The organism is Caballeronia sp. LjRoot31, assembly GCF_964253885.1.
In the GTDB taxonomy this organism is placed as follows: domain Bacteria; phylum Pseudomonadota; class Gammaproteobacteria; order Burkholderiales; family Burkholderiaceae; genus Caballeronia.
Map to the genome: position 1 here is coordinate 1,602,069 of NZ_CAXURX020000002.1, position 56,273 is coordinate 1,658,341.

56 protein-coding genes (2 of these 56 cut by a window edge) are annotated in these 56,273 nt (G+C 62.5%); 28 read left to right on the plus strand and 28 right to left on the minus strand.

Annotation, left to right across the window (positions count from 1 at the left end; genetic code table 11):
• The 6 genes in view from ACSQ8V_RS25550 to ACSQ8V_RS25575 are tightly spaced (at most 39 nt apart) and all read right to left on the minus strand, a layout consistent with a single transcriptional unit that may run on beyond the window.
• Window positions 1–126, minus strand: the beginning of a protein-coding gene (locus ACSQ8V_RS25550) for an RraA family protein (RefSeq protein WP_436207552.1). Its footprint begins 567 nt before the window's first position; the window shows 126 of its 693 coding nt (coding positions 1–126); its start codon is at window positions 124–126; its stop codon lies off the left edge, out of view.
• 10 nt (window positions 127–136) lie between these two features.
• Entirely contained in the window at window positions 137–1,171 is a 1,035-nt protein-coding gene (locus tag ACSQ8V_RS25555) for a C-terminal binding protein (RefSeq protein WP_436207553.1), read from the minus strand.
• 16 nt (window positions 1,172–1,187) lie between these two features.
• A complete protein-coding gene (locus tag ACSQ8V_RS25560; protein ID WP_436207554.1) occupies window positions 1,188–1,958 on the minus strand; it encodes an amino acid ABC transporter ATP-binding protein in 771 nt (256 codons plus the stop codon).
• Window positions 1,955–2,764, minus strand: a complete 810-nt coding sequence (locus ACSQ8V_RS25565) for an ABC transporter permease subunit (protein WP_436207555.1) — start codon at window positions 2,762–2,764, stop codon at window positions 1,955–1,957. Before ACSQ8V_RS25565 ends, ACSQ8V_RS25560 begins: the two co-directional genes overlap by 4 nt.
• Window positions 2,761–3,468, minus strand: a complete 708-nt coding sequence (locus ACSQ8V_RS25570) for an amino acid ABC transporter permease (protein WP_213765433.1) — start codon at window positions 3,466–3,468, stop codon at window positions 2,761–2,763. Before ACSQ8V_RS25570 ends, ACSQ8V_RS25565 begins: the two co-directional genes overlap by 4 nt.
• Window positions 3,469–3,507: 39 nt before the next feature.
• On the minus strand, window positions 3,508–4,335 hold the full coding sequence (locus ACSQ8V_RS25575) for a transporter substrate-binding domain-containing protein (RefSeq protein WP_213765434.1): 828 nt from the start codon (window positions 4,333–4,335) through the stop codon (window positions 3,508–3,510).
• Window positions 4,336–4,481: 146 nt separating this feature from the next.
• On the opposite strand from ACSQ8V_RS25575, the gene ACSQ8V_RS25580 reads away from it, so the two are divergent.
• Window positions 4,482–5,402 (plus strand): LysR substrate-binding domain-containing protein, encoded by a 921-nt coding sequence (locus ACSQ8V_RS25580; RefSeq protein ID WP_436207556.1) that lies wholly within the window; start codon window positions 4,482–4,484, stop codon window positions 5,400–5,402.
• A 113-nt stretch (window positions 5,403–5,515) separates the two neighbouring features.
• Here ACSQ8V_RS25580 and ACSQ8V_RS25585 read toward each other — a convergent pair whose 3' ends face one another.
• The 6 genes from ACSQ8V_RS25585 to ACSQ8V_RS25610 all read right to left on the minus strand — a co-directional run bounded on the left by ACSQ8V_RS25585 (window position 5,516) and on the right by ACSQ8V_RS25610 (window position 11,260).
• Window positions 5,516–6,511 carry a LysR family transcriptional regulator gene (locus tag ACSQ8V_RS25585; RefSeq protein WP_436207557.1) on the minus strand — a complete coding sequence of 332 codons (996 nt, stop codon included), beginning with the start codon at window positions 6,509–6,511 and terminating at the stop codon, window positions 5,516–5,518.
• A 110-nt stretch (window positions 6,512–6,621) separates the two neighbouring features.
• Window positions 6,622–6,936 (minus strand): carboxymuconolactone decarboxylase family protein, encoded by a 315-nt coding sequence (locus ACSQ8V_RS25590; protein ID WP_436184961.1) that lies wholly within the window; start codon window positions 6,934–6,936, stop codon window positions 6,622–6,624.
• A 103-nt stretch (window positions 6,937–7,039) separates the two neighbouring features.
• Window positions 7,040–7,810 carry a hypothetical protein gene (locus ACSQ8V_RS25595; protein WP_436207558.1) on the minus strand — a complete coding sequence of 257 codons (771 nt, stop codon included), beginning with the start codon at window positions 7,808–7,810 and terminating at the stop codon, window positions 7,040–7,042.
• Between the two features lie 14 nt (window positions 7,811–7,824).
• Complete coding sequence (locus ACSQ8V_RS25600) at window positions 7,825–8,670, minus strand: substrate-binding domain-containing protein (RefSeq protein WP_436208009.1); 846 nt, start codon at window positions 8,668–8,670, stop codon at window positions 7,825–7,827.
• Window positions 8,671–8,823: 153 nt separating this feature from the next.
• The gene (locus ACSQ8V_RS25605) at window positions 8,824–9,237 is read right to left on the minus strand and encodes a c-type cytochrome (RefSeq protein WP_213765439.1); all 414 of its coding nucleotides are present in this window, start codon (window positions 9,235–9,237) and stop codon (window positions 8,824–8,826) included.
• 214 nt (window positions 9,238–9,451) lie between these two features.
• Window positions 9,452–11,260: a methanol/ethanol family PQQ-dependent dehydrogenase gene (locus tag ACSQ8V_RS25610; RefSeq protein WP_213765440.1), complete on the minus strand. Its 1,809-nt coding sequence runs from the start codon at window positions 11,258–11,260 to the stop codon at window positions 9,452–9,454.
• A gap of 552 nt (window positions 11,261–11,812) precedes the next feature.
• On the opposite strand from ACSQ8V_RS25610, the gene ACSQ8V_RS25615 reads away from it, so the two are divergent.
• From ACSQ8V_RS25615 to ACSQ8V_RS25655, 9 genes are all read left to right on the plus strand, one after another.
• Complete coding sequence (locus ACSQ8V_RS25615) at window positions 11,813–12,205, plus strand: 4a-hydroxytetrahydrobiopterin dehydratase (RefSeq protein WP_213765441.1); 393 nt, start codon at window positions 11,813–11,815, stop codon at window positions 12,203–12,205.
• A gap of 102 nt (window positions 12,206–12,307) precedes the next feature.
• Entirely contained in the window at window positions 12,308–13,411 is a 1,104-nt protein-coding gene (locus tag ACSQ8V_RS25620; RefSeq protein WP_436207559.1) for a beta-ribofuranosylaminobenzene 5'-phosphate synthase family protein, read from the plus strand.
• Between the two features lie 78 nt (window positions 13,412–13,489).
• Window positions 13,490–14,416 (plus strand): NAD(P)-dependent methylenetetrahydromethanopterin dehydrogenase, encoded by a 927-nt coding sequence (locus ACSQ8V_RS25625; protein WP_436207560.1) that lies wholly within the window; start codon window positions 13,490–13,492, stop codon window positions 14,414–14,416.
• 14 nt (window positions 14,417–14,430) lie between these two features.
• Window positions 14,431–15,642, plus strand: a complete 1,212-nt coding sequence (locus ACSQ8V_RS25630; protein ID WP_436208010.1) for an ATP-grasp domain-containing protein — start codon at window positions 14,431–14,433, stop codon at window positions 15,640–15,642.
• Complete coding sequence (gene mch / locus ACSQ8V_RS25635; protein WP_436184458.1) at window positions 15,605–16,645, plus strand: methenyltetrahydromethanopterin cyclohydrolase; 1,041 nt, start codon at window positions 15,605–15,607, stop codon at window positions 16,643–16,645. Before ACSQ8V_RS25630 ends, mch begins: the two co-directional genes overlap by 38 nt.
• The gene (locus ACSQ8V_RS25640; protein WP_436207561.1) at window positions 16,642–17,622 is read left to right on the plus strand and encodes an ATP-grasp domain-containing protein; all 981 of its coding nucleotides are present in this window, start codon (window positions 16,642–16,644) and stop codon (window positions 17,620–17,622) included. Before mch ends, ACSQ8V_RS25640 begins: the two co-directional genes overlap by 4 nt.
• Window positions 17,609–18,523, plus strand: coding sequence for a triphosphoribosyl-dephospho-CoA synthase (locus ACSQ8V_RS25645; protein ID WP_436207562.1), 915 nt, complete (start codon window positions 17,609–17,611; stop codon window positions 18,521–18,523). Before ACSQ8V_RS25640 ends, ACSQ8V_RS25645 begins: the two co-directional genes overlap by 14 nt.
• Window positions 18,524–18,706: 183 nt before the next feature.
• On the plus strand, window positions 18,707–19,216 hold the full coding sequence (gene fae, locus ACSQ8V_RS25650) for a formaldehyde-activating enzyme (RefSeq protein ID WP_213765447.1): 510 nt from the start codon (window positions 18,707–18,709) through the stop codon (window positions 19,214–19,216).
• 133 nt (window positions 19,217–19,349) lie between these two features.
• Window positions 19,350–19,769, plus strand: a complete 420-nt coding sequence (locus tag ACSQ8V_RS25655) for a hypothetical protein (protein WP_436207563.1) — start codon at window positions 19,350–19,352, stop codon at window positions 19,767–19,769.
• A 66-nt stretch (window positions 19,770–19,835) separates the two neighbouring features.
• Here ACSQ8V_RS25655 and ACSQ8V_RS25660 read toward each other — a convergent pair whose 3' ends face one another.
• Window positions 19,836–20,372 (minus strand): dihydroneopterin aldolase, encoded by a 537-nt coding sequence (locus ACSQ8V_RS25660; RefSeq protein WP_436207564.1) that lies wholly within the window; start codon window positions 20,370–20,372, stop codon window positions 19,836–19,838.
• 440 nt (window positions 20,373–20,812) lie between these two features.
• Here ACSQ8V_RS25660 and ACSQ8V_RS25665 point away from each other — a divergent pair, with 440 nt between their 5' ends.
• From ACSQ8V_RS25665 to ACSQ8V_RS25675, 3 genes are read left to right on the plus strand one after another with little or no spacing between them, the layout of a single operon-like run.
• Window positions 20,813–22,900 (plus strand): sigma-54-dependent Fis family transcriptional regulator, encoded by a 2,088-nt coding sequence (locus ACSQ8V_RS25665; RefSeq protein WP_436207565.1) that lies wholly within the window; start codon window positions 20,813–20,815, stop codon window positions 22,898–22,900.
• Entirely contained in the window at window positions 22,897–23,538 is a 642-nt protein-coding gene (locus ACSQ8V_RS25670; protein ID WP_436207566.1) for a flavoprotein, read from the plus strand. Before ACSQ8V_RS25665 ends, ACSQ8V_RS25670 begins: the two co-directional genes overlap by 4 nt.
• Window positions 23,517–24,905, plus strand: a complete 1,389-nt coding sequence (locus ACSQ8V_RS25675) for a DUF6513 domain-containing protein (protein WP_436207567.1) — start codon at window positions 23,517–23,519, stop codon at window positions 24,903–24,905. The genes ACSQ8V_RS25670 and ACSQ8V_RS25675 overlap by 22 nt, the downstream gene beginning before the upstream one ends.
• Before the next feature lie 1,106 nt (window positions 24,906–26,011).
• Here ACSQ8V_RS25675 and fba read toward each other — a convergent pair.
• From fba to ACSQ8V_RS25710, 7 genes are all read right to left on the minus strand, one after another.
• On the minus strand, window positions 26,012–27,046 hold the full coding sequence (fba, locus tag ACSQ8V_RS25680) for a class II fructose-bisphosphate aldolase (protein WP_436207568.1): 1,035 nt from the start codon (window positions 27,044–27,046) through the stop codon (window positions 26,012–26,014).
• 52 nt (window positions 27,047–27,098) lie between these two features.
• Window positions 27,099–29,162 (minus strand): transketolase, encoded by a 2,064-nt coding sequence (tkt, locus tag ACSQ8V_RS25685; RefSeq protein WP_436207569.1) that lies wholly within the window; start codon window positions 29,160–29,162, stop codon window positions 27,099–27,101.
• A gap of 40 nt (window positions 29,163–29,202) precedes the next feature.
• Window positions 29,203–30,075, minus strand: a complete 873-nt coding sequence (locus ACSQ8V_RS25690; protein WP_213765755.1) for a phosphoribulokinase — start codon at window positions 30,073–30,075, stop codon at window positions 29,203–29,205.
• A gap of 46 nt (window positions 30,076–30,121) precedes the next feature.
• On the minus strand, window positions 30,122–31,222 hold the full coding sequence (locus ACSQ8V_RS25695; protein ID WP_213765754.1) for a class 1 fructose-bisphosphatase: 1,101 nt from the start codon (window positions 31,220–31,222) through the stop codon (window positions 30,122–30,124).
• Window positions 31,223–31,240: 18 nt separating this feature from the next.
• Window positions 31,241–32,134, minus strand: a complete 894-nt coding sequence (gene cbbX, locus ACSQ8V_RS25700; protein ID WP_436208011.1) for a CbbX protein — start codon at window positions 32,132–32,134, stop codon at window positions 31,241–31,243.
• Window positions 32,135–32,202: 68 nt separating this feature from the next.
• A complete protein-coding gene (locus ACSQ8V_RS25705; protein ID WP_213765752.1) occupies window positions 32,203–32,640 on the minus strand; it encodes a ribulose bisphosphate carboxylase small subunit in 438 nt (145 codons plus the stop codon).
• A gap of 41 nt (window positions 32,641–32,681) precedes the next feature.
• Window positions 32,682–34,172, minus strand: a complete 1,491-nt coding sequence (locus tag ACSQ8V_RS25710) for a form I ribulose bisphosphate carboxylase large subunit (RefSeq protein WP_436207570.1) — start codon at window positions 34,170–34,172, stop codon at window positions 32,682–32,684.
• 418 nt (window positions 34,173–34,590) lie between these two features.
• Between ACSQ8V_RS25710 and pqqA the strand changes: the two genes are divergently transcribed.
• The 3 genes from pqqA to ACSQ8V_RS25725 all read left to right on the plus strand — a co-directional run bounded on the left by pqqA (window position 34,591) and on the right by ACSQ8V_RS25725 (window position 36,138).
• Window positions 34,591–34,665, plus strand: a complete 75-nt coding sequence (pqqA, locus tag ACSQ8V_RS25715; protein ID WP_013342881.1) for a pyrroloquinoline quinone precursor peptide PqqA — start codon at window positions 34,591–34,593, stop codon at window positions 34,663–34,665.
• Window positions 34,666–34,854: 189 nt separating this feature from the next.
• A complete protein-coding gene (locus tag ACSQ8V_RS25720) occupies window positions 34,855–35,421 on the plus strand; it encodes a DUF447 domain-containing protein (protein ID WP_436184469.1) in 567 nt (188 codons plus the stop codon).
• Window positions 35,422–35,439: 18 nt separating this feature from the next.
• Entirely contained in the window at window positions 35,440–36,138 is a 699-nt protein-coding gene (locus ACSQ8V_RS25725; protein ID WP_436207571.1) for a (5-formylfuran-3-yl)methyl phosphate synthase, read from the plus strand.
• Between the two features lie 85 nt (window positions 36,139–36,223).
• On the opposite strand, the gene ACSQ8V_RS25730 is transcribed toward ACSQ8V_RS25725, so the two are convergent.
• The 3 genes from ACSQ8V_RS25730 to ACSQ8V_RS25740 form a co-directional block, all read right to left on the minus strand.
• A complete protein-coding gene (locus ACSQ8V_RS25730) occupies window positions 36,224–36,811 on the minus strand; it encodes an amino acid kinase family protein (protein WP_213765773.1) in 588 nt (195 codons plus the stop codon).
• Window positions 36,812–36,883: 72 nt separating this feature from the next.
• Window positions 36,884–37,966 (minus strand): hydantoinase/oxoprolinase family protein, encoded by a 1,083-nt coding sequence (locus ACSQ8V_RS25735; RefSeq protein ID WP_436207572.1) that lies wholly within the window; start codon window positions 37,964–37,966, stop codon window positions 36,884–36,886.
• Window positions 37,963–39,006, minus strand: coding sequence for an ATP-grasp domain-containing protein (locus ACSQ8V_RS25740; RefSeq protein WP_436207573.1), 1,044 nt, complete (start codon window positions 39,004–39,006; stop codon window positions 37,963–37,965). The genes ACSQ8V_RS25735 and ACSQ8V_RS25740 overlap by 4 nt, the downstream gene beginning before the upstream one ends.
• 20 nt (window positions 39,007–39,026) lie before the next feature.
• Between ACSQ8V_RS25740 and ACSQ8V_RS25745 the strand changes: the two genes are divergently transcribed.
• The 11 genes from ACSQ8V_RS25745 to ACSQ8V_RS25795 all read left to right on the plus strand — a co-directional run bounded on the left by ACSQ8V_RS25745 (window position 39,027) and on the right by ACSQ8V_RS25795 (window position 49,515).
• Window positions 39,027–39,809, plus strand: a complete 783-nt coding sequence (locus ACSQ8V_RS25745; RefSeq protein ID WP_436207574.1) for a HisA/HisF-related TIM barrel protein — start codon at window positions 39,027–39,029, stop codon at window positions 39,807–39,809.
• A 281-nt stretch (window positions 39,810–40,090) separates the two neighbouring features.
• Complete coding sequence (locus tag ACSQ8V_RS25750; protein WP_436207575.1) at window positions 40,091–41,485, plus strand: formylmethanofuran dehydrogenase; 1,395 nt, start codon at window positions 40,091–40,093, stop codon at window positions 41,483–41,485.
• Window positions 41,482–43,179, plus strand: a complete 1,698-nt coding sequence (locus ACSQ8V_RS25755) for a formylmethanofuran dehydrogenase subunit A (RefSeq protein WP_436207576.1) — start codon at window positions 41,482–41,484, stop codon at window positions 43,177–43,179. Before ACSQ8V_RS25750 ends, ACSQ8V_RS25755 begins: the two co-directional genes overlap by 4 nt.
• 12 nt (window positions 43,180–43,191) lie before the next feature.
• Window positions 43,192–44,133: a formylmethanofuran--tetrahydromethanopterin N-formyltransferase gene (fhcD, locus tag ACSQ8V_RS25760; RefSeq protein ID WP_436184476.1), complete on the plus strand. Its 942-nt coding sequence runs from the start codon at window positions 43,192–43,194 to the stop codon at window positions 44,131–44,133.
• Window positions 44,130–44,960 (plus strand): formylmethanofuran dehydrogenase subunit C, encoded by an 831-nt coding sequence (locus tag ACSQ8V_RS25765; RefSeq protein ID WP_436184477.1) that lies wholly within the window; start codon window positions 44,130–44,132, stop codon window positions 44,958–44,960. Before fhcD ends, ACSQ8V_RS25765 begins: the two co-directional genes overlap by 4 nt.
• Window positions 44,961–45,051: 91 nt before the next feature.
• Complete coding sequence (locus tag ACSQ8V_RS25770; protein WP_436207577.1) at window positions 45,052–45,618, plus strand: cytochrome b; 567 nt, start codon at window positions 45,052–45,054, stop codon at window positions 45,616–45,618.
• Between the two features lie 49 nt (window positions 45,619–45,667).
• Window positions 45,668–46,588, plus strand: a complete 921-nt coding sequence (gene pqqB, locus ACSQ8V_RS25775) for a pyrroloquinoline quinone biosynthesis protein PqqB (protein ID WP_436207578.1) — start codon at window positions 45,668–45,670, stop codon at window positions 46,586–46,588.
• A 41-nt stretch (window positions 46,589–46,629) separates the two neighbouring features.
• Window positions 46,630–47,343 (plus strand): pyrroloquinoline-quinone synthase PqqC, encoded by a 714-nt coding sequence (gene pqqC / locus ACSQ8V_RS25780; protein WP_436208012.1) that lies wholly within the window; start codon window positions 46,630–46,632, stop codon window positions 47,341–47,343.
• On the plus strand, window positions 47,340–47,615 hold the full coding sequence (gene pqqD / locus ACSQ8V_RS25785; RefSeq protein ID WP_436184480.1) for a pyrroloquinoline quinone biosynthesis peptide chaperone PqqD: 276 nt from the start codon (window positions 47,340–47,342) through the stop codon (window positions 47,613–47,615). The genes pqqC and pqqD overlap by 4 nt, the downstream gene beginning before the upstream one ends.
• Window positions 47,612–48,820, plus strand: coding sequence for a pyrroloquinoline quinone biosynthesis protein PqqE (gene pqqE / locus ACSQ8V_RS25790; protein ID WP_436207579.1), 1,209 nt, complete (start codon window positions 47,612–47,614; stop codon window positions 48,818–48,820). The genes pqqD and pqqE overlap by 4 nt, the downstream gene beginning before the upstream one ends.
• The gene (locus ACSQ8V_RS25795) at window positions 48,817–49,515 is read left to right on the plus strand and encodes a response regulator (RefSeq protein WP_213765738.1); all 699 of its coding nucleotides are present in this window, start codon (window positions 48,817–48,819) and stop codon (window positions 49,513–49,515) included. The genes pqqE and ACSQ8V_RS25795 overlap by 4 nt, the downstream gene beginning before the upstream one ends.
• Here ACSQ8V_RS25795 and ACSQ8V_RS25800 read toward each other — a convergent pair.
• Window positions 49,449–50,498 (minus strand): sensor histidine kinase, encoded by a 1,050-nt coding sequence (locus tag ACSQ8V_RS25800; protein ID WP_213765737.1) that lies wholly within the window; start codon window positions 50,496–50,498, stop codon window positions 49,449–49,451. The two genes, ACSQ8V_RS25795 and ACSQ8V_RS25800, sit on opposite strands and share 67 nt — an antisense overlap.
• Before the next feature lie 205 nt (window positions 50,499–50,703).
• Between ACSQ8V_RS25800 and ACSQ8V_RS25805 the strand changes: the two genes are divergently transcribed.
• Complete coding sequence (locus ACSQ8V_RS25805) at window positions 50,704–53,013, plus strand: TonB-dependent receptor (protein WP_213765736.1); 2,310 nt, start codon at window positions 50,704–50,706, stop codon at window positions 53,011–53,013.
• A 63-nt stretch (window positions 53,014–53,076) separates the two neighbouring features.
• Here the strand turns inward: ACSQ8V_RS25805 and ACSQ8V_RS25810 are convergent, their stop codons facing one another.
• The 4 genes from ACSQ8V_RS25810 to ACSQ8V_RS25825 all read right to left on the minus strand — a co-directional run.
• Window positions 53,077–54,201 carry a cytochrome D1 domain-containing protein gene (locus tag ACSQ8V_RS25810; protein ID WP_436207580.1) on the minus strand — a complete coding sequence of 375 codons (1,125 nt, stop codon included), beginning with the start codon at window positions 54,199–54,201 and terminating at the stop codon, window positions 53,077–53,079.
• 151 nt (window positions 54,202–54,352) lie between these two features.
• Window positions 54,353–54,958 (minus strand): DUF3280 domain-containing protein, encoded by a 606-nt coding sequence (locus ACSQ8V_RS25815; RefSeq protein WP_436207581.1) that lies wholly within the window; start codon window positions 54,956–54,958, stop codon window positions 54,353–54,355.
• 12 nt (window positions 54,959–54,970) lie between these two features.
• Window positions 54,971–55,894: an MxaL protein gene (locus ACSQ8V_RS25820; RefSeq protein WP_436208013.1), complete on the minus strand. Its 924-nt coding sequence runs from the start codon at window positions 55,892–55,894 to the stop codon at window positions 54,971–54,973.
• Between the two features lie 98 nt (window positions 55,895–55,992).
• A protein-coding gene (locus ACSQ8V_RS25825) for a tetratricopeptide repeat protein (RefSeq protein WP_436207582.1) crosses the window boundary here: on the minus strand, window positions 55,993–56,273 show its 3' portion. Its footprint extends 265 nt past the window's final position; 281 of the gene's 546 nt are visible here — the last part of the coding sequence; its start codon lies off the right edge, out of view — the gene reads right to left on this strand; its stop codon occupies window positions 55,993–55,995.

The following is a 56,273-nucleotide window of genomic DNA, read 5'->3' on the forward strand; positions in this document are numbered from 1 at the left end:
CGGCGAGACCATGACCTGCGTGCGGTTCATGCAGTCGGAGGCCACCGCCGCCGGGATCTGGCGCCAGTGCGCCAATACTTCGGGAGCCAGCAAGGGGAAACTGATGTCGATCTGGTGATAAGCCATGGAGGTCGCTTTATCGAGGGGTTGAGGACGCGGCGTCTTGCCAGCCCGGATTGACGTTGTTGCGCAGTCGGCCGTGTACCAGATAGTCGACGAGCATCTCGGCGGAAAACGTGCGCATGTCGAGGTAGCCGGCTTCCGAATAGAACGCGGCATGCGGCGTGATCACCAGCCGGCCCGCAAGCCACGGTTCATTCGCGCGCCATGCGTCGAGCAGCGGTGGCGCCGGCACCGGCGGTTCTTGCGGCAGGACGTCGAGGCCCGCTGCCGCGAGGTGTCCCGCGCGCAGCGCGCGATACACCGCGTCGACATCCACCAGCTTGCCGCGCGCGATGTTGATGAGGATGCCGCCGGGCTTCATCGCCTGCAGTTGCGCATCGCCGATCATGTTGCGCGTCTCGTCGCTCAGCGGGACGTGCAGGCTCAAGACGTCGGCGCGCGCGAGGAGCGTGTCCAGCGACTTGACGCGTTCGTAGCCAAGCCCTAGCTCATGCCCTTCCGGCACGTGGGGATCGAAATAGACCACGTGCATGTCATGCGACGCGACCCGGCGGGCGATCGCGGTGCCGATGCGGCCCATGCCGATCGCGCCGAACGTACTGCCCCGCAGACGCCGCACCACCGGCACGTTCTCGGCTACGAACCCGCGTTCGGGATCGGCCTTCAGGCGCGCCTCGTAGGTGCCGAGGCCTCGTGCGAGGAACAGCATCATGGCGATTGCGTGATCGGCCACTTCCGTCGTGCCGTAGTTCGGGACGTTCGACACCGGGATGCCGCGCTCGCGGCAAGCCTCGACATCGACGTTGTCAAAACCCACACCCACCCGCACGATCATCCGGCAGCGCGCGAGCCGGCCGACCAGCTCGCGTGTGATCTTCATGCGGTGCCACACGAGAATCGCGTCGCATGATGCCCAGGCATCGTCCGGGATGCTGGCCGGATTGGTTTCGTCGTACACCTGATAATCGATGAGCGCGCCCGTCACGCTTCGTTCAACGTCGAGATCGCGCAGATGCGCGTCGGGTACCAGTACCTTGAGTGGCGACACATGTCCTCCGGTTGAATTACGCCGCGGTGCGCGACAGGACTTTCCCGAGAAAGCTCCTGAGACGCAGATCGCCTGGCGCATGAAAGATGTCGGCGGGCGGCCCCGACTCCACGATCGTGCCGCGGTCGGTAAAGAACACCACGTCGGCGACTTCTTCGGCGAAACGCATCTCGTGCGTAACGAGCACGCAGGTCATGCCATCGCGGCTCAGATCGCGGATCACCGCCAGCACTTCGCTGACCATTTCCGGATCGAGCGCGGCGGTCACCTCGTCGAAGAGGATGATGGCCGGTTGCATCGCGAGCGCCCGCGCGATCGCCACGCGCTGCTGCTGGCCGCCGGAAAGCTGCGCGGGATAGGCGGCTTCCTTGCCCGTCAGATGCACCCGCGCCAGCAGTTCGAGAGCGCGCGTCCTGACCTCGTCGCGCGACTCGCGCAACACCTGAACCGGCGCCATCATGATGTTTTCCAGTACCGTGCGATGCGGGAACAGGTTGTATTGCTGGAACACCATGGACACCTGGTGACGCAAGGGAACGAGGTCGCGCTCGCGGCGTAGCTGCTCGACGGCGAATGCGCCGACGCGAATGGTGCCGCGATCGACCGGTATCAGGCCGTTCAGGCAGCGTAGCAGCGTCGATTTTCCGGAGCCCGACGGGCCGATGATGCAAGCGGTCTCGCCCTGGCGGATCGACATCGAAACCCCTTTGAGCACCTCGGTGCCGCCGAACGACTTGTGCACATCCACGAGTTCGATCAACGGGGCCTTCTGCTGGATCACGTTCATGACTTTTCTCGCATCTGGCGTTCGAGGCGGCGGCTCAGTGTCGCAATCGGAAAGGCGAACAGGAAGAACAGTAGCAGTACATACAGTTGTACCGCCGTGGCATAGCGCGAACCGTCGCTCGCCGTGATGGTATTGGCCACCGAGAGCACGTCCGACGTACCCGTGACGACCGCGAGACTGCTGCCGATGAAAAGCATCGCGAACACCGTCATCATGTTCGGCAGGATCAGCGGAATCGCCTGCGGCACCACCACGTACCGCAGGATCTGGTTCTTGCGGTAACCCAGGGCGCGCGCCGACTCCCATTGCCCGCTCGGAATGGCGTCGATACCGCCCCTCAGCACTTCGGCCACGTTCGCCGTGACTGGCAAGGAGAGGCCAACCACTGCTTTCACGAACGGCGAGAATGGAATGACGATGCCGAACACCGGTATGTAGAACGGCAGCAGATACAGCATCGCGTAGAGTGCGATCAGCCACGGCGTATTGCGCAGCAGATTGACGACGCCGACCGACAGCGCCCGCATGAACCGCGCATTGGCGATCGTGCCCGCGCACAGAAGCACCCCCGTCATGAGAGACACCATGATCGCCGCCACGCTCATCAGGACGTTGGCGCTGAAGCCGCCGCCGAAGCCATGAAAGCCGGGCGCGCCGGTGAGCAGCATGCCGCTGCGCGTGGCCAGCAAGCCGAATGCTTCGCCTGTCGTCCGGCCGTACGAGGCGACGAGCGCGGCCAGCAGCAATAGCGGCACGCCAACCATGCCGTAGACGAACGCGCGGGTCTCGGGCTTCATCGTGTTCATATTCCGTACCCCGGAATGCGCAGCGCGTTGCCGATGCGCCCCGCCACAATCGACGCAAACGACGCCAGAAGCAGATAGATGACCCATACCGTCAGCATCACTTCGAGATTGCGGAAGTTCTCGAGCGAGATCTGTGTTGCGTAGTACATCACGTCGGCCACCGCGACGAACGCCGCCTGCGATGAGGTCTTGATGAGACTGACGATATTATTCGTCATCGGGACGGTGGACAGGCGCATCGCCATTGGCAACTGGATATGCCAGAAGGTCCGCAGGCGCGTGTAGCCGAGACTGCGTGCGGCTTCCACGGTCGCGTGCGGCACCGAGTGCAGACCCGAACGCACGATCTCGACCGCAATACCGCCGTTATAGAGCGCAAGCGACAGCACCATGCACGTGAAGCCGCTGAACACCGGGATCTGTTGGCCGGTCGCGAGGTTGTGCACCGAGAGTCCCAGTTCGGAGAGCGTGAAGTACAGTACGAAGAGCTGCACGAGCGGCGGCGTGTTTCGCAACAGCTCCACGACGACCGTCGTTAGCGTTTCCAGCACCGGCACGCGGAAGAAGATCATCGCCGCGCCCACAATGCCAATGACATACATCAACGCGATCGCGCACACGCACATGGCCACCGTCGTGCCGATGCCGCGCAACAGCCACGTCTGGTAGAGCGGATCTGCGAGCCAGCTTAAATCGAGCGTCATGGAGTTACCGTCGCACGCCTTCTGATCGGGCTCACCGGATTATTTGGCCGATGCCTGCGTCTGCTGTTCGACCACGAATTTACTCGTGCCCATGTTGTAGCTCTTCTCGGCATTGACGAGGACACCGGCGGCCTCCGCTTTCTTGATGGCGCCATTGAGCGCCGCGAGGAAGGCCGGTTCATTCTTGCGTACACCACCGACGATGGGCACAAAGTCGTAAGCGTCCAGCGCGATCTTGTCCTTGTCTTTCCAGCCCGGTTCGGACACTTTCAGCGTCAGGTTCGGGCCGTCGTAAGCGATCGCCTCGCAGCGGTCATCCTCGAAGGCCTTGTACATTTGCGCCGTGCCCGTGAAGAGCACGGTGTCCGCACCGAGCTTTTCCTGCAGCGCGCGGTTGTACATGTTGCCCTGACTGCCGCACACCTTGCGGCCCTTCAGGTCATCCCACTTCGCGATGGTGGTGTTCTTCGGCGCGAGCAGCACCATGCCCGCCATCATGTAGTACGGGTCGGTGAAGTCGATCACCTTCGCGCGGTCGGGGTTTTTCCCGAGCGTCGCGAAGATCACGTCGATGCGCCCCGCGTTCAGCAGTTCGATCCGGTTCGATGCCACCACCGGCACGAATTCGATCGCGGTGTCCGAGCCGAACAGGTCCTTCGCCACGTATTTGGCGAGGTCCACCTCGAAGCCGATCTCCTGACCCTTGTTGTCTAGATAGCCGAACGGGACGTAATCGTTGCGGATGCCGACAATCAGCTTGCCGCGTGCCTTGACCGTCGCCAGCTGGTCGGCGTGCGCCGCCCCCGCCAGGCAACTGCACATAACCGCGAACATCACGAGACGGACCCACCACGACGGCTTCGACATTAACTTCTCCCGGACAGATGAGGTGTATTCGGCGTCCCATGCGGCAGGCGGCATGTAGCGTGCTGCTATTTTTCATCGCGTGACTATCAGCGTCAAATAGGACAAAATTCACTTCTTATAAGCTGACCTTATCCGGAGAAGGCGCCGTGAATGTCCGTCAACTGGAGTCGTTTCAGGCCGTGATGACCGCTGGAAGCCTCACCGCGGCTGCCGGCATGCTGAGCGTTTCGCAGCCGGCAATCAGTCAACTGATCGCGCAGCTCGAACGAAGTTGCGGATTTTCCTTGTTCACCCGGGCCGGCACGAAGATGCGGCCCACGCGCGAAGCGGACGTGCTGTTTGCTGAAGTGCAGCGCATGTTCATTGGAGTGGGACGCGTCGCGAATATCGCCAAGGCCTTGCGCGATCAAACCTGGGGCGCGCTGAGTGTCGCCTCGTTTCCGGTACTGACGCGGCGCGTGCTGCCGGACGTGGTCACGCGTTTTTGCGCGGAGCGGCCGGACGTGAAATTCAGCATCGAGAGCATGCGCTCCCGCTCGCTTGTCGACGCCGTGGCAACGCAACAAGTCGATTTGGGATTCAGCGTGCTGCCAGGGGACCGGCCGGAAGTGGAAAGCACCTACCTCTGCACCATGCGCGGCGTGTGCATTCTGCCGACCGGTCACCGCCTTGCCAATCGACGCCTGATTCGCGCAAAAGATCTGGATGGCGAAGCATTCGTCGCCCTCGGACCGCAGGACCATTCGCGTTTCCTGATCGACAAGATTTTCGAGGAAGCGGACGTAGAGCGCCGTATCCAGATCGAGGTCGGACAGTCAGAGACCGCCTGCGCCTTCGTCGCCAACGGCGTGGGCGTGGCGGTGGTCGACCCGATCAGCGTGTACAACAATGCCGGCGGCAAGTTCGCGGTATGCGCATTTGAGCCGAAGATGGAATTCGACATCTGGTTGATCCGCTCGAAGACGGCGCGGCCGTTCGCACTGATCGAAACGTTCTCGACATACGCATGCGCGCATATCCTGAAGCTGAAGGATGAAGCAATCGACATGTTGCACAGGCGCGGTTGACAGCACGCGCTTCACGGCACGCACTTCACGGCCTTCATCCGATCCGCTGTTCCGTGCATCTATCTACGCCGGTACGGGCCACAGAGCGTATTCCGGCAAGTGAGGGCTTCATGTCAGCCACCGCGTTTCGACGCGCGGCGCAAGATTATTTTCCCGGCCGCCGTCTCCCCCGCCCGCAACGCGAATCCTGCGTATTCGCGCTCGAGAAACGGCGCGGCATGTTCGAGCAGGAAGCGCCGGAACGCGATGCAAGTCGGCGACAACCGCTTCGAACGAAGGTGAACGATTTGCCACGTGCGGTCGACTGGCGTGCCATTGACGTCGAGCAACGCAAGCTCCTGCGAACGCAACTCGAGCGCGAGGGTATGCAACGAGATCAGGCTCACGCCCATGCCGGCCATCACAGCCTGCTTGATCGATTCGTTGCTGCCCAGCGTCACGCTGCGCGCCGGTGTGAACAAGTGTTGCTTGAACATTTGCTCGGACACCGCGCGCGTTCCCGACCCCGGTTCGCGCAGCAGGAACGTATCGCCCGCCAGCTCCTGCAGGTCGAACCGGCGCGCGTCCCGCAGCGGATGATCGACAGGCCCGATCAATACGTGGGGATGATAAGCCAATGGCTCCGCCGTCGTGCCGAGCTCGGGCGGCGGGCGGCCCATGATGGCGAGGTCGGTGGCATTATCCTGTAGCTGGCGCAGCAGGACCTCGCGATTTCCCACCGAAAAGCGCACGTCCACGCGCGGATACTGCCGCGAATAGGCAGCAAGTAGTTTCGGTGCGAAATAGGTCGCAGAACTTACGATACTCACTGAGATCGAACCACTGTCGGCCATCGACAGCGAAGACATCGCGTCTTCGGCGTCCTTGATTTCTCCGAGAATCCGGCTCGCATGGTGCGACAATCGTTCGCCGGCTTCGGTCAATGTGAGCTTGCGGGCAACGCGCTCGAACAGCGGCAGCCCGACAGCTTCCTCCAGTTGCCGGATCTGCATGGAGATCGCCGGCTGCGTCAGGTGCAATTCCTCGGCGGCACGCGCAAAGCTCGGATACCGGCAAGCGATCACGAATATCTGCAACTGTCGCAAGGTCAGCGAGCGAATAAAGTTCACTGTAGACGGCCATCCTGCAAACCAGCTTTATGCGGCTCGCTTGACTATCGAGCTTCATCAAACCTCTGAAGCCAAGCGAGTAAACGTGTCTGGCACCCATGTGCGCAGGTTCACTTAGCCGTCTTCTGCTGCTGCCCGAATGCGTCGAATGCCCGTGCCGAATAAACTATTGCCGCACCCGCATTCAACGCGATGGCCACCGAAAGGGCAGCCGCGACCTCTTCCTTGCTGGCTCCCGCCCGCGCCGCGGCGGCACTGTGCACCGTGATGCAGCCATCGCAGCGCGTAGTGACTGCCACCGCCAGCGCGATCAGTTCGCGAGTCTTGGCGTCGAGCACGCCGTCCTTTGCCGCCGCGCCGTCGAGCGCTTCGAATCCGGCCAGCATCGCGGGCGCGTTTGCGCCCAGTTCGCCTATTGCGTCCATTAGCCTGGGCGCGTAGCTTTGGGTATCGATCAACATGGACTGGCTCCAATGTGAATGGTTGTGTGGTCGGCGACCCGCAGCCATCCGCGAAGAAAGAACCGTGTCAGCGGCTCGCACGAGGAGCGTTCACGGCCTTGTCCGGTGTCTTCTTGCCGGGCAGCGGGGACAAGGCGCGCAACGCGCCCTGATAACTCAGCGTTTCACTCTGTACAGGATGCGCGAAATCATCGTTCGAACCCGGTACGTCCGTGCGGATGAGCAGCACCTGACCCGGTACCGCTTCCGACATGACAAAGGTATAGCGTTTGCCGATGTACTGAGGAAAGCGCGCGCCATTCGGATCCCCTAGATAGGGCTGGATCACGATCTGCTTCGCCCGGACCTTCTGGCCTTGCGCGTCGCCGGTCACCGGCGTGATCGGCGGGCTGGCCGCCAGCGCCAGGCGTACGCGGCGCTGGAAATAGCGGCGCTGTCCTCCCGTCAACTGCTCCATCTCCGCAATGTCACGCTCGAGGAAATACAAGATCACGGGATTGCACGGCAGGCCTTCACCGGGCACCTCGACCTTGCCGCCATGGTCGCTCACCAGCGCGTCGCCGTTGGCGTTGTCGGCGCTGACTACCAGGACCTTGACGGTATCCTTCTCCCTCGCCGGCGGTCCGGTGCGCTCGACAGCGTAGTCCAGTTCGGTTTGCGGCTGAATACCCTTCAGGTGCGTCGACAGGAAAAGAAGCCGCTCGGCCGGCGCGATCTCGGGACTGGCGCTACTTGCCGGGCTTGCCGCGCTGGAAGCATCCGCCGCAACCGCATGGCCGGAAGCAGCCAGCAAGACACTGGCCACGGCGGCGACCCAACTTGCCCGCAGTCTTGCCATGCGCGTCCACGCTCTCATTTCGCGTTGGCCTGTGCGGCCGGGGGCTCGCTGATAGCGAGCAACGGGACCTCATAACTCGTCAGTATCTTGTCGATCTTGCCCTGGTTCGCCCCGATCCACTGGTCGACCTTCGTCTTCCACGCGCCTTCGCCATAACGCACGCCCATCGATATTTCATAGTCGAAACGTACTCCCGGCGTTGGAGGGAAGGCCACCAACCTGACCTTGTCGCCGGCTTGCTTCGCGAAATAACCGGCAATGGGTCCCCACAAGAAAACGACATCCACATTACCCGCCGACATGTCGCGCTGGATCATCTCGCCCGGGAATTCCGCGGGGTCGCCGCTTTGCACCTTATACGACACCGCTTGCTCGATCAGGTTGTTGCCAAGGAGCCAATCGACAGCGGGCGTATTGGAAAAGATCCCGAGACGCAGTTTATGCAACTGGTCGGGCGGTAGCTTGAGGAGATCGGACGGCGTCTTGATCGATGAGAATTCGGGGCGGTTCGGAAAGACCATCGCGTAAGTGGAGTGGAGCCAGGGACGCGTGGTCGACGTCATGTCGTATCCCTTCGGCACGCCGATCACCACGTCGCACTTGTAGTCTTCCGTGTCGGGTATCTTCTCGCGCAGCGTGTGCCGGATGAAGCCCATGCGCTGCGGAAAGTACGTGTATTCGATCTTGTAGCCGAAGTCGCTCGCCATCTGAGCCGCGATCTTGTTTTCGAAACCCTCTGCCTTGTCATTCGAGAGCGGCATGTTGTTGGGGTCCGCGCATACACGCAGCACGCCGTCGGCTCCGTCGTTGTGCGGCAGCGCGGGACCGTCAGCATGGGCGGTACCGAACCCAAGCGCCATGCAAGCTGCTGCGAGCGCTTTGCGCGCGAACGCGCCAAGCCTTGAGTAAGCGACACAAGCGACGTAAGCGTCAGACATCAGTCCCCTCCGGTAAAGCATGTACAGGCGCCAACGTCAGCGACGCTCGGGCAGCGTGGATGTTCAGCGTGGATATTATTTGGCATCGATCGCCTGCAAGTCACCCGGCTTGATCTTGCCGTCGGAACGCCCCTTCAGATACGCAAAAAGGTTCTGCCAATTCTTCTGCATCATGTTGCTGGAACTGAAGTCGGGCATACCCTTATCGAGACGTCCGCCGAACACGGTCCGGTGAAACTCCGTCGGATCGAGGGTCTTGAACGCATCGATCAGCGACGGCCCCACCATGCCCTGCTGCTGCGCGCCGTGACAACGTTCACAGTCAAGCGCCCGCCAGGTCCGCCAACCTTGCAACGTGTTGTTATCAACCTTGTTACCGTCGACAACCTGGTAAGCAACCGGCTTCATCTGCGCTGGATCGGTCTGGGCGTATGAAACGGGTAACGTCACCAGGGCTATCGCCAGCGGCAAGAGTATTCGGCCTTTCATTGCGCGTGTCTCCTTCGGTGTGAACGTGCTGCACCATACGTCTTGCACGCATTGGCGCAGGGTTGGAACGATTGGTGCCGGGTTGGAACCATTGGTGCCGGATCCCGGGACCCGGCCGGCCGCCTCTGTCATGCAGGGGCGGCCGGCGCGTGTCGTCAAGCTCTCTTGATGAATCGTGACGACCGGCTGGAAGAGGCTGAAGCTCCGGCCCCTGTCAACTCGGGATGGCAAACACGAACAGCGTGCCGCCAAGCGCCGTGTACTTCGCAAGTTCGCGATAACCGCCGACCGCGCCCAGACCCTCCGTGGACTTCTCAAGGCCTGCCGCCATGCCGATACCCGCCCATCCGCCAATGCCCGAATAGACGCCGACAAACTGCTTGCCCTGATACTCATACGTGAACACGTTGCCAATGATTCCGGACGGTGTCTTGAACTTCCAAAGCTCCTTGCCATCCGAGATACGCACGGCCTTCAGGTAGCCTTCGAGCGTGCCATAGAAGGCAATGCCGCCCGCGGTCGCCAATGCACCCGACCATACCGAGAACTTCTCCGGCTTGGACCACGCGATCCGGCCCTTGCTGGCGTCCCAGGCAATGAAGTTACCCATCGCACCCTTCTCGTTCGGACCCGGATACATCGACAACGTGGCCCCCACGTAAGGCTGGCCGGAAACGTATTCGACTTCAAACGGTTCGTAATCCATACATACGTGATTGGTCGGGACGAGGAACAGGTTGCTCTTCGGATCGTAGGCCGCCGGTTGCTGGTCCTTCGAGCCCAGCGCCGCCGGACAGATGCCCTTCACGTTGTGGTCGGGACCGGCCGCCTGAGTCGAGTAAGCCGCGTTGCGGATCGGCAAACCGCTCTTCAGGTCCACGCGGTCAGCCCAGTTGACTGCCGGGTCGAACTTGTCGGCAACCAGCAACTGTCCTGTTTCGCGATTGAGCGTGTAGCCGAAGCCGTTACGGTCGAAGTGGACGATTGCCGGCACTTTCTTGCCGTTCATAGGCAGGTCGGCAAGGATCATTTCGTTCACGCCGTCATAGTCCCATTCGTCGTGAGGCGTCATCTGGTAGACCCATTTCGCCTGTCCCGTGTTCAGGTCGCGGGCGAAGATGGACATCGACCATTTGTTGTCGCCGGGTCGTTGCGTCGGGTTCCAGGTGCCGGGGTTTCCCGTGCCGTAGTAGACAAGATTCAGCTTCGGGTCCCATGCATACCAGCCCCAGGTCGTACCGCCGCCGGTCTTCCACTGGTCGCCCTTCCAGGTCTTGAGCGAGGAGTCCGCGCCAACTGGCACCATCTTGCCGTCGGCCCACGTCATGGTCTTGTCGGGGTCGATCAGCATCTCGTTGTCCGGACCCGTGCTGTAGGCAGTCCAGACCGGCTTGCCGGTCTTGATGTCGTAGGCAATGAGCCGCCCGCGTACGCCGAACTCGCCGCCTGAAATGCCGGTGAGCACCTTGTCGCCGAATACATGCGGCGCGTTGGTGTTGGTCTCGCCCGCCTTGGCATTACCGTTCTGTGCGGTCCATTTCACGTCGCCGGTCTTTGCGTCCAGCGCAACGAGCTTCGTGTCGGCTTGCTGAAGAAAGATCTTGCCGTCACCGTAGGCAAGCCCGCGGTTTACCGTGTCGCAACACATCACCGACACCACCTGCGCGTCCTGCTTCGGTTCGTATTGCCAGATGAACGTCTGGTCCTTCAGGTTGATCGCAATGACCTTGTTGGGAAATGGCGAGTGGATATACATCGTGTCGCCGATGACAAGCGGCGAACCCTCGTGACCGCGCAACACGCCGGTCGACATGGTCCAGGCAACCTGCAGCTTCGCCACGTTGCTTTCATTGATCTGCTTGAGCGGGCTATAGCGGTGATTGGAATAATCACCCGCTTGTGCTGCCCAGTTCGATGAGTTCTTGATCAGGGCGTCGAGCTGCGAATCGGCCTGTGCAACAAAAGAGCTGAGGGCCGTTACCGCAACCACCGCCAGTCCGAGAACCAGGGTGCGTAATTTCATGTCTCCTCCAGAATGTGTTGCCGTCCGACTCAGGGATGACCCGACCACCTATGCCCCGGGCGCGCCTTCACCGGTGCGGGCAGCGAGTTGAACCTCCGCCCGGTCAATGCCGGGCTTGCTGTTTGCGAAGACGAATTGCATATTCCATGCCGGAATTACGTGTGCCGTCGAATAGGCCGGCGGAGATGGACGAAGATTGACGGGGCGCGGCACGGGTTGCGGCGGCGGCGGCGCGGAGAGAAAATCCTGAGGAGACGGATAGCGTCACGATGGCGCGAGGGTGAGACGCTTCATTCGGATTACGACACATACTGTGTCAAATCCGCGATACACGCGATACACGATACACACCCCTGTCTGAAAGGCGCTGCAGCTCAGTGTTCCCGGGGAGGCAGGCGGTGCGCTGCAGCAACGCGCGGCGCGCGGGCGTTGTTCATTTGCGAGGCGTGGTCTTCGCGCGGGCTGTTACACGGGCTGGCGCGGTGTTTGCACGGCTTTGCAAGTTGAACTTCGGTTGAGGTTCTCTATGAACGAGTGTAGGGAGGTATCGCCATGGCCAGCACACAGCCCGAGAGGGTCTACTCCGACAATGAAATCCAGCAGCGTCTCACCGGCGCGCTCCAGCACTGGTACATGGAGGACGGCTGGCTGCGCCGCAAGTACAAGACGGAGGGATGGAAGGGCACGCTGATGGTGGTGAATACCGTCGGGCATCTCGCGGAAGCGGCGTGGCACCACCCGGACCTGACGGTGTCGTATGCATTCGTGGTCGTGAAACTGAAGACGCATTCGGCCAAAGGCATCACCGACAAGGATTTCGCGCTCGCGACCAAGATCGAGGAAGTGATCCAGTGGCAACCGGGACTGGAAGGGGGGCCGCTGGAGGGCACCCCTCGCGACGACCAGCGTTTCCGCTATATCAAGTACGACGCACCGAAGGCCTGAGCGGGTCCGTGAATCCGTTGGTACGGCTCTTGCCTTGAAGGCCACGCACCCGGCTTCACCGCCACGGCTTTGACCACGACATCGAACCCAGGGACACTCGCGATGCAGCTTCGCCTGGATCAGCAATCGGACCGTGAATCGGACCGTGAATCGGACCATGAGTCGGACCATTCGACGGATACCGCCGCGCCGCTTTCCACCGTGACGGTCGATGCCCCCGCTCGCCTGCACCTGGGTTTTCTCGACCCGAGCGGGTCGCTCGGGCGCGCATTCGGCAGCGTCGGATTGACAATAGACGCACCCGGTACGCGGATCACCGCACGCTACGCCGACGAGACGCAGGTACTCGGCGCACACACCGACGCACAGCGCGAGCGCATCACGCACTATCTGGGCTTGCTGCATGACGCCTACGGCGGACGGCCGGTCCTGATCGACGTCCGGCGCGCCCCTCGCGCGCACGCGGGCCTCGGCTCGGGCACGCAGCTCGCGCTGGCGGTCGGCACCGCGTTCGTCAGATTGCTGGGACGGCCTGTGCCCACCGCCGATCTCGCACGGCTGCTCGGACGCGGCGCGCGCTCGGGTATCGGCATGCTCGGTTTTGATCACGGCGGGTTGATCGTGGACAGCGGCCCCGGCGCCGGCCATGGATCCCACCCGCCTCGCCGCGTGCCATCGATCCTGACACGCCTGCCGTTTCCCGACACCTGGCGCATCCTGCTCGTCGACGACACCCGTCAGGAGGGCCTTCACGGCGACGAGGAACGGCAAGCGCTCGCGACCCTCGCTCCATTCCCGGAAGAGCTTGCCGCACACCTGTGTCACCTCGTGCTCATGCTCGTGCTGCCCGGCATCGCGGAACATGATTTCGATGCGTTCGCGAGAGGTATCGGCGAATTGCAGCAGACTATCGGCGAATATTTCGCGCCCGCTCAAGGCGGTATTTTCTCGAGCCCCGCAGTGGCGGCGACACTCGACGCGGCTGCCGTCGCCACGGAACATCGCGCGGGCATCGGCCAGACATCGTGGGGACCCACCGGTTTCGCGTTCGTGCACAGCGCCCAGGATGCCGAGCGGGCGCTCGCCGCCGCGATGAACGCCGCGCGCGGCATCCCCGGCATCGTGTGTTCGGTGGCGGCGGCGAACAATCGCGGCGCGTCCATTCATGCCGGTGGCCTGCAACGCTGCACAAGCGATCTCCCTTAAGCGCCGCGGGTATCGATCCACAGACCCAGGGGCCCAAGGCCCATTGAACCGCCATCAACCGGAAACGAGTCCATCGCCATGTCCGAAGCCACAGAAAGGCCCTACATCCTGCACATGTTGACGGCCACGCCGCAGATGAGTCCCTTCGATGTCAACATGGCCGCCGATGCCGGTTACCAGGTCATTGTTCCCTACTGCAATGTCCGTGCGGAGAACGTCGTCACGCTGACCCAGGATGCGATTTTTTCACGCGGTCCCAAAGGCGTGTCGCGCACGGGGATTTTCATCGGCGGACGCGACGTCATGCTCGCCGCCGACATGCTCGACACCGCGCGCCATGCAATGGTCCCGCCCTTCGAAGTCTCGGTATTTGCCGATCCGAGCGGCTCGTACACGACCGCCGCCGCGCTCGTCGCGCTCGTCGAACGTCACCTGAAAGCGGGCCACGGCGCGGAACTCGGCGGCAAGCGCGTACTGATTCTCGGGGGCACCGGCGCGGTGGGTCGCGTGGCCGCCGCCATGGCCGCGTCGCTGGGTGCGCAAGTCCTGATAGCGAGCCATTCGGACATCGCCCGCGCGACCCAGGTGAGTGACGAAGTCAACCAGCGCTTTGACATCGCGACCACCGGCGTCTCGGTTCACACGCGTGACGAATTGCATCACGCGCTCGCGGCCGCCGAGGTCGTGATGGCAACCGCGGTGGCAGGTGTTCAGGTCATGAGCGCCGCCGACGTCAGGGTCGCAAAACACTTGCTGATCGCGGCCGATGTCAATGCCGTGCCGCCCGAAGGCATCGCGGGCGTGCACGTCATGGACGATGGCAAGCCGCTCGCGGGCGCGGTGCGCGAAGACGCGCTCGCCATAGGCGCGCTTGCGATCGGCAACGTCAAATACCAGGTTGAGCATCGCCTGTTCATCCGGATGCGCACCGGCGGCAAGCCGGTCTATCTCGGCTTTCCCGAAGCCTTCGACGAAGCCCGCGCGATCGTCGGCGGCATCGCCTGATGCATCGTTCGTCCATGACGCCCGGCATCCGTTGCGCGCAAGCATCGACCATCGCCGCCGTCGGGTTGTCGGCGCGCATGCTGGCGCAGTCCGCGCGGCGCGCGGGGCTGAACGTGGCCGCGCTGGATATCTTCGGCGACCGCGACACGCGGCGTTATGCGCCGCTATGGTTCGATATCGGCGGCGAGGGTTTGTCGATCGACCCTCAACGGCTCTTCGACGCGCTTGAGCGTACGGCGCGGCTGCCACGCATGCTCGGCTTCGTGACGAGCAGCGGACTCGAGCCGCTGATGCAGGAATTGTGCAGCGCACGGCGATTGCCGCGCCTGATAGGGAACAGCGCCGAAGCAACCGCGGCCGTGCGCGAGCCGCGCCGGTTTTTTGCGCTGCTCGATCGCCTGGGCATCGCCCATCCGGAGGTCTCCCACCTACCTCCCCCGGATCCCGCCGGCTGGCTCTTCAAACGCGCCGACGGCTGCGGCGGGATGCATATTGAAGCACTTGATTCGATGTCGAACAAACCGGCGGCCGACGGCTATTTCCAGCGCCTGGCCGCAGGACGTTCGATGTCCGCGCTGTTTGTCGCCGCACGGCGAAAAGCGTCCGTCATCGGCTTTGCAGAGCAGCTCAGCCAAGCCGCGGGCAACCGGCCGTTCCTGCACACCGGGTCGATCGGTCCCGCCGAGGTCTCGCCGCCCGTCATGGACTTCGTCACGACGGCAATCGGCGCGATCGTGGCGAACACGGGCCTCGCAGGGCTGAACAGCATCGACTTCCTGCTGGACGGCGACACTGTCCAGGTCCTCGAGATCAATGCGCGCCCTTCATCGACGATGACACTCTACGAGACCGCCGCGCCCGAAGCATGGCCGCGTGGTTTGATCGCGTGTCATCTCGATGCGTGTCTAGATGGCCGCTTACCTCCGCCCTCATCCCCCTTCCCCGCTGCAACGCGCTCAAAAGCCGGTCAGCGCGTGGTGTTCGCGCCGCGCAACCTGGTTATCTCCGGTCCCTTCAGCAATGCCTGCCTGGCCGACCCTGCGTGCCATGACGTGCCGCATCCCGGCGCACAAATCGGCGCGGGCGAGCCGGTCTGCACGTTAGTCGTCACGCAGTCCTCCACCTCCGCCGTCCGCGACGAACTCGAGCGCCGCGAAGCGCTCGTTTTACAACGGATCAAAACCTGCCATGAGCACACTGATGCCGTCATCTCTTCCTCCGCCTGAGGTCAGCGTCAACGCGCTGAGCGAGCGGCTCGCCAGCCGGCTTGTCGACCATGCCGCGCGGCTGCGCCTGGCCGTTTCGCGCACGCCCGACGGCACGGTGATCGTCGACGCGGGTATCGACGCCACGGGCGGCATCGAAGCGGGCGTGCTGATCGCGCGGCTGTGCATGGGCGGTCTCGGGCGGGTTGCGGTACGCACGAGTCTCGACGCCAATCCGCTCTGGCCGAGCATGATCGAGGTCCATACGTCGTCACCCGTGCTCGCCTGCCTTGGCAGCCAATACGCGGGTTGGAGCTTGTCGGCGACGAAGGAACAAACCAGCGGCAAAAAGTTCTTCTCGCTCGGATCAGGCCCGGCGCGCGCGTTGGCGGGCAAGGAAACGCTCTTCGATGAACTCGGCTATCGCGACCGCCACGATCGCGGCGCGCTCGTGCTGGAAGTGGACCGCTTGCCGCCGCCAGTCGTGATCGACAAGATCCTGCGCGACTGCGCATTGGCGCCCGACAAACTCACGCTCATTGTCACGCCGACACACTCTGTCGCGGGAACGGTGCAGGTCGTCGCACGCGTGGTCGAGGTTGCACTGCACAAGACGCATGTGCTCGGCGTGGACCTCGGCGAGATCATCGAGGGCAGCGGCTCGGCGCCTTTACCGCCGCCCGCGCCGGACGCGATCCAGGCGATGGGCCGCACCAACGACGCCATTCTCTACGGCGGCCGTGTGCACCTGAGCGTGAAAAGCGACGCCGTCGCACAACGGCTCGCCGCGGAATTACCGTCATCGAATGCGCGCGATTACGGGCGTCCTTTCGCCGATATCTTCACATCGTTCAACTACGACTTTTATCAGATCGACCCCGCGTTGTTCGCGCCCGCCGAAGTGTGGGTCAGCAGCCTCGAAAGCGGCACGACCTATCACGGCGGCAAGCTCGACATGGCGCTGCTCGACACCCAGTGGAGCAGCACGTCAGCGCCGCAATCCGGCGCAGGGCAGCCGCCATGAGCATCGGACTTCGGGTCGCCATCATGACCGACGAAACCGGCTGGCACACCGGACGCCTGAAGAAAGCGTTCCTCGCGCGTGACGTAAACGCGCGCTGCGTGGATCTGGCGCAATGCCGGATCGACACCACGTGGGCGGCTCACGGTCTCGCGATCCCGGGCTTCGGGCACGACCTGCCCGATGCGGTATTCGTACGCGGCATCGCGGGCGGAACGTTCGAGCAGGTCACGCTGCGGCTCGGCATCCTGCACGCGCTGCGCGAATGCGGCGTGCCGGTCTACAACGACGCGCGCGCGATCGAGCGCAGCGTCGATAAATCGATGACCAGTTTTCTACTCAACCTGCATGGCGTGCCGACGCCCGCCACGTGGGCAGGTGAATCGGCAGCCTTCGCGCAGCGGGTATTGATGCGTGAGGCGGCCGCGAACCGCCGGGTCGTGCTCAAGCCGCTGTTTGGATCGCAGGGCAAGGGGTTGAGACGGCTAGGAGCCAACCGTCGTGACGGAACGCTCGCGCCGTTGCCGTCATTGCGGGCATCCGGGCAAGTCGCTTATCTGCAGCGCTATGTGGAAACCGCGCGGCCGGGCTTCGACTGGCGCGTTCTCGTGATCGGCGGCAGGGCGGTCGCGGCCATGCGGCGCGTGGGCGGCAAAGGCTGGATTCATAACTTCGCGCAAGGGGCGACATGCGAGCGCGCGCCGCTCGACCCCGTCCTCGCCGACACCGCCGAGCGAGCGACCCGCGCACTCGGCCTCGACTATGCGGGCGTCGACCTGATTCCTTCTCCGCGCGCGTCCGGTAACGGCGACGATGAAAAACGGCCGCTGGTGCTCGAAGTCAACGGCGTGGCGGCATGGCGAGGCTTGCAATCGGTGACGGATCTCGACATAGCCGCCGCGCTCGCTGACGACCTGCTTGAGCGCAGGCTCGCGGCGCACGCGCCGGCGGCTCTCAAGACCCGCAATGTCTTGCGATAGCGCCCTCACCCTCGCCAAGGCAAGAGCGGCCTTTTTACGGGCTTGCCGGCTCGATGTAGAAACCGCAAAGCCGGGCAACGTCAGCGTCGGCTACCCGGGCCACGGCATGACGGCCGCCCAATTCATCGCGAGCGCGGACGCCGCGGCGAATGCGCTGTTCGCGCCCGGCGCGAGGGTCGGCATGCGCATGCTCGACGCGGTCAGCCGCACGCGCGAGGCGGCCGGCTGCAATACCAACCTCGGCATCGTGTTGCTGGTCTCGCCACTTGCCGCCGCGCTCGAGATCCACGCGGATGACCCTCGCGCCGACGCCGGCCTCTCTGCCGGCGCATGGCGCACTGCAACGCAACGGGTACTGGCCACGCTCGATCTCGACGATACCCGCGCCGCTTATCGCGCAATCGCGCTCGCGAATCCCGGCGGCCTGGGCGACGCACCCGAACAATCGGTCCATGACTTGCCGAGCGTCGATCTTCGCACCGCGATGACGCTGGCTGCCGACCGCGACAGCATCGCGCGCCAGTATGCGAATGGATTTCGCGACGTGTTCGAAACGGGCCTTGAAACCGTGCGCCGCGCTCAACCTTCAGGACATTCGCAACCGGCCACGGCGCTCACGCTTGACGTGTTCCTTGCCTTCCTGAGCGGCTGGCCCGATTCACACATTGTGCGCAAGCACGGCCTGCCCGTGGCGCAGAGTGTCACGCGGGAGGCACGCAAGCGTCAGGACGCGATGCATCGCGCGCTGGCTCACGGCACAGTCGCGAACGAACTGCTTGCCCTCGGCGAGTGGGACGCCGAACTCAAGGCGCAAGGCATCAACCCGGGCACGAGCGCGGATCTCACGGTCGCCACGTTGTTCGTCGCCGGCGTCGCCGACGGCATCCTGGACGAGACCTGAGCGCACCTGAGCGCACCTGAGCACGCGGCTGCGCCCGACACTGCGGCGACAAGCCTGCCATTGGCACGGAACATGATAGGAACAGCCATGGTTCTCAACCAGCACCGGGCGTCGTCGATCCGCGCCGTTCGCGTGCCGCCCGCCAAGCGGGCACATTCAATATCCAATCACTGGAGGAACAGCATGGCCAAAATCAACCGCGTCATGGTAGGCGAGTCGCTAGTCGGCGACGGCAACGAGGTCGCTCATATCGACTTGCTGATTGGACCGCGCGGTTCTGCTGTCGAAACCGCGTTTTGCCACGCCCTGACCAATAACAAGGACGGCTTCACGTCGCTGCTGGCGGTCGTCGCGCCCAATCTCATCACCCGTCCGAATACGGTGATGTTCAATAAGGTAACCATCAAGGGTGCAAAGCAGGCCGTGCAGATGTTCGGTCCTGCCCAGCATGCTGTCGCGCTCGCAGTCGCGGATAGCGTTGAAGACGGCACGATTCCGAAGGACGAAGCCGACGACGTTTTTATATGCGTGGGCGTATTCATTCACTGGGAAGCCGACGACGACAAGAAGATCCAGGAATACAACTACAAGGCTACCCGTGAAGCGATCCAGCGCGCGGTTGCCGGTGAACCAAGCGCTGCCGATGTGGTTGCGAAGAAATCTTCCGTCGCGCATCCATTTGCGGCGGCCTGAAGCGCGGCGCAGCTCTATGGCGTTGTGTCAAAAACGAGCAGGTCTGGAAGGAGCCGCCAAAGTCATTCGTGACATGCGGCCCGCCCCACTCCTTCATTCAACCGAGAAATTACCCTTTTGGAGAGGACCCGGCATGACCTCCAGATGTCGCAGGCGGCTGCTGATTGCCTGCCTCGTGCTTGCTCCGTCGCTTGCATGGGCGACAGACCCGTCGACCGATCCCGTGGCCCCAGGCGCCGGCAATCCGGCGCAAGGCCACGATTACCCCACTCAGGGGCGCGTGGAATACGTGCTCGGCTGCATGGATGACAACGGTCACGACTTCGCCAACGTGTACAAATGCTCTTGCGCGATCGACCATATTGCGGCGGTTCTTCCCTACGACGACTACGTCGAGCAAATGACGTTCTCGAAATATTCGACGCTCGGCGGCGAGGGCGGCAACGAGTTTCGCGTAGATCGGGCTAAAGCCCAAACGAAGAACTTCCGTACGATCCAGACCGAAGCTTTCCGCGCATGCGGCGTGACAAAGTCCGCCGCCAGGACCCCGTGAAGCGTGCGGCAGCGGTAAGCACATGCGGCGCGTGGTCTTTTTCGGGGCCATTAAGCGTACTGACGATCAGTTCGGGATAAGCCCTTTTCCAAGGAAAGCGCAGGTCACGGCTTGCGCACTGACCGGCTCACGCCTGCGTTCGATTAAAACCCCGACCGATTCCACATCGGGAAACTTTGCGGGCTTCGCAAGCGACACCCGAACCCAATGCGCCCCGAAATCGGCAATCACCAGTTGAGCAATTTTCTCGGCAAGACGTTCGAGCAACTGCACGCCATGCGAAGCCAGCAATTTATGCAGCGCGTCGTGGACAGCTGCATAATTTACCGTGTCCTCGATACGATCGGTCGCACAGGCGCGGATCGACGGCACCCCTATCGTGAGATTGATCCGCACCGGTTGCGGGTCCCGCAGTTCACTTACATCAATACCAATCACCGTTTCCCCGGTGAAACCCTTGATGTAGACCATGTCCATGGGCAGGTTGCCGGTGGCTTGCGGCGGGGTATCGGCGGCGCGATAGTGAGGAATCACATCCATTTCTGCGCTCTGAAGCGTGCCCGGCGAAGGTCGTGTGGGTCGAAGCGCATCGAAAAGCTCCATGAATAATCTCCGTTACCGATTGCCGGAAAAGTGCAGTGGACGGGCAGTCGACGTGCTGTTGACCTGCCGTTGACATGCCATTAATAAATAAATAGCCGCGGCAGTGTGTGCCGCGAAATCGAAACAGCCTGTGAGCGTGCTGTATCGCCTGGCTTGGGGCTTGCAGGCGGGCGCTTACGCATACACCGTTGCCACAATTGCACCAAGCCACAAGCAAAAATCGGGCGCACCGGCATGCACTGACGCGACTACTTATTGAACCCTGGCGTCATCGGAGGTAAAGTTTCGCGAATGCGGATCTGTTCATAAAACGTCAATACGTACCGCTTCGCGCATCTGCGGGCACAGAAAACGCAGCGCGGGGGAACACCATAGATACGGCGCCGCAGTGGCCTGCGAACTCTCGCAGGCACGAACCGGACGCCCCGGAGACAAGTCCCATGTCGTCGTTCGCAGACAGTAACGTGCACGTCCGGGAAGTACTGAACATCGTCAATAATCAACTGCCGACTCGCCCGACAAGCGACTCGGTCGCTCAATCATGGACGCGTTGCCTGAAGGAGTTCAGGCTCGATCCGGCGCGTTTTGTCATGCCGCCGGTGCTGACGCAGCCGGAGCTCACCGCGCGGCGCGAAGCGGCCAGCGACCTGATCGCGTGCTCGAAGCTCGAGATGACGACGCTCTACCAGCAGCTCGCGGACCCTGAACTCGCCGTCGTGCTCGTCGATGCCGACGGTGTGATCGTGCATCAGGTGGCCTCGGTGCCGTTCGGGGAAGCAATCGCCGCCGACGGGCTGCGCGTAGGTGCGTTATGGAGCGAGCGTGAAGCCGGCACCAACGGCATGGGAACCTGCCTCGCCGAGCGCGAATGCATAGCGGTCTATCAGCATGAGCATTTCTATCCGCGCTATACGTCGCTGACTTGCTCGGCGGCGCCCATCTTCAACGATCGCGGCGAAGTGGCCGGCGTGCTCGACGTAACCAGCCGTTCCAAGCTGCTGCAGCAGCACTCGCTGGTGCTGGTGGGCATGTCGAGACAGATGATCGAGAATCGCCTGATCGACGCGCGATACCGGCACGCGAACATGATCCACTTTCACAGCCGGCCGGAATTTGTTGGCACGCTGCATGCCGGGAAGCTCGCCGTCAGCGATGACGGTGTCGTGCTCGCGGCCAGCCGCAGCGCACTGTTCCAGCTCGATTTCCGCTCGCATGCGCAGTTGTGCGGCAAACGAATCGAGGAAGCGTTCAACGTGTCGCTCGAGGACATGATCGCCCGCAGTATCCGCGGCTCGTTTCACCCGGTCACCGTCTATAGCGCCAACGCAAACAACCGGTTTTTCCTGATCGCCCAGACGCCGCGCGATGCGGCGACCGGCACGACCCGCATTTTCATGAACGACCCGACGAACCGCGTGTTGTCCGCCGCCGCACGCGGCCGGCCCGTGCCAACGGCCAGGGAAACACCCGGCCAGGCCGGGCGGCTGGAGAAGCTCTCGCATCTGGAGTTCGGCGATCCGCGCATGGCGTCGCAGATCCAGCTCGCTGTGCGGGTGATCCAGCGCAAGATCCCGATCATCCTGCGCGGTCAGACCGGCACCGGCAAGGAAGTCTTTGCCAACGCACTCCATGGCATCAGCCCGAATAGCAGCGGCAGCTTTGTTGCGGTGAACTGCGCGTCGTTACCGGAGAACCTGATCGAGAGCGAATTGTTCGGGTATCGGGCTGGCGCTTTCACCGGCGCGCAGCGTGAAGGACGGCGTGGCAAGATCGTGCAGGCGAACGGAGGGACGCTGTTTCTCGATGAAATCGGCGACATGCCGATGGCGTTACAAGCTCGCCTTCTGCGTGTACTGGAGGAGCACGAAGTCACCCCGCTCGGCGCGGAAACGACGGTGAAGGTGGATTTCCAGTTGATCAGTGCAAGCCACCGCAACCTGCTGGAGCTGGTGCAGAGCGGCGCGTTCCGCGAAGACTTGTATTACCGGCTCAATGGTATCGAGATCAACTTGCCGCCGCTGCGCGAACGGGCCGACGCGCTCGCGTTGATTCACCATCTGCTTGCCAGCGAATCGGACTCGGACGAGCCGCCGTCGCTTAGCGCCGAAGCGCGGCATGCGCTGTTGAACTATGCGTGGCCCGGCAACATCCGCCAGTTGCGCCACGTGCTGCAAATGGCGATAGCGTTGTGCGATGGACCAGAGATCGACTGCTCGCATCTCCCGGCCGAGGTCGTGCAATACGCGGGCGCAACACCGGCCGCGCGCCTGGGACTGGCGACCGGCATGAGCGGCACGCCCGTGACCGGCCCGTTCCCGCATGACGCAGACGAAGCCGATACCTCCGAGCTCAACGCGATCCAGGTCAAGGAGCGCGAGACCGTGCTGGAGCTACTCGATGAACATCGCTGGAACGTCAGTAGCGTGGCGAAAGGGCTCGGTATCAGCCGCAACACGCTGTACCGGAAGATGCACCGCTTGCATATCCGGTTATCGCATGACGGGTCCGCCGCACCGTCGAACTCATGAGCGTGCCTTCGGCTTCCGATCAAGGTTCGGGTTCGGGTTCGCCCGCGCCCGGACCCGCGCGCAGGCTTGATCAGTTCAAACCCGATGCGGGTTTTGCGTGGTGCGTGACTGGCTCGGGGCACATGATCGAGGAATCCATCGAGCTTGCCTGCAGGCTGCCGGGCGTGGACTTGTTTTTGTCGTCGGCAGGAGAGGAAGTGTTGCCGCTTTATGGATGGCCGCTGCCGAAGTTGCGCGAGCATTTTCGGGTGTTGCGCGACAACAGTGCCAGCGGCGTACCGGTCGGCATGCTTTATGAAGGCAAATATCATACGGTCGTGATCGCGCCCGCGACGAGCAACACGGTCGCCAAGTGTGCGCTGGGAATTTCCGACACGCTGCCCACCAACATGTATGCGCAAGCGGGCAAGCAATGCATACCGGGCATTGTTTTCGCATGTGACACAGCGCCGAGCGTGATCACCCAGAGCCCGCATGAGTGGGTCGAGGTGCGCCCGCGCAGCGTCGAGCTCCGGCATGTGGAGCAACTGGCGCTGATCGAATACACGACGGTGGCGCGCTCGCTCGATGAGCTGAAGGCAGCGCTCGATCAACGGCTGTCGACGCTCGGACTCGCATGGACCACATCGTCTTCCTGACTGGCAGGCTTGCCGAACGCAGTTTGCAACAGGTGCTTGGGGACATGGCGCCGACGCCGTTCACCTGGGAGATCCGTGAGATCGGACTTCAGGTAGCGGCGCTGATGACCGCCGACATGATCCGCCGGCGCGTACCCTTGCCGCTTGCGGCCACGCGGATGATCGTGCCGGGGCGATGCCGGGGCGATCTCGACGCGTTGAGCGGGCATTTCGGCGTGCCGGTCGAACGGGGTCCGGAGGAGGTCAAGGATTTGCCGCAGTTCTTCGGGCGTGAGGCGCGCCACTTCGACCTGTCCGGGTACGAGACGGAGATTTTCGCGGAGATCGTCGATGCGCCGCGACTCGACATCGACGGCATTGTTGAGCGGGCTCGCGTGTATGCGGCTCAGGGCGCCAATGTGATCGATATCGGCTGCCTGCCTGAAACACCCTTTCCACACCTGGAAGACTCGGTGCATGCGCTTAAGGCACGCGGGTATCGAGTGAGCGTGGATTCCATGCGCACCGAGGAGCTTGTGCGGGGCGGCCGCGCGGGTGCCGATTACCTGATGAGTCTTAATCTGGATACCTTATGGATTGCTGATGAAGTGGCCTCCGTGCCAATTCTGGTGGCACGGGATCCGGGCGATCCAGGCTCGCTCGACGCAGCGATCGATGCGCTTCTGGCTGCGAAGCGACCGTTTCTTGCCGATCCCATTCTTGATCCGATTCCGTTTGGGCTGGCTCGATCCATTGCGCGTTATGTCGGGTTGCGGTCTCGCTATCCAGAGATCGGCATCATGATGGGCATTGGCAATGTAACGGAGTTGATCGAAGCCGATACGAGCGGGATCAATGCGGTGTTGCTGGGCATGGCTGCAGAATTACGGGTTAGCGCGGTGCTGACTACATCGGTCAGTTTGCATGCGCGGCGCGCTGTCAGAGAGGCTGACGTGGCGCGGCGGATCATGCATGTGGCACGCGACGCGCAGGTGTTGCCGAAGGGGATTTGCAGCGACTTGTCGGCGTTGCATGCCAAGCGGCCCTTTCCTTACGATCCCGCGGAAATTGCGTTGATTGCTGAGGCGGTGCGTGATCCGAATTTTCGGGTTCAGGTCGCGGCTGATGGCATTCACGTTTATAACCGCGATGGTCATGTCGTCGAGGGGGATCCGTTCGCACTTTATCCGGGGCTTGGGCTGGAGTCCGATGGGGGGCATGCGTTTTATATGGGCGTGCAGTTGGCCCGTGCGGAGATTGCGTGGAAGCTGGGGAAACGGTTTGATCAGGATCAGGAGTTGGACTGGGGATGCCAGGTGGAGGTGGAAAGATCCACTTCGGATCTTGATTGCTGGGCGGCGCCGGGGAGTACTCGGAAGCGTTCGTGAATGAGGGGTTTTGCTGGGGTTTGAGGTGGTGGTTTTTTGGGGGTTGGGCTGGTTGGTCAGGTTCTGGGGTTTGGGGTTAGCGGTCGGTCGGGGTTGATGCCGGGTTGGTCGGTTCTGGGGGTAGTGGTCGGAGTCAATGCCGGGTTGGTGCTTTCGGCCGTGGTGGTCTGCGAGAGTTGGATTTTCTCTTTATCACTATTAGCCACTGTGCGTGGCGGCACGTCATTTCTTTGTCCAAAGCGACAAAGAAACGAAGCAAAGAAAACGCTTTAACCGCTCTACCCTAAGTGTCCACAGCGTGCAGTTTTCATTCATAGGTGCCCCAAAAGCACGGTGCTCGCCAGAGCGGAGGATGTGTGAACCCCTCCTTCTCCGAACACCGATACCCACACGCTTCGCCACCAGTGACTGAACCTGCCCATGGAGCACCCCGCGCTATCCGCGGACGACCAACCACCAATTTGTACGCACGACGGACCACGCCGCCAACCCGCCAAGTAATAAAGCCCCAAAATATGTAAAGCCGCAACCGACGAAAATAACCGCGTAAGCACGCGGTCAGCTCACCAAAAACTGAAGCACTAAACACGCATCGAGCTGCTAGGCACCAAGTTGTGAGCCACGAATATGGCCGCACGAACCAGGCCGCGAACCCATCAAAAAAACACGGCCGGCAGAACGCGTGAGGCCGTGCGGATTCCTTGGCAATTGTGCTTGCCCGAGAGCGTACGGGGCGAAGCGTGTTCGTGTCAGGATTCGCGAGAAGGAGGGGTTCAAACATCCTCCGCTCTGGCGAGCACCGTGCTTTTGGGGCACCCATGAATGAAAACTGCACGCTGTGGACACTTAGGGTAGCGTGGTTAAAAGCGCTTTCTTTGCTTCGTTTCTTTGTCGCTTTGGACAAAGAAATGACGTGCCGCCACGCACAGTGGCTAAAAGTGATAAAGAGAAAATCCAACTCTTGCAGACCACTAACACTGAAAGCACCAACCCGGCATCAACCCCGACCGCTAACACCAGAACCTAGCACCCCGGCATAGACCCCGACCGATAACCCCAAACCACAAACCCCAAACCCCAGAACCTGCCCAAACAAGCGCCAGCGACTAATACTTCCGTGCCATCACATCCAACCCTAGCGGCTTGATCCTGTCAGCCTGCCCGGCGCATCCAAACGCCTCGAACCGTGCCACGCACAGATCCCTCGCCGCAGCCGTCGCTGCCTTCAACGCATGACGCGGATCGAACTCACCCTTCGCCATTGCCAGCGACCTTCGCATCGCCCCGGTCATCACCAACCTGATATCCGTATCGATATTCACCTTGCGCACGCCATTTGCAATCCCGCGCTGAATCTCTTCCACCGGCACGCCATACGTCACCGGTATCTCACCACCATACTCACGAATAATCGACAACCATTCCTGCGGCACCGACGACGATCCATGCATCACCAAATGCGTATCCGGAATCAACCGGTGAATCGCAACTATCCGGTCAATCGCCAGAATCTCCCCATCCGGCTGACGACTAAACTTGTACGCGCCATGCGACGTCCCAATGGCAATAGCAAGCGCATCCACGCCCGTCGCCCCGACAAATGCCCTTGCCTGCTCGGGATCGGTCAACAAATCGTCACGCGACAACCGGCCCTGCGCTCCCACGCCATCCTCCTCGCCGGCCTGCCCCGTTTCGAGCGAACCAAGACACCCAAGCTCCCCTTCCACCGAAACCCCCACCGCATGCGCCGCCTCCACGACCCGCCGGCTAACCTCCACGTTGTAAACGTAATCGGCAGGCGTCTTCTGGTCAGGCATCAACGATCCATCCATCATCACGGACGTGAAGCCCGACCGGATCGCCTGCTGGCACACCGATGGACTCGCCCCATGATCCTGGTGCAGTACGACCGGCAGGTCTGGATGCGCCTCGATCGCAGCCAACACAAGATGACGCAGGTACGGCTCCCCGGCATATTTGCGTGCCCCCGCGGACGCCTGCAAAATCACGGGACTGCGCGTTGCCTCTGCAGCCTGCATGATCGACTGGATCTGCTCCATGTTATTCACGTTGAACGCAGGCACGCCATAGCCATGTTCCGCTGCATGATCCAGCAACTGACGCAATGCGATAAATGACATTTCGGACTCCGTTATATCAAGGCTATCAATAACCCCCTGAAAACCGATGCGCTCAGCAAGCAACTCTGCTTGCCTCTTCGACGACTGCCTCGACCGTCAGCCCGAAATGCTCGAACAATGCTTCGGCCGGCGCGGATTCGCCAAAACAATCGATTCCCACCACCCCGCCGTCCAGCCCGACATACTGCCGCCAGAAAGCACTCACTCCCGCTTCGACCGCCACACGGGGTACGTCCCGCGGTAGCACCCTGTCACGCCACGCTCGCGATTGACGGTCGAACACGGTAGTAGAGGGCATCGACACCACCCGGGCAAACACTCCTTGCGCATGTAGCGGCTCAATCGCCGCCAGCGCAAGCGCGACCTCCGATCCTGTCGCAATCAGCACCACCCGCTTCGACACACGGCCCGCCGGCGCCGCCCAGTCGCGCAGCACATACCCGCCATTGGCAATGGCATCGATCTGTTCTTCATCGCGCGAAACAAACGGCAAGCTCTGACGGCTCAACAATAAACAGGAAGGACGATCGCGGTCGATCGCGCACACCCAGGCCTGCGCCGTCTCCACGGTGTCGCACGGACGCCATACATCCAAACCTGGAATCAGTCGAAGGCTGGCTGCATGCTCTATCGACTGATGCGTCGGACCATCTTCACCAAGGCCAATGGAGTCGTGCGTAAACACAAACACCGTACGAACTTTCATCAGCGCGGCCATGCGCAGCGCGTTACGCGAGTAGTCGGAGAATGTGAGGAAGGTGCCGCCGAAAGGCAGATATCCGCGATGCAACGCCATGCCGTTAAGCGCCGCACTCATGCCGAATTCACGCACGCCAAAGTGCACGTAGTTACCGCCCTGGAGACCGTCGCGCCCGCCTTGCACCGTCACGGCTTCCTTCCAGCGCGTGAGGTTTGAACCAGTGAGATCCGCCGATCCCCCCAACAGTTCGGGCAACGCACGAGCCAGCCCTTCTATCGCCTGCTGCGACGCCTTGCGCGTCGCTATCGACTGACCCGCGCGGTTGGCGTCGTGCACGAGCGCTAGCGCAGTCGCGCGCCAATGCGAAGGCAGTGCTCCGCGCGTACGCCGCTCGAACTCGGCCGCTTCACGGGGAAACTGCCGCCGGTATGCACCGAACCGACCAGTCCAGTCGGCTTCAACCGTCTCCCCACGCTCGCGAGCGTCCCACCGGTTCCGGATCGCCGCCGGGATCTCGAAGGGCGGATAAGGCCAGTCAAGTGCACGCCGGGTGGCTGCGACCTCCTCAGCACCAAGCGGCGCGCCGTGCACGTCGTGGGTCCCGGCCATCGACGGCGAGCCCTTTCCAATGATCGTCTTGCAACAGATCAGCGTCGGCTTTCCGGCCGTACGCGCATGGCGTAATGCGCGGTCAACGGCATCGACGTCATGGCCGTCCACCTCGCGCACCACGTGCCAGCCATAGGCCTCGAAGCGCGCGGGAGTATCGTCGGCAAACCAGTGGGCCACGTGGCCGTCGATCGAGATGCCGTTGTCGTCGTAGAGCACTGTCAGCTTGTTCAGTCCGAGCGTACCCGCCAGCGAAGCCGCCTCGTGTGAAATGCCTTCCATCAGGCAACCATCACCAACAAAAACATAAGTTCGATGATCGACAATCACATGCCCTGGCCGGTTGAACTCCCTCGCGAGCAGCGCCTCGGCAAGCGCCATGCCGACCGCGTTCGCAAATCCCTGGCCCAAAGGTCCGGTTGTCGTTTCAACGCCCGGCGTCAGCCCCACCTCGGGATGCCCCGGCGTCTTGCTATGCAGTTGCCGGAAGCGCTTCAGTTCATCGAGTGGCAGGTCGTAGCCGCTCAGATGCAGGAGTCCATATAACAACATGGAGCCATGCCCGTTCGATAACACGAAACGATCACGGTCGGCCCAGTCAGGATTGCGAGGGTTGTGTTTCAGGTGCCGGCTCCACAATGCAACGGCGATCTCCGCCATTCCCATCGGCATGCCAGGATGACCGGATTTGGCCTGGCCGACCGCATCGATGGCAAGAAAACGGAGCGCGTTCGCCATCAACCGGGTTTCATCGCGAACGCCCGGGGGCGCGCTTGCTTCAGCAGATACTTCAGTGACGGCATTCATCGGATGCCTCCTCCAGTTAAAAAACGATAAGACCAAACCCTCAGGCGCGAGCGCGCCGATCGAGCAATTGCAGGATCAGCGGCGTGAAGATGAGCTGCATCGCGAGTCCCATCTTTCCGCCCGGCACGACGATCACATTCGGACGCGACATGAACGAGTCGTGCAGCATGGTGAGCAAATACGGGAAATCGATTCCCTTGGGCCGGGCGAACCGGATGACGACAAAACTTTCGTCCGCGTGCGGAATCTCGCGTGCGGTGAACGGGTTGGACGTATCCACGGTGGGCACCCGCTGGAAGTTGACATGCGTGCGCGAAAACTGCGGGCAGATGTAGTTCACATAGTCCGGCATGCGCCTGAGGATGGTGTCGACCACCGCCTCGTGCGAATAGCCCCGCAAGGTCTGATCACGATGCAGCTTCTGGATCCATTCCAGATTGATGATCGGCACCACGCCCACAAGCAGGTCCGCATGACGCGCAACATCGGCCTTGTCGGTCACAGCCGCACCGTGCAGCCCTTCATAGAACATCAGGTCCGTGCCGGCAGCAATGTCTTCCCAGGGCGTAAACGTGCCGGCGTCCTGCTGGTAGAGCGCAGCTTCCGCGTCATCGTGGACATAGTGGCGAACCTGTCCGGTCCCCGTATCCCCATAGTTTGCGAAGAGTTGCGCAAGCTCTTCAAGCAGGTTGGCCTCCGGGCCGAAATGGCTGAAGTTGCGCACACCGTCACACTCGCTCTGCCTGAGCGCCTCACGCATGCCCAGGCGATCGTGTCGATGAAACGCATCGCCCTCTACAATCTGCGCGTTGATCCGCTCTCGCCTGAAAATGTGGGTGAAGCTCTTCATGACGGTTGTCGTGCCCGCGCCGCTGGAGCCGGTCACCGCGATGACCGGATGTTTGACTGACATGGTGTGTCTCCTGGTTCTCGTAATCGAATTCGATCAGGCGACGCGCTCAGGCCGGCGCTTCAGGCAGGAACAACGACCGCTTGTTAAAAAGCGGCGACGTGTAGGGCTTGTCTTCGCCACGGTCGTAGTCGGCGTGATAGCGGGCAATGCGCGCCACTTCATTCTTCGATCCCAGGATCACCGGCACACGTTCGTGCAACGCCCGGGGTTGCACGTCGAGAATCCGCTCGCGCCCCGTGGTCGACATGCCGTCCGCCTGCTCGATCAGGAAACTCATCGGACTGGCTTCGTACAGGAGCCGCAAGCGCCCTTGCATGGCCGGCGTCTTGAAGTCGCGCGGGTACATGAAGACGCCGCCGCGCATCAGGATGCGGTGGACCTCGGCGACCATCGAAGCGATCCAGCGCATGTTGAAATCCCGTTCACGGCAACCGCTGCGTCCATCCTTGCATTCCTGTACATAGCGGCGCACGGGCGGTTCCCAGAAACGCTCGTTCGACGCGTTGATCGCGAACTCACAGGTGTCCTCCGGAATGCGGATATCCGAATGCGTGAGCACGAAATTTCCGACCTCGCGATCAAGCGTGAAGCCATGCGTGCCGTTACCAACCGATATGACGAGCATGGTCGACGGACCGTATACCGCATAGCCGGCTGCCACCTGTTCGTGCCCCGGCCGCAGGAATGCGGCGTCGATCGCTTCGGGGCCTGACTTCAACCCGTCGGGCGCCCGCAACACCGAGAAGATCGATCCGACCACACCGTTGATATCGATATTCGAGGAACCGTCCAGCGGATCGAACGCCAGCAGATATTCCCCGCGCGGATACGCGGGCGGAATCGTGTACACGTCTTCCATCTCTTCGGACAGCATGCCCGCCAGCAGACCGTCCCATTCGCAGTGCTGCAGGAAGATGTCATTGGTCGCAATATCGAGTTTCTTCTGTTCCTCGCCATGCGTGTTGATGGTCGCGGCCGAGCCGTAGTTGCCGCCCAATGCCCCCTTGGTCAGTTGCGCCGAGATGGTCTTGATCGAAGCCGCTACGTCGATCAGCAGCGCCGACAATCCGCTGGCCTGAACAGGCGATGGCTTGCGATCGAGGGTATCGATCAGGAACTTTGAAAGTGTGGTCCGTCCATCCAGCATGGCGCACTCCTGGGAGGTTTAAGCAGGTCCGGGCGACGGCGCGTCGAACACACGGCTCGCGCGAATATCGGTGGCGCACAGCAGGGTCAGCGCGGCGGTGTCGGATGGACCGCCGCCTTGCATCGCCTCGGCGAACAGACGGCTGGCCTGGCGCAATCGCGCGCGGTCGAGCGCGTTGCGCACCGAGCGCGCATTCGCGAAATTCGGCTGGCGGATGCGCCGCGCGAGATAGTCTTCGAACGCGGTACGCGCCTCGGCGTCGAGCCGGTAGTGCATCCGTGCGAGCATGCCTTCGGCAATCGCGAGCAGTTCCGCGGCGTCGTAGTCGGGGAACGTGACGTGATGCGCAATCCGCGAGCGAAACCCCGGATTACTCTGGAAGAAGGTTTCCATCCGCGACTCATAGCCCGCCAGAATGACTACCAGATCCGAACGCTGGTTCTCCATGGTCTGCAACAGGATCTCAATAGCTTCCTGCCCGTAATCGCGCTCGTTTTCCGGCCGATACAAGTAATACGCTTCATCGATAAACAGAACGCCGCCCATGGCGCGCTTGAGTACGTCGCGTGTCTTGGGCGCCGTGTGCCCGATGTACTGGCCAACAAGGTCGTCTCGCGTAACCGACACCAGATGCTTGCGGCGGATATAACCCAGCCTGAACAATACTTCCGCCATGCGCAGCGCGACCGTTGTCTTGCCAGTGCCCGGATTGCCGGAGAAACACATATGCAAAGTGGGTGCGCCGCTCGCGATCCCCAGCGTTTCGCGCGCCCGCTCGACCAGCAGTTGCGCCGCTATTTCGCCTATACGCGTCTTCACCGGAGCAAGCCCGACCAGATCGCGATCGAGTTCCGCCAGCACCTCGCCCACCGCCGACTCGCGGAACAGCGCGACGAGATCGACGCTCGGCATGTCCGGCTGAACGGGCGATTTTTCAGGCGGTTCGTGAACCGGCAGATCGGCTGCGGCTAACGTCATCGTCATCTCTCCAGTGGCGCAGGTACTTGGCGGCTCGAGGGCGGCCGGTCATTCGAATAAGCCTTCATCGCGTAGTGCTGAACGCGGCCGTGGACGTCCTGGCGCTCCAGGCGGAAGCCCGGTTCATCCTGTGGCCGATTGACGATGAACGACAGCCGCATGGTCTCGAATCCCCGCACTGAATCGAACGCGTTGACCTTGATGTAATGCTGCGGATATGTCGTTCGGCAAGCGTTGACTTCCTGCATCGCGCCGGCGGGGTCTTTCAGGTCGAACATCGGCAAGCCCCACATTTCCCAGTAGGTATTGCGCGGATGCGGGTCGTCAGTGAACTCGACCGAGCAGGCCCAGCCCTGCTGCAGGGCGTAGTCGATCTGCAAGCCGATCTCCTCGTCGGTGAGGTCAGGAAGGAATGAAAACGTGCCTTGTGTGATTTGCATGACTAACCTCTTTTCAGTCAGTTTCCTAAAAGCTCAGGGCCTCAGGCCGGCGTTGGCATGGCGGCAAAATCCGGCGTGTCGGTCGACGCATAGTTGAACGTCACATCGCGCCATGTATCGAGCGCCTGCTTGAGCGGCGTACACCAGCGCGCCGCGCTCTCAAGTATTTCCGGCCCCTCGTGCGCGATGTCGCGGCCTTCGTTGCGCGCCTTCACCATGACTTCGAGCGCGACGCGGTTGGCGACAGCGCCTGCCTGGATGCCGGCGGGGTGACCGATCGTGCCACCACCGAACTGCAGGATGCAGTCATCGCCGAACAGGTCCAGCAACTGGTGCATCTGCCCGGCGTGAATGCCGCCGGAAGCCACCGGCATGATTTTGCGCAATCCAGCCCAAGGCTGATCGAAAAATATGCCGCGCGACAAGTCCACCGGATTGTGCGACTCACGCAACACGTTGTAATAGCCCTGTACCGAAAGCGGATCACCTTCAAGCTTGCCGACCGCCGTACCGGCATGTGCATGATCCACGCCTGCCATGCGCAGCCATTTCGCGATCACGCGAAACGAAATGCCGTGACTGCGCTGTCGCGTATAAGTGCCATGTCCAGCTCGATGCAGGTGCAGGATCATGTCGTTCCTGCGAGCCCAGCGCGCCATGGACTGGATAGCGGTCCAGCCGATCACCAGGTCGATCATCACAATGCACGAGCCCAGCTCCTTCGCGAATTCCGCGCGTTCATACATGTCCTCCATGGTCCCGGCCGTGACGTTGAGGTAGTGTCCCTTGACCTCGCCGGTAGCGGCTTGCGCGCGGTTCACGGCTTCCATGGAAAACAGGAACCGGTCGCGCCAGTGCATGAACGGCTGTGAGTTGATGTTCTCATCGTCCTTCAAAAAATCGAGCCCGCCTCTCAGACCTTCATACACCACGCGTCCGTAGTTCTTGCCGGAGAGCCCCAGCTTCGGTTTCACCGTGGCGCCGAGCAACGGACGGCCGTACTTGTCGAGCCGCTCGCGTTCGACCACGATGCCCGTCGGCGGCCCCTGAAAAGTCTTGAGATAAGCAACAGGCATGCGCATGTCCTCGAGCCGCAGCGCTTTCAACGGCTTGAAGCCAAACACGTTGCCGATGATCGATGCCGTCAGGTTCGCGACCGAGCCTTCCTCGAACAGGTCGAGGTCATACGCGATATACGCGAAATACTGCGGCTCCGCGCTGCTCGAAGCCGGTACGGCGTCCACGCGGTACGCCTTGGCGCGATACATATCGCAGGCGGTAAGCCGGTCGGTCCAGACCACGGTCCAGGTTGCCGTCGACGATTCCCCCGCCACCGCCGCCGCCGCTTCCTCGGGCTCGACGCCGGGTTGCGGCGTGATCCGGAAGAGAGCGATCACATCGGTGTCCTTCGGTACGTAGTCGGGCTGCCAGTAACCCATCTCGCGATACTTCATGACGCCCGCCGAGTAGCGGGAACGCGGGGCCGGCGCATTGGATGCCGGCTCGACGGCGGCCTTGGTGAAGTCGTTCATTTCGTTTGCCTCGAAAGAGAAAACCGCGCTGCGGAAGCTTCAAAGCGCTCGTGACCAGATAGCTGAACAGATGAACGAACTGGCCTGCGCCGTGATTGCAATGTAAGCGTGAGCCGGCCCGAGGGGAATTCACGATTTTCTTCGTCAGGGTTAAGCGATCCGTTAACGTGGGGTACTCCCTACATCCGTGTGTCGGAACGACATGGGACACTTTGCTGCGGTTCCGCGACAGTCAGACGCATTCGTCATTGCGCCATCCAGCCCGCGTGTTCCGTATGTGCTCCGAACACGACGCGCGTGTTTTGGCACGCTGCTTGCGTGAGGGTGCCTGCTGGTGCTGCTTGCCGTTGCGAAAGCTGCTGGAAAGGCGACGACGGGTGGTACTGGCGTTCCGTTGGATAACTTGATGGAGACGACTATGCAGTGGACGACACCGAGCTACACCGATATGCGTTTTGGTTTCGAAATCACGATGTATATCGCAACGCGTTAAGCGCCGGGCGCCGCCGTCGGCCCATGGTCCTTGCATGGGCAACTGACGTGCGGCTTGGCGTGATCGTCCTGGCGTGCTGCCGGCTGAACCGGGCTCACGTCGCAAGTGACACAGGTAACGATTACGCTTGAGTTGAAATGTGCCAATCCGCCGGCTCCCAGTGCGTCGCCATGACCAGCGTTCCCCGCCATGATCCACGAAACGATCGTCACGACCGCGGCGCGCGATGGCCGGCCCCACATTGCACCCATGGGCGTTCGCTTCGAGGACGGTCTGGTGATTCTTGCGCCGTTTCGCCCCTCCACCACGCTGGACAATATCGTTGCCACGCGCGCGGCCGTGATCAACTTCACGACCGACGTGCGCGTGTTTGCAGGCTGCGTGACAGGTTACTCGCGGGACTGGCCGACACGGGCCGCCGCGCGCGTGAACAGCGTGCTGCTGGAGGATTCGCTCGCTCACACGGAGCTTGAACTCGAGACATTCCGGGACGACCCGCAGCGTCCGGTGCTGCGGATGAGAAGTGTGCATGGCGAGACGCATGCGCCGTTCACGGGGTTCAATCGGGCGCAGGCTGCCGTCGTGGAGGGCGCGATTCTCGTGAGCCGTCTGTTCATGTTGCCTGCAGAAAAGGTCGACCATGAAGTGGCGTACTTGCAAATCGCCATCGATAAAACCGCCGGTGAGCACGAGCGTATTGCGTGGGACTGGATCATGGCGGCCATTGCACGGCATCGCTCGGGCGCGGCGCGCTGAATTATTCCGGAGGTTTTCATGACTGCATTGCTCGCGAGCGTCCGCTCGTCCGAAGAAGCGCTGGATGCAGCGCTTGCGGGCGCCGAACTGATTGATCTGAAGGAACCGGGCGCCGGGGCGTTGGGTGGTGTGTCCCTGGACGAGATCACACGGATCGTGGCCCGGCTGCGATCGACCTTCCCGGTCAAGCCGATCAGCGCAACTATCGGCGATATCGCGACCGAGGCGATCGATGAGATCGCCACGCGCGTGATCGAGGTGGGCAATACGGGGGTGGATTATGTGAAGGTCGGCGTGACACCCGGGGCAGCGGCGCGGGATTGCCTGATTGAGCTGGCGAACTTGCCGGCGGCTGTCGTGCCGGTGCTGCTGTGCGATGCGGGCATGGATGTGGAGCTGGCTCGCTTTGCAGCGGCGTTGGGCTTTGCGGGAATCGTCTTCGATACCGCCGTCAAGAACGGCCGCACGCTCTTCGATTGCATCGATAAGAACACGCTCGCAGCTTGCTTGCGAGCGGCCGGCGAGAACGGTTCAATGACCGGGTTGGCGGGGTCGCTCGGTTGGGCGCAACTGCCGGAGATTCGCGAACTGGCGCCGGATATAGCGGGGTTTCGCACCGCACTGTGCGAGGGAGGGCGTGCGGGGCGGCTGGACCCCGCAAGAGTCGCGCAATGGGCCGAGGCACTGCATCGGAGTGCGGTCGCGGACCCGCATTAAGCTTCGCCTGGAAGATATCGCGAATTGGGTTTCGTTGGCATTCGTCTGCATTCGGGGTTCTGTTTTGAGGTTGATTTTCGCCAGATCAAGCCACCGGAATATGCAACAACCTCTCCCTCATCAAACCGGCGTCGCCCTTATTGAACATCTCCACGACGTAGTTGGCATCCGCCACATGCTTGACAAAGCGCGCATCTACCACCCCTCTCGACGATAAAGCCTCGAGCGGCGTGGCGTCGACCGCGCACGACTTCACCACCATCAGCCGCTCAGCGTTCAGCGTAGTCGACAGCCACGCGGCGAGGCTATCCGACGTCGTGTCCCAGTTGGTCATTTCATCAGGTGTATCGCGCATCAGGTCGGTCGGCACCCACACGGCCACGCGCCCATCGCGCAATGCGCGCCGGATGCGGATCTCGTTCGATGCCAACACGAGTTCCGGCAAAACCCCCTGCATCAATATGGCGTACTGCGCCATCGCAAGCAGGCACATGTTGTGAGCGGCCAGGTCGCCAAAATGCCACTCACTCTGGTACTGGCGAACCGTGTCCGCGAAATCCCCGCCGCCCGGCACGATCACGACCCGCCCGCCGCCTACTTCCCAAAGCTGGGTAAGCCATTCGCGCAACGACGGGTCGTGACTCAGGCTACCCCCGATTTTCACCACCCACATGACATGCCCCTCGCTCTGGTTTGACTCGCCCACACACACCGTCACCGTCGTACGCTTTACACCACGCCCACATCAAGCCGCAGCCGCAGGCTCGTGCAACACCTGTAATGACAGTAACGCTACCGTCACACCCGGCGCGCAGGTCGCTATCCATTCCAGCACATCCCGACTCGCGCCGGGCGCATCGACCAGGCCCGTGAAATCGATAAAATCCCGTCCTTGCCGCCGCGCCATCGCATTGGTCAGAAACCGCCCGCACCCCGCTCCCACCAGCGGCGCGTGTTCAAGCGCCGGATGCGCATCAGTCACGCGGGCCAGGTTCTCCGCCAGGATCTGCATCTGCTCGTCACGCCAGGTTTGCGCGAATTCCCGCCATTCGTTGTCGCCAGCGTCGCGAGCGTCAAGGCCAATCATCCGTGCCATCCGGGCACGGCTCGCAGCCTCGGTCTTCGGTCTGTTATCGGCGCTCGGATACTGATCGTGTGCCGGCCATAATTCCCCCGTCAACCGATAGATATCCGCGGTCGTCGCGAACCATTCATTCATCACGTTGACTCGCACATCACGAAAAACAATACGATGCGATACCCCGCACAACGGCGTGCGCACTACGCCCTGATACAACAGCTCGCCGTTGGCAAGCCGGCTCGCGTCGTTACTGCCGCGCGCCGCGACGCGCCCGGCGACAATCGGCACGATATCCGTAGTGGTACTGCCTATATCGACGAGCAGCGCATCGCTGACACGGCTCGCGACCCATTGCGCGGTGGCGCGCCAGTTCGCCGATGCCACGTCGCGCCAGCCATCGGCGCACGCGCCGGGCGCAAGCCAGCCAGCCGCGCCCGCGAAAAATCGCGTGTCCGGTCCAAGCCGCCGCGCAAGCGTATCCACAAGAACGCTGACGCCCTCGGCGCGATCGGCGAAGAGATCGACCATCTCGCCTGTCATGGTGACTGCATGGCAGGCACCCGCCTCGCGAGCACCCGGCCAGCGTTCGAATACGGAATCAAGCACCTGCTCCAGGTGCCCGAGCCCTTGCCATAACGGACAAGCCCATTGCGCGATATCGAGCAACTGGCCGGACGCCGCCACCACTGACACCTTGACGTGGGCGCCGCCCACATCCCAGCCGAAGACCACCCCGGCGGTTTTCATGAACGTGCTCCCGATGCACACGCGTGCGTACTGGCGCCACATTCGTGCGGCACGCCATGCGCCTTGAGCAGATCGCCGGCCAGGTTGCGCCCGAGCCGCGCCGACAACCCCGCATACGCCGCCGTCAACCGCGGATTGACTTCGATCACCACCGGCCCTCTCTGCGAATGCCACACCAGATCGATCCCGACGAATCCGCGCAAGCCAGGCAACGCCGCCACGACCTGCCGCGCCAGTGCGTCGAGTGCGCGCCCCTGCGCGCCGTGCCGGTCGATCTGATCGACCTCCACGCCGCTGAACTCGACCACGTGCGCCTTCTTTCCCGGCGCGGTCACGCCGGGCAGGCCAATCAACTGTCGATTGATGCTGGCCAGTTCCACATCGTGCTCGCCGCAGACGAGCGACAGGCTCAACGGCTCGCCATCGACCCATTCCTGAAGGACGGGATTGCGGCCGGCCGCCGCGCGCGACTCGTACTCGGTGCAAGCATCGGTGAAATCGTCGTAGACGAACGTGTCCAGACCGCCCGCGCCGTCGTCGGGCTTCACGACCCAGCGCGCGCGCGGGTTGCCGGTATCAGCAAGCTCGCCGGGTTCGAGCGCGGGCGTCACCGCAATCCCGTGCGCTTCCATGCATGCCGCTGTCGCGCTCTTGCTCGACGCAATTCTGATGGCTTCCTTCGAGCATCCCAGCCAGCGCGCCGAGCCAACGGAGTCATGCAGACGCAGCAGCAAGCCGTCGCATTCGGGCGCTATGATCCACGCCCGATCATGCTGCCGGGCGACACGCGCCACAAAAGCCGTGATCGATTCGCCGGGCAGCGCCTTGTAATGGCTGCGCGACGGATCGACAGTTTCGAAACGCGAACTGGCGAACGTCACCTCCACGCTGTCGAGTTCGAGGAGGTCTTTCACCAGGGCATCGCGCATTGCGCGGCCTTCCACGACGAGGGCGCTAAGATCGAGCAGACTGGCCTCGCCGGCAAGTGCCGGATCGATGCCACCGCCAGTGAGATACTCGTACACGAATAACTTGGTCAAGGGTCCCTTCCATGCAGGTGATGCAGGTGATACCAGTACTCGATCTGCTCGATGGCTTCGCTGTACGCGCGGTGCGTGGCGAGCGCGCCCGCTACAGGCCGATCGAGTCCTCACTGTGCGCGACCAGCGAGCCGCTCGCCGTCGCCCATGCGCTGTTGGCCGCGACCGGCGCCCGCAGGCTCTACGTCGCCGACCTCGGCGCGATCCTGCAGCAAGGCGATCACGCCGGCCACCTTGCAGCGCTGCTTGACGCGCTCGACCGGCACGACCAGACGCCTCACCAAGTGTGCGGCCACAACGTCGAAATCTGGCTCGACGCGGGCTTCACCGATTTCCCTTCAATGCAAACGCTCTTCGATCGCATTGACTCTATCCGTCGTATCCATGGCATTCGGCCACGTCACCGCGCCACGCTCGTGCCCGTCTTCGGCACCGAGACCCTGCACACTACCCATGCCCTGCACGAGGCCGAAGCCGCCGGTCTTGCGCCCGTGCTCTCACTCGATCACCGCGCCGGCCGGCTTATATCGGAGCCGTCGGCAGGACAGCCGGGACCCGACACATCATGGTGGCCATCGCGTGTGATCGTCATGACGCTCGACCACGTCGGCTCCTATGAAGGCCCCGACCTCGACACCTTCACGGCCATTCGGGCGCAAGCCGGTGATCGTGAGCTTATCGGTGCCGGCGGTATCCGCCATGCCGCCGACTTATCCGCCGCCGCCCACAGCGGCGCCGCTGCGTGGCTCGTGGCCTCCGCCCTCCATGACCGGCGGCTCGATCTTCCGTCCGCCAAACCCTGAGCCGAATACACAATATCCATGCCAACCGGCACGTCGGGCCTTGGCCTGTAATCCTTTGGCAAGGAACCGTGATAGCCATGCGCAGCGGGTGACAGTGTGTTCCAGCGCCGCACATACTGTGCTGCGCAGCGGGGGTCATAGGGACTTGGCTGCGGCGCAATGAGCGGGCGCAGTCCCGCTCTGTCCCCCATGCCCGCTGCATCTGCGCAGAGACCCGCTTGCGGTGCAGCCGTCGGACATTGCGCTTCAAAAACCGGCATGGACTTTGCACTAATGGCTTCATGCATCTTTCGTCCGCCCCTTCGTCGAGTGTCGCTCAGCCAAGCGTACGCACCGCGGCCTCATCGCCGCTGTCCGCTGCTGCGCCCTCGCCTGAGCCCGGCGTGCGCGACTGGACCTGCCCGTTCTGTCCCCTGCTCTGCGACGACATCACGACCATCGTGCACGGCGACGGCACGCTCGATGCACCCGATGTCGATTGCCCGCGGCTCGCCCGCGCGTTGACGTGGTCCAGTGTGCCCGGTGCAAGCCAGCCCGCTATCGATGGTCAGGATACCGACCTGGAATCGGCCCTGCAGCGCGCCGCCGATATCCTGAAACGCGCATCCCGCCCGCTCTTTGGCGGACTGGCGACCGATGTCGCGGGTGCCCGCGCGCTCTACCCGCTGGCGGCCGGCTGCGGCGCGATCCTCGATCATCTGCACGGCGATGCCATGGCCGCATCGACGGCCGCCTTGCAGGACCGTGGCGGGTTTTTCACTACGCTCTCCGAAGTGCGTACGCGCGCGGACCTCCTGATCATTTTTGATTGCCAGCCATCGCTGCGTTATCCGCGTTTTTACGAGCGCATGCTGGGTGGCACGGATCACGCGCGCGACCTGATATTCGTGGGCTGCGAAGTGGATCCTGCGGCGGATATCGTTGAAAACACCAGCACGCATTCAATCCTCAAGGACGCCGATCCGTACGACATCCTGGCGATCTGGTCCGCGCTGACACAAGGCCGCACCGAGGCATCGATCCACGACGGCACCGGCAACGCCATCGCTCACGCGCTTGCGGATCTGGCCGGGCGCGTAAGCGCCGCACGTTATGCGGTGGTTGTGTATGAACCGGCCGCATTGCCCGGTCCGCATCCGGCGTTGCTGATCGAAGCGGTGAACCGGATCGTCAAGGCGGCGAACCGGACCACGCGCGCCGGTGCACTCGCGCTTGGCGGTGACGATGGCGCGCTGAGCGTCAACCAGGCCGTCACGTGGCTATCGGGGTTGCCACTGCGTACCCGCGTGTCGATGCCCACGCGCCTTGCTGATCAGCCCCAGCTCGATCACGATCCGCAGCGCTACCGGACGCAACGGCTTCTGTCAGCTCATGAAGTCGATGCGCTGTTATGGGTCGCGAGCTTCCAGCCTGAGCCGCTGCCACCCGGTCTCGCCGATAACGTCCCGGCCATCGTGCTCGGCCATCCCGCGATGCGATCGATGCTCGCCACACGCACCGCGCCGACCGTATTCATCGCTGTGGCGACACCCGGCGTAGATAGCGGCGGCCACCTGTTTCGCGTTGACGGTTCGGTGGTCGCGCCGCTGAGCGCCGCACGCGCGACGGCACTGCCAACGGTCGCGGCCATCGCGGCACGATTGTCCGGCTTGCTCGACTCAAGGAGCCCGCCATGAGCCTGACGCGGCTAAAAGGCGGCACGCTCTACGATCCGGCCAACGGCATCAACGGCGAACGCCGCGACCTGACCATGCGCGACGGCCGGCTGATCGCGGCCGAACCCGGCGCTCCCGTCGATCAGGAATTCGACGCCACCGGCATGATCGTGATGGCGGGCGGTATCGACCTGCACTCGCACATTGGCGGGGGCAAGACCAATCTCTCGCGCCTGCTGCTGCCGGAGGATCATCGCGGCAGCGGCGCAGGCGGCGAACCGCCCGAACAAGCCATCAACGGCCGCTACTTGCGGCTGCCGTCATGCGGTACTTGCGCGCCCGGCACGCTCGCTACCGGGTATCGATACGCGGAGATGGGATACACGGCCGCCTTCGAGCCCGCGATGATGCCGTCCAACGCGCGCCACACGCATCTGGAAATGGGCGACACGCCGATCATCGATCACGGCGCGTACGTGATGCTGGGCAACGACGAGCTGTTCCTGCAGCTTCTGGCCGAACGCGACAGCTTCGAGCGCCTGCGCGATTACGTCGGCTGGACGATGCACGCAAGCAAGGCGCTCGGGGTGAAGGTGGTCAATCCCGGCGGCATTTCCGCGTTCAAGTTCAACCAGCGCTCGCTGAACGTGGACGAGCCGCATGTGCATTACGGCATCACGCCGCGCGACGTGCTGCGCACGTTGTCGCGCGCACTGACCGAACTGGGGGTGCCGCATCCGCTGCACGTGCATGCGAGCAACCTTGGCGTGCCGGGCAACATCGATTCGACGATCGCCACCATGGACGCCGCCGACGGCCTGCCCATTCATCTGACGCATATCCAGTTTCATAGCTATGGCGTGGAAGGACCGCGCAAGTTTTCATCGGGCGCGCACGCGATTGCCGACGCTGTGAATGCGCGGCCAAACGTGTCGATCGATGTCGGCCAGATCATTTTCGGACAGACCGTCACAGCGTCGGGCGACACCATGATGCAGTTCAGGAACGCGCCGCTTGCGACGCCGAAGAAGTGGATAGTCGGTGACATCGAATGCGACGCGGGCTGCGGAATCGTGCCATTCAAATACCGCGAGCAGAGCTACGTGAACGCACTGCAATGGATCATCGGGCTCGAGATTTTCCTGGCTGTCGGCGACCCCTGGCGCGTGTCGATGACCACCGATCACCCGAACGGCGGACCGTTCACGAGTTATCCGCACCTGATCCGCTTACTGATGGACAAGGGCTTTCGCGACGAGCAACTGGCGAAGCTGAACCCCGAAGCGCAGGTCGCGAGCGCGCTGCCGGAACTCACACGCGAGTTCTCGCTGTACGACATTGCGATCATCACGCGCGCGGGTCCCGCGCGCTTGCTCGGCCTGAAGGATCGCGGCCACCTGGGCGTAGGCGCGGCGGCGGACATCGCGGTGTATCGGGATCACGTGGACAAGGAACAGATGTTTACATCGCCGGCGTATGTGTTCAAGGACGGACAACTGGTCGCGCGCGACGGCGTGCTGGTCGCCACGCCCACGGGTGGCATCCACTACGTGTCGCCCGATTTTGATCGCGGTATCGAAAAGACCTTGCGAGCGTATAGCGCGGCAAACCTGGTCGGCAACCCGGTCCACGCGGCCATCAGCGACGACGAAATCTGCACCTGCTGCCGTGGTGGCAGGCTCTTGCCGGTTGCGTGCCTGAGCGCCGGCGCGTGAGACGTGAACACCATGCAGATCAACGACACCCTCATCGACGACACCTTCGCGGAAGCCTTCCCGATGAAAGCGACGCGGCTCGTCATCACCGCGCACACGCCGGTCTGGGCGAGCCATGCGGCGCAGTCGCTGACGGGCTTCGCCACATCGGTCATCGGCTGCGGTTGCGAAGCGGGGATCGAACGCGAACTCGGGCCGCATGAAACGCCGGACGGCCGGCCGGGCGTCGCGGTGCTGCTGTTCGCGGTATCGACGAAAGAACTGGCGAAGCAGGTCGAGCGGCGTGTCGGGCAATGTGTGCTGACATGCCCGACTACGGCGGTCTTTAGCGGTATCGATCCGGCTACAAGCCGCGCGCCTCTCTCCGATAACGCCCCGCTCGGCAGCAGCCTGCGTTTCTTCGGCGACGGCTGGCAGATCAGCAAGATGCTCGGCGAGACGCGCTACTGGCGCGTGCCCGTGATGGATGGCGAGTTCGTCGCCGAAGAAAGCACCGTCACGGTAAAGGCAGTCGGTGGCGGCAATTTGTTGCTGCTCGCAACCGACGCTGACGCGGCGTTGCGGGTGGCCGAAAGCGCGGTTCACGCGATGCGCCGCTTGCCCAACGTGATCATGCCCTTCCCCGGCGGAGTCGTGCGCTCAGGCTCCAAAGTCGGCTCGAAATATGCTGCGGCACCGGCATCGACGAACGACGCCTTTTGTCCGACGCTCGTCGGCTTGTCGCCGAAAAGCGAACTGGATAGCGAAGTCGGCTGCGTGCTCGAAATCGTGATCGACGGCCTGACCGACAGCGACGTCGGCGCGGCCATGACGGCAGGGATCGCGGCCGCGGCCGGGCTTGGGCGAGCGTGTGGCGTGCTGCGGATATCGGCGGGAAACTACGGCGGCAAACTCGGCCCCTATCACTTCCATCTTCGCGAGCTTGCGGCCGGCGTTGAAGGGAGACGCGCATGAGCACAACGTTGTTGCGGCTCAGGAGTGCGCCCGGATTTCGTGTGGATGCTGCCGGGCTGCTGCCTGCCGCGCTCGCCGCGCTTCCGGTGGCGGAGCTCGGGCGCATCGTGCTGCCGGCGGGTAACGAGCGTTGCGCGGCCGGCGACCTGTTCGATATTTCGCGTACGGAAGGGGACGCTACGGAAGATGGCGCGGCGCTCGTGATCGAAGGCGATGTGCCATGGCTCGACCGTCTGGGCGCGCATCTCGCTGAGGGTCGTATCGATGTCCACGGTTCCAGCGGCAACCACACGGGCTTTCGCATGGCAGGCGGCGAATTGCGCATTGATGGCGACACCGGCGACTTCACCGGCTGCCAGATGAGCGGCGGCCGCCTGACAGTAGGCGCAAACAGCGGCGACTTTGCGGCCGGCTCGCTGCCCGGAGACATGGAAGGCATGACCGGCGGCACGCTGACTATCCACGGCAATACCGGCGCGCGGCTCGGCGACCGCATGCGCCGCGGCCTCGTGCTGGTCGGCGGAGACGCGGGCGAGTGCGCGGCATCGCGGCTCGTGGCGGGCACGATCGGCATCGCGGGGAAGCTCGGGCCGCACTTCGGCTACGGCATGCGGCGCGGCACGCTACTACTGGTTCAAGCGCCAGCCAGTTTGCCGCCGACATTCACAGGAGGCGGCCAGGGATTCAATGTCTTCTGGTCGCTTCTCGTGCGCTCGCTTGCCGCCGAGATGGCACCCTTTTCGACGCTGAAAGCCAGCTCGCTGCCGCGCCGGTATACCGGTGATCTCGCAGTGGACGGACGCGGGGAAGTGCTACTCGTCGGATAAAACCAAATCGGCGTAGGGTAGAGCAACCCGTTGAGCAACGAATGAGCTGCAGCCGACAAGCGGCCCACACCGCAACCTGAAGGAGGCGACCATGAACATCGCGCATTCATCCGCCGCGCCACTCGTGGCAAGCGCCGGCGTGCCGCGTTATTCACCCGCGCAAATCGTCCTGCATTGGGTGATCGGGCTGGCGATCATCGTCATGCTCGGCATTGGCCTCTATATGGTCGGGCTGCCGAAAGGCCTCGCTTTCAAGTCGAGCCTGATCAACTTCCACAAGTCGCTTGGGATGACCGTTTTCCTGCTTGTGCTGATTCGCATCGTGGTTCGCCTGGTTGCAGGCCGGCCTCCGCTTCCTCCGATGCAAGCGTGGCAACGCGCCGCCGCGAGCACGACGCAGGGTCTTTTATACGTGGCAATGATCGTCATGCCGCTGACGGGTTACGTCGGCTCGTCATTCAACAAGTTCGGCACGCGCTTCTGGGGCATCCCGCTGCCAATGTGGGGCTGGGACGACCCGGCCCTGAGAAAGATTTTCTTCACGGTGCACACGGTCTCGGCCTGGATCCTGATCGGATTGATCCTGCTGCATGTGGCCGGTGCGCTCAAACACCAGTTAATAGACCGCGACCGTCTGATGCAAAGGATGTTGCCATGACAAGGCTCCACCGACTTTTTAAAGAGGGACGCCGCCAGCGTCACGCCGCATGAAAATCAAGGTACTCGGTTCATCGGCGGGCGGTGGTTTTCCGCAATGGAACTGCAACTGCCGTAACTGCGATGGCGTGCGCAACGGAACGCTAAAGGCACAGCGGCGCACGCAGTCGTCCATTGCCGTGAGCGAGAACGGCCAGGACTGGCTGCTGGTTAATGCATCGCCGGACCTGCTGGCGCAAATCGCGGCCCATCCCGAACTGCAGCCGGCGCGACGCGTGCGTGACAGTGGCATTGCAGCAGTCATCACCATCGACGCGCAGATCGATCACGTGACCGGCCTGCTGATGCTGCGTGAACGCGATACCCCGTTGCCGCTCTACGTCACCGATGCCGTCCTGCACGACCTGAGCACGGGCTTGCCGGTTGTATCGATACTCGCGCATTACTGCGGCGTCGAACGCCATGCCATTCCACTCGATGGAGCGTCGTTTGCGGTTCCCGCGCTGCCGGGCATCCGCATTGAAGCGCTGCCGCTTTCGAGCAAGGCGCCGCCCTATTCGCCGCATCGCGAAGCGCCGCAACGCGGCGACAATATCGGGCTGACTTTCATCGATGAACACTCGGGCAAGCGTGCGTTCTATGCGCCGGGCCTTGGTGCGCTGGAACCGCACGTCCTCGAAGCGATGAATGCTGCCGACTTGCTGCTGGTCGACGGCACGCTCTGGACGCCGGACGAAATGATCGAACTCGGGCTCTCCAAAAAGACCGCCGCCGACATGGGCCATCTCGCGCAAACCGGCACGGGCGGCATGATCGACGTGCTTGATTCGATCGAACGCGCCGGCGTGCGCAAGGTCCTTATCCACATCAACAACACGAATCCGATCCTGATTGAAGACGGTCCCGAACGACGACGGCTCGCGGAACACGGCATTGAAGTTGCATTCGATGGGATGGCATTCGAACTTTAAGCAACGCTTACAGGAGGACGCAAGTGAACGGCCCCACTCCGATGACCAGCAACCACGCGACAGACCACACGACAGCCTGGACTCGCGAAGAGTTCGAAGCCCAGCTTCGCGCGAAGGGCACCGCATATCACATTCATCATCCGTTCAACGTGAAGATGAACAAGGGCGGCTGTTCACGCGACCAGATTCGCGGCTGGGTCGCGAACCGCTTTTATTACCAGATCAACATTCCGCTGAAGGACGCGGCCGTGATGTCGAACTGCCCCGATCGCGAGACGCGCCGGCGCTGGGTGCTGCGCATCCTCGATCACGACGGATACGGCAACGACGAAGGCGGCATCGAGACATGGGCCCGGCTGGGCGACGCGGTGGGTCTCTCACGCGACGAACTCTGGTCGCTCGAACACGTGACGCCGGGCGTGAAATTCGCCGTCGATGCCTACGTCAACTTCGCGCGCCGCGCGCCGTGGCAGGAGGCGGTGTGTTCGTCCCTGACCGAGATCTTTGCCCCCCAGATCCACAAGGACCGGCTTGCCACGTGGCCGTCGTGTTATCCGTGGATCGAACCCGATGGACTGACGTATTTCCGCTCGCGTATCTCGCTCGCCCAACGCGATGTTGAACACGGCTTGCAGGTCACACTCGATTACTTCAAGACCCGTGAACAACAGGAACGCGCGCTCGAAATACTGCAGTTCAAGCTCGACATCTTGTGGTCAATGCTCGATGCCATCGAAAAGGCCTTCCCCCAATGACATCGCCACTGCTCAAGCTCAAGGGAATCTTCCGGCTGCAATGGGAACCGGCGCAGGAAGCGCATGTGCTGCTGTATCCCGAAGGCATGGTGAAGCTCAACCAAAGCGCGGGCGAGATACTCAAGCGCTGCGACGGCACGCGCGATATCGACATGTTGATCAAGGACCTGCAGCAAGCCTTCAATGCGCAAGGCATTGACGAAGAAGTCCGTTTGTTTGTCGCCGAAGCCGAGCGCCGCGGCTGGCTGGAAAGCGCGGAGGCTGCAACATGACCAACATGAGCGACATGAGCAAGATCGCGCCGCCGCTGTGGTTGCTGGCCGAGCTGACATACCGGTGTCCGCTGCATTGCGCGTTCTGCTACAACCCCGTGAACTACACCGACCACGCCAGCGAACTGTCGACCGATCAATGGCTCGGCGTGTTGCGCGAAGCACGTGCGCTCGGCGCCGCGCAACTGGGCTTCTCGGGAGGCGAACCACTTCTGCGCGACGACCTGGAAGTGCTCGTACGTGAAGGACGCCAGCTCGGTTTTTACACGAACCTGATCACGTCGGGCATCGGCCTGACGGACAAGCGTCTCGACGCGTTGAAAGACGCCGGACTCGATCACATCCAGTTGTCGTTCCAGGACTCGACCCAGGAACTCAACGACTTCCTGAGCAGCACGCGCACCTTCGACCTGAAGAATCGCGTGGCGAAATCGATCAAGGCGCATGGCTTTCCGATGGTGCTCAATTGCGTGCTGCATCGATACAACCTGCCTCACGTCGACAAGATCATCGACATGGCGCTCGCCATGGGCGCCGAATATCTGGAACTCGCGAACACGCAGTACTACGGCTGGGCGCATGCGAACCGTGCCCAACTGATGCCGACCGCTGAACAGTTGAAAGAAGCGGAAGCCGTGGTTGAACGCTACAGAAGCGAAATCGGCGACCGCTGCAAGATCTTCTTCGTCGTGCCGGACTACTTCGAAACCCGGCCGAAGAAATGCATGAACGGCTGGGGCTCGGTGTTTCTCGGCATCGCTCCAGATGGCGCCGCACTGCCGTGCCACACGGCTCGTTCGCTGCCCGGTCTCACCTTCCCGAACGTGAAACAGGCATCGATTCGCGAGATCTGGTACGACAGCGACGCGTTCAATCGCTTTCGCGGCTTCGACTGGATGAAGGAACCGTGCCGCAGTTGCGAGGAAAAAACCATCGATGCAGGCGGTTGCCGCTGCCAGGCCTACCTGCTGACCGGCGACCCGGCCAACGCCGATCCGGTCTGCGATAAATCGCCCCACCACGAAGCCGTGATCAACGTGGTGCGCCAGGCGGCCGCTCAATCCGCTCAATCCGTTCAACGGGAGCCGGACGAGCAGCCGATCCTGTTTCGCAACGACAGCAATTCGCGCCGGCTGGCGGCGGCGTCCGACGATCACAACCCAAACCATCGCAACGTCACCGATCTCGCGGGAGTCCACAAATGACCATCGCCAACATCAGTGTCCTCCTGGTCGATGACCACGCCGTGGTGCGCGAAGGTTACAGGCGCCTGCTCGAACTGAGTCCCGACGTGAGCGTGGCCGGTGAAGCCGCCGACGCCGCGCAGGCGTACCAGCGTTTCTGTGCATTGCGTCCGGACGTTGTCGTGATGGATCTGGCGTTGCCGGGCGCGAGCGGCATTGAAGCGATGCGGCGCATGCTCGCCCGTGAACCCGACGCTCATGTGCTGATCTTCAGCGTGCACGAGGAAACCATCTTCGTGCGCCGCGCGCTCGATGCCGGCGCGCGAGGCTATGTGACCAAGGCAAGCGCGCCCGATGTCCTGGTCGAAGCGGTCCGCGCGGTCGCCGGGCGAGCACGCTACCTGAGCGCGGACGTGTCGCATGCATTGGCGCTCAGGGCCGCGTTCCAGGAGGGCCCCCCGGGACGCCATTTATCGGCGAGGGAATTCGAGGTGCTGCGCCTGCTGGTGCAGGGCTATACGCTGCCGAGCATCGCGGAAAGACTGGGCTTGAGCCAGAAGACCGTTGCCAACCATCAGTCGGTGATCCGGCAGAAGTTCGGCGCGGACAATGGCGTGCAGCTTGCGCAGATGGCAAACCGCCTGGGCCTTCATTTCACCGATTTCGCCAACTCGGCGGGTTCGCTAGGTTCGTTCAGTTCGGGCAATCCGGCCTGAACCGGCACGCGCGCGCAGAACAAAAAACCGCTGCCCGGCTGGCTGGCAACATGGAACTCGCCGCCAATCGCCTCGACGCGCTCGCGCATGCCGATCAATCCAAGGCCCGCACGCGGTTTTGTCAGGTCGATGCCCGGACCGTCGTCGGTCATGGTGACCACGATCTCGTCTCGTTGCTTACGTTCTCCATTCGGATCATCCGCAGTCCGAACCAGATAGATCTCCACTCGCGATGTGCGCGCGAACTTCGATACGTTGGTCAGCCCTTCCTGCACCAGCCTGTAGAGCGTGATATTCAGCACGTCCGCCAGATCCGAGAAGTCACCGTCGACCGTCAGGGCAAACGACGCCTGTGGCAGGCGCTCACGCCAGCTTTCAACGCAATGTTCCAGTGCGCTCGGCAAGCCGAATTCATCGAGTCCGATGGGCCGCAAGCGCCGGATCATTCCCCCTATCTGCCGATACACCGTGCTCGCGCTCTGCATGACCGCCAGCGACAAGCGATGGACTTCAGGCTCGCCTTGCGCTGACAGATCACGGATACGTCCCGCATCCAGCGCAATGGCGTTCAGGTACTGACCGAGTTCGTCGTGCAATTCGCGCGCGAGATGGCGGCGCTCGTTTTCCTGTGCCCCGATGCTTTCGCTGGCGAGACGCCGGTTGTCGGCGAGGAGCCTTTCAGCTCGCTCTTCAAGCACACGGCGATGCAGCAATTCCTGTTGTGATTCCCGATAGCGGCGCCAGGCAAACCACGCCAGGCCCAAGGCCAGCACGACCAGCGTGGGCGGATATTCGTCCATCTGGAAGCGTTCGAACCGGCGCGTGAGGGAATACGTCAACTCGCCGACGTCAAAGCGCATGCACAGCACGGCAGCGAGCACCGTGACCGCCAGCACGCACGCGAGATCGCGCCACACGCTCGAGTGCGTGCTCGGACGAGATGCGGGCGCTGGCGCGGAGGAGATCGGGGAATCGGGTGGCATGGCGCTCTCATTCTACTCAGCGCGCGCGCTCGCGTCGCGTGCGAACCGAGCGGGTTGGGAATGCTTCCCCCTGTAATCGGGAAGACCTCCCGGTTGCACGACGCGCATCTTGTGGGACGCTTTCAGTATGGCAACGGCGCGGATATTTTCTGCGTCGAACTTATACCGAAGTCATACCGATAACAACACCCTGCAGGAGACAATCATGAGCCAGGCCCCGCATCACCGTCCTCGCAAGCCTCCATTCGCGCTGCGCGTGTGCTTGGGCAGCGCGCTTGCCGGCCTCAGCGCCACGGCCTGGGCACAAGATGCAGCCTCGCCGCCGGTGGCTGCGTCCGAGCCGAACCTGATCCAGCTGGCGCCGATAGTCGTGGTAGGCACCACGCCGCTGCTGGGCATCGGCACGCCGCTCGAGAAGGTGCCGGCCAATGTCCAGACCATCAAGGGCAGCGCGATCGACGCGCAGCATGGGGCGGTGCTCACCGACTACTTCGAGAAGAATGTGGGCAGCGTCGACATCAACGAAGCCCAGGGCAATCCGTCCCAGACCGACATCAACTATCGCGGCTTCACCGCGTCACCGCTGCTCGGTACGCCGCAGGGTTTGTCCGTGTTCCTCGACGGCGTGCGCATCAACGAGCCGTTTGGCGACGTGGTGAACTGGGACCTGATCCCGCAAGCCGCGATCAACACGATCCAGGTGATCCCCGGTTCCAACCCGACCTTCGGCCTTAACACGCTCGGCGGCGCCATTGCTGTCACGACGAAAAACGGCCGCAGCAATCCGGGCGGCGAGGCCGAAATTTCGGCAGGGTCGTGGGGCCGCAAGACGGCGCAGATAGAGCAAGGCGGCGTGATCGGCCAGAATCTCGACTATTACTTCACCGCGAACACGACCAACGACGACGGCTGGGCCGACCACAACTCCAGCCGCCTGCGCCAGGCGTTCGGCAAGCTGCGCTACACCGACGCGGACACCACGATTTCACTGTCCATGGGGGGCGCCGACAACGACCTGCAGGGCTCGCAGACCATCCCCCGCTCCTTCCTCGATAACTACAAGCAGGCCTACACATTCCCGGACCAGAACCAGAATCAGGTTGGCTACCTGACGCTGTCGGGTGAGCATTATTTCAGCCCCAACCTGCAAATCAGCGGCAACATGTATTACCGGCACTACCGGAACGTGAACACCAGCAGTAACACTAACGACGACTTCGGTGAGGTCGATGACAACGGCAACGTCAACACAGTCCAGGCGACCAATGAACAGTCCGTGATCGTTACGGACAGCTACGGTGCGAGCCTGCAAATGACGCTGCTCAACAAGCTGGCCGGGATGGAGAACCAGTTCGTCGCGGGCATGGCGGGCGACTTCGCCAACTCGCATTTCACGCAGGCTTCACAAGACGCCCAGTTCACCGACTCAAGGGCGACCATAGGTATTGGTCCCTATGAGTCTCAAACCGATGCAAAGACGCGCAACGCAAACTATGGCGTGTATTTCGAGGATACGTTGTCGATCACGGAGCAGTGGTCCATGACGCTGGCCGGACGTTATAACTGGTCCAAGTCCGTCATCGGCGATGAAAGCGGTGTACAGCCGCTGCTCGACGGCAGCCATACGTTCTCCCGCTTCAACCCGGCGGTCGGCATCAACTGGAACCCGACCCCCACATTCACCGCCTACGCCACGTACAACGAAGGCATGCGCTCGCCGACCGCGATCGAACTCGCCTGTGCCGATCCGGCCTCACCCTGTTCCCTGCCGAACGATTTCATTGCGGACCCGTCGTTGCAACCGGTGATTTCCAAGACCTACGAGATCGGCGCGCGTGGCCAGCTCGGACATGCAACCTCATGGAGCGCGGCACTCTACCGGACCACGCTCGACAACGACATCCAGTTCGTCAGCAGCAACGGCGCGGCCAGTACGCTCGGCTTTTTCCAGAACGTGGGCAAGACGCGCCGGCAGGGACTCGAGCTGGCCGGACGCACGCAGTTCGGGCCACTGGCCGTGGCCGCGAGCTACAGCTACGTGGACGCGACGTATCAATCGACGTGGACCGAAAGCAGTTCCAGCAATTCGAGCGCCGACGCCAACGGCAATATCACTGTCAAGCCAGGCGACCGCATTCCCGGCATTCCGCAGAACACGATCAAGTTGCGGCTCGACTATGCGGCGACGCCGAAATGGAATGTGGGGACCAACCTCACGTATCGCGGCAGCATTTTTGCTCGCGGCGACGAAGACAACCAGGATGTGAACGGGTCGGTAGCGGGCTATTTCCTGATCGACCTCGACACCACCTACAACATCACGAAGCAGCTACAGGTGTTCGCCAGCATCACGAACCTGCTCAACAAACGTTATGCGAGTTTCGCGATCCTTGGCGAGAATGACTTCGATGGTCCGAACCATACCTTCAACGGCGCCAACCCGGCCAATGAGCAGTTCCTTGGCATCGGCGCGCCGAGAGGAGCGTGGGTAGGACTGAGGTATGCGTGGAAGTAAGTTTTGTTCCGCACCGGGGTGCATCTGTCTCGGCTGATCCCCGGTGCGAACGAGACTGGCGTGCTACTCGATCGACCCCGCGCTGTGCGGATACGTCACGATGCCCCACGCGAGCGGCAGTCCCTCGATCTGCTTGACCGGCTGGTAGCTGGTGGCATCGAAGACATACACCGCGTTCGACCGGCCGCATGCCAGCATCAGCTTCGAGCCGTCAGGCGTGAAGCTGAAGTGCCAGCAACGCAGGCCCACCGGCACATCGGTTATGTGATCGAAGGTCTTGGCATCGAATACCTGCAACACCTTGCCGCGCGCCGCCGCGACCATCAGGCGCTTGCCGGCAGGGTCGAACGCGACACCGTAGGGACCAAGCTGGGTATCGACAGTCTTGAGCACCTTGAAGCTGTGGGCATCGAGCACAACGAACTTGTTGGTGTTCTCAAGGGTGACCACGTATTGCTTGCCATCAGGCGAACGCTTGATGCCGCGCGGGCGCGATCCATGGTCCAGCTTGAGCGTGCGCAGCGGCGCGCCCGTGCCAACGTGATACACCGAGACCGTATCGTCCCCCTCGTTGGTCACCAGCATTTCCCGGCCATCGCCGGAAAACTCCACACCCTCCGTCTCGTGCCCGCTCTTCACCGAGCGGATCACCCGCAAAGTCTTCAGGTCGACAATCGCGATCTCCGCCGGCGGCTCATTCGCGTTGTCATCGCCCTTTCCTGCGCCCGGGGGACCGCCTTTATCGGCTCCTGGCGCTCCTCCTGATGCACCCGGCGCTCCCGGTGCCCCCGACACGCCCGGAGGCGGGCCGCCGTCTTCTCCCGGCTCGTAGGTCACGTAGGCGTAGTTGCCATGCACCCGGACAAACTCCGGATTCTTGCCGATCTTCACCCGCCGCAAAATCTTGCCCGTGGCTGTATCGACTTCTGACAAATCACCTGGTTTCTTGTTCGCCAGCAGCAGCCGGCGGCCGTCAGCAGTCAGGCTCAAGCCGCGGGGGCCATCGTCGCCGAACGCGAATGTCTTCGCGAGTGTCATCTGGTCGAGGTCGATCACGCCGACCCCCGCCGTCTCGCTCGTCACGTAAGCTGTCGGCGCCGCCGCCCACGCCGGACTTGCGCCGAACGTGATGCCAGTGGTCACCACCGATGCGAGCGCCAGATACGCCGTCACCTTTTTCAAATGCATGTTCGTCTCCGCCTGTTGTTCTGGTCGGTGCACCGGATGTCTTCGGACATCGCGGACCCAAAGGCCAACTTAGCCCATCATGGCGGTACTTGACAACGTATCGGGGCAGGAGATTCTCCCGAAAGCGTCTTTCGACAGCGCGCCCGCGGGTCTAGCGAGTTGCATCGGGGTCGTCGGCGAGACGGTCGACCAGCGCCTTGACGCCGCGACGCCATGACAAATCCGTGTTGCCGCGAATATCGACCGAGCGCTCGAACACGGTCTTGCCCGACGCCACGTCTTCCACGCGAAGATTGATGTTGATGATCAAGTTGCTGACTTTCTGCACCCAGCACACCCCGACACGCTCAACGCCGAGTTTGCGTCCGACTTGCCGCTCGCAGCCGTTGCACGCGTTCATGTCCTGCGCCGCCGTAAGTTGCGCAATCATGGCGCTCGCGGGCGCGTTATCTGCGACACGAAAAAGCTGACGGTCGCGCAACTGGGCGCGCAGATCGTCGCTGATCAAGACAACGCGGGCCTGTTGCGTACGGTTGGTATCGGCGTCGTTGTAAGAGGCGTTATCGTCGATGAGCGTGCAGTCGATAACAGCAATCGACCGTGTCGCAGCCATTGCCTGCGATCCGGCAGTGACTACTGCAAGACATAGCGCGACACTGCGCAGAACACGCAATGTGCGCCGCTGTCCGCCATGTAAAACGCTTCGCAGCGGCAGCATGGCCATAGGTATCCACGAGTCGATGATTCGATTCTCCATGCCGCAGCCCTTTTACATAGTTATCCGGATCACATGATCCTGGCCAGTCACCGCTCGCTTCGCGCCAGCATGTGAAGCTGAACTGCTCACCGTCTGGCCCCGTCTTAAACGCAAGCCTCGCAAACCCCACGAAGGTAAAAATCGCCAGGTTAGCAGCAGTAACGCAAGCAACGCCGGACACCAGTTAAGATTGGTCGCCGCGGGCTCCCGGTGCATCAACTGCGGATCGAGCATGGCGCGGGTCAACGCCTCGGCGCCAAACAGCCGCTGATACTTAAAGCCAATCCGTGACGCAACCGACGCAAGGTACTCCCCCTGCAGTTGCGACAACTCCTCGTGGCTTTCCACGGTAGTCGGCTTGCCCGGTATGGTCGGGACCTGAATCACATCATCGGCATGCCAGAATCCCACCCTGTTGCCGTTGGCATCGGTCTTGGGAATGTTGGCGGGCTGGTCCCCGCCCACGCCAATTAGCCAGCCATGAACCTTGCCGCTGGCCACTTCGCGCACCCGGTCATTTGATGGCAACACGGGTGGCGCTTCCTGACCGTCGGTCATAAAGATCACCGCGGTATCCAGCCCGACTTCCTGCGCCGTTCGCACCGCCGAGTAGATGCCGCCCTCAGCCACGCGGCTCCAGTTTGTCCAGCGCATGCGCCCATCGATTTCATTTAGCGACGACAGCAGCGTGTCGAAATTGCGGCAGACTTCAACGGGCGGCAACAACAGCAAAGTACGTTGTCCGGTAAACACGCTCCATCCGACCTTCGATCCGCAGGGCAATTTTCCCAACGTTTCACGTGTAGCGGCACGGGCGAAATCAAGCCGGCTGGATGGCGCATCGTTCGAGCCCACGTCCTCGGTGTCCATACTTTGCGTGATATCGAAGGTGACGATGTAACGCGCGGTATCGCGCGGCAAAATGACGGGAGGCATTGCGAGCGCGGCGACCAGCAACAGCAGCGCGAGCACGACCGGCCACTGTTGCCGGCTGAAAATATTTCGGGCAAAACGTCGCCCATGTAGACCGGTTTTCACGGCAGATCCTCAGCCTGAGCGCCGCGCAACTTGACGTCGTGCTGCTCCTTGACATCCGGCTCGTCGGCGCTCTCGGTCTCTTCGGGAGCGCGCCATAACGCGCGCTCGAGGTTGTAGCGTGCATCCCAGTCGCCGGGCGTCACGCGCAGCAACTGGCGGTATCGTTGCTTCGCCTGTTCCAGCAGGGGCAACGATTTGACAGGACCGGGATTTCCCTCGCCGGTCGCCTGACGCAAATACATATTGCCCAGGTTGAAAAGCGCAGCCTGCGCCAGGT

Coding starts and splice junctions, on each gene's coding strand:
- ACSQ8V_RS25765 (WP_436184477.1), top strand. CDS start 44,130: ATGAGCACAACGTTGTTGCGGCTCAGGAGTGCGCCCGGATTTCGTGTG.
- pqqD (WP_436184480.1), top strand. CDS start 47,340: ATGACATCGCCACTGCTCAAGCTCAAGGGAATCTTCCGGCTGCAATGG.
- ACSQ8V_RS25705 (WP_213765752.1), bottom strand. CDS start 32,640: ATGCAAATCACACAAGGCACGTTTTCATTCCTTCCTGACCTCACCGAC.
- ACSQ8V_RS25570 (WP_213765433.1), bottom strand. CDS start 3,468: ATGACGCTCGATTTAAGCTGGCTCGCAGATCCGCTCTACCAGACGTGG.
- ACSQ8V_RS25665 (WP_436207565.1), top strand. CDS start 20,813: ATGTCGTCGTTCGCAGACAGTAACGTGCACGTCCGGGAAGTACTGAAC.
- ACSQ8V_RS25670 (WP_436207566.1), top strand. CDS start 22,897: ATGAGCGTGCCTTCGGCTTCCGATCAAGGTTCGGGTTCGGGTTCGCCC.
- ACSQ8V_RS25795 (WP_213765738.1), top strand. CDS start 48,817: ATGACCATCGCCAACATCAGTGTCCTCCTGGTCGATGACCACGCCGTG.
- ACSQ8V_RS25720 (WP_436184469.1), top strand. CDS start 34,855: ATGATCCACGAAACGATCGTCACGACCGCGGCGCGCGATGGCCGGCCC.
- ACSQ8V_RS25605 (WP_213765439.1), bottom strand. CDS start 9,237: ATGAAAGGCCGAATACTCTTGCCGCTGGCGATAGCCCTGGTGACGTTA.
- ACSQ8V_RS25815 (WP_436207581.1), bottom strand. CDS start 54,958: ATGGAGAATCGAATCATCGACTCGTGGATACCTATGGCCATGCTGCCG.
- ACSQ8V_RS25565 (WP_436207555.1), bottom strand. CDS start 2,764: ATGAACACGATGAAGCCCGAGACCCGCGCGTTCGTCTACGGCATGGTT.
- pqqB (WP_436207578.1), top strand. CDS start 45,668: ATGAAAATCAAGGTACTCGGTTCATCGGCGGGCGGTGGTTTTCCGCAA.
- ACSQ8V_RS25725 (WP_436207571.1), top strand. CDS start 35,440: ATGACTGCATTGCTCGCGAGCGTCCGCTCGTCCGAAGAAGCGCTGGAT.
- ACSQ8V_RS25675 (WP_436207567.1), top strand. CDS start 23,517: ATGGACCACATCGTCTTCCTGACTGGCAGGCTTGCCGAACGCAGTTTG.
- ACSQ8V_RS25575 (WP_213765434.1), bottom strand. CDS start 4,335: ATGTCGAAGCCGTCGTGGTGGGTCCGTCTCGTGATGTTCGCGGTTATG.
- ACSQ8V_RS25755 (WP_436207576.1), top strand. CDS start 41,482: ATGAGCCTGACGCGGCTAAAAGGCGGCACGCTCTACGATCCGGCCAAC.
- ACSQ8V_RS25750 (WP_436207575.1), top strand. CDS start 40,091: ATGCATCTTTCGTCCGCCCCTTCGTCGAGTGTCGCTCAGCCAAGCGTA.
- fba (WP_436207568.1), bottom strand. CDS start 27,046: ATGTCATTTATCGCATTGCGTCAGTTGCTGGATCATGCAGCGGAACAT.
- ACSQ8V_RS25625 (WP_436207560.1), top strand. CDS start 13,490: ATGTCCGAAGCCACAGAAAGGCCCTACATCCTGCACATGTTGACGGCC.
- pqqE (WP_436207579.1), top strand. CDS start 47,612: ATGACCAACATGAGCGACATGAGCAAGATCGCGCCGCCGCTGTGGTTG.
- fhcD (WP_436184476.1), top strand. CDS start 43,192: ATGCAGATCAACGACACCCTCATCGACGACACCTTCGCGGAAGCCTTC.
- ACSQ8V_RS25610 (WP_213765440.1), bottom strand. CDS start 11,260: ATGAAATTACGCACCCTGGTTCTCGGACTGGCGGTGGTTGCGGTAACG.
- ACSQ8V_RS25810 (WP_436207580.1), bottom strand. CDS start 54,201: ATGCATTTGAAAAAGGTGACGGCGTATCTGGCGCTCGCATCGGTGGTG.
- ACSQ8V_RS25630 (WP_436208010.1), top strand. CDS start 14,431: ATGACGCCCGGCATCCGTTGCGCGCAAGCATCGACCATCGCCGCCGTC.
- ACSQ8V_RS25690 (WP_213765755.1), bottom strand. CDS start 30,075: ATGTCAGTCAAACATCCGGTCATCGCGGTGACCGGCTCCAGCGGCGCG.
- ACSQ8V_RS25620 (WP_436207559.1), top strand. CDS start 12,308: ATGCAGCTTCGCCTGGATCAGCAATCGGACCGTGAATCGGACCGTGAA.
- ACSQ8V_RS25640 (WP_436207561.1), top strand. CDS start 16,642: ATGAGCATCGGACTTCGGGTCGCCATCATGACCGACGAAACCGGCTGG.
- ACSQ8V_RS25600 (WP_436208009.1), bottom strand. CDS start 8,670: ATGGCGCTTGGGTTCGGTACCGCCCATGCTGACGGTCCCGCGCTGCCG.
- ACSQ8V_RS25745 (WP_436207574.1), top strand. CDS start 39,027: ATGCAGGTGATACCAGTACTCGATCTGCTCGATGGCTTCGCTGTACGC.
- ACSQ8V_RS25820 (WP_436208013.1), bottom strand. CDS start 55,894: ATGCCTCCCGTCATTTTGCCGCGCGATACCGCGCGTTACATCGTCACC.
- pqqC (WP_436208012.1), top strand. CDS start 46,630: ATGACCAGCAACCACGCGACAGACCACACGACAGCCTGGACTCGCGAA.
- ACSQ8V_RS25590 (WP_436184961.1), bottom strand. CDS start 6,936: ATGGACGCAATAGGCGAACTGGGCGCAAACGCGCCCGCGATGCTGGCC.
- ACSQ8V_RS25695 (WP_213765754.1), bottom strand. CDS start 31,222: ATGCTGGATGGACGGACCACACTTTCAAAGTTCCTGATCGATACCCTC.
- ACSQ8V_RS25655 (WP_436207563.1), top strand. CDS start 19,350: ATGACCTCCAGATGTCGCAGGCGGCTGCTGATTGCCTGCCTCGTGCTT.
- ACSQ8V_RS25800 (WP_213765737.1), bottom strand. CDS start 50,498: ATGCCACCCGATTCCCCGATCTCCTCCGCGCCAGCGCCCGCATCTCGT.
- ACSQ8V_RS25560 (WP_436207554.1), bottom strand. CDS start 1,958: ATGAACGTGATCCAGCAGAAGGCCCCGTTGATCGAACTCGTGGATGTG.
- ACSQ8V_RS25730 (WP_213765773.1), bottom strand. CDS start 36,811: ATGTGGGTGGTGAAAATCGGGGGTAGCCTGAGTCACGACCCGTCGTTG.
- fae (WP_213765447.1), top strand. CDS start 18,707: ATGGCCAAAATCAACCGCGTCATGGTAGGCGAGTCGCTAGTCGGCGAC.
- ACSQ8V_RS25595 (WP_436207558.1), bottom strand. CDS start 7,810: ATGGCAAGACTGCGGGCAAGTTGGGTCGCCGCCGTGGCCAGTGTCTTG.
- ACSQ8V_RS25710 (WP_436207570.1), bottom strand. CDS start 34,172: ATGAACGACTTCACCAAGGCCGCCGTCGAGCCGGCATCCAATGCGCCG.
- ACSQ8V_RS25770 (WP_436207577.1), top strand. CDS start 45,052: ATGAACATCGCGCATTCATCCGCCGCGCCACTCGTGGCAAGCGCCGGC.
- ACSQ8V_RS25645 (WP_436207562.1), top strand. CDS start 17,609: ATGTCTTGCGATAGCGCCCTCACCCTCGCCAAGGCAAGAGCGGCCTTT.
- ACSQ8V_RS25735 (WP_436207572.1), bottom strand. CDS start 37,966: ATGAAAACCGCCGGGGTGGTCTTCGGCTGGGATGTGGGCGGCGCCCAC.
- ACSQ8V_RS25615 (WP_213765441.1), top strand. CDS start 11,813: ATGGCCAGCACACAGCCCGAGAGGGTCTACTCCGACAATGAAATCCAG.
- cbbX (WP_436208011.1), bottom strand. CDS start 32,134: ATGCCGAGCGTCGATCTCGTCGCGCTGTTCCGCGAGTCGGCGGTGGGC.
- ACSQ8V_RS25660 (WP_436207564.1), bottom strand. CDS start 20,372: ATGGAGCTTTTCGATGCGCTTCGACCCACACGACCTTCGCCGGGCACG.
- tkt (WP_436207569.1), bottom strand. CDS start 29,162: ATGAATGCCGTCACTGAAGTATCTGCTGAAGCAAGCGCGCCCCCGGGC.
- ACSQ8V_RS25805 (WP_213765736.1), top strand. CDS start 50,704: ATGAGCCAGGCCCCGCATCACCGTCCTCGCAAGCCTCCATTCGCGCTG.
- mch (WP_436184458.1), top strand. CDS start 15,605: ATGAGCACACTGATGCCGTCATCTCTTCCTCCGCCTGAGGTCAGCGTC.